General features: G+C 72.9%; 52 protein-coding genes, 1 pseudogene and 1 riboswitch (2 of these 54 cut by a window edge). Of the genes and pseudogenes, 22 read left to right on the forward strand and 31 right to left on the reverse strand.

The window, feature by feature from the left end:
- A protein-coding gene (locus tag ACQKQD_RS08905) for an RluA family pseudouridine synthase (protein WP_427508130.1) crosses the window boundary here: on the reverse strand, window positions 1-814 show its 5' portion. It extends 587 nt beyond the left edge of the window; only the first 814 of its 1,401 coding nucleotides appear in the window; it begins with the start codon at window positions 812-814; its stop codon lies beyond the left edge, outside the window.
- A 142-nt stretch (window positions 815-956) separates the two neighbouring features.
- Window positions 957-1,391, reverse strand: coding sequence for an NUDIX hydrolase (locus ACQKQD_RS08910; RefSeq protein ID WP_427508131.1), 435 nt, complete (start codon window positions 1,389-1,391; stop codon window positions 957-959).
- A gap of 137 nt (window positions 1,392-1,528) precedes the next feature.
- Window positions 1,529-1,721: riboswitch (cobalamin riboswitch) on the forward strand.
- A gap of 285 nt (window positions 1,722-2,006) precedes the next feature.
- Between ACQKQD_RS08910 and ACQKQD_RS08915 the strand changes: the two genes are divergently transcribed.
- Window positions 2,007-4,190 (forward strand): TonB-dependent receptor, encoded by a 2,184-nt coding sequence (locus ACQKQD_RS08915; protein WP_427508132.1) that lies wholly within the window; start codon window positions 2,007-2,009, stop codon window positions 4,188-4,190.
- Window positions 4,184-5,644, forward strand: a complete 1,461-nt coding sequence (locus ACQKQD_RS08920) for a PepSY domain-containing protein (protein ID WP_427508133.1) — start codon at window positions 4,184-4,186, stop codon at window positions 5,642-5,644. Before ACQKQD_RS08915 ends, ACQKQD_RS08920 begins: the two co-directional genes overlap by 7 nt.
- Before the next feature lie 74 nt (window positions 5,645-5,718).
- On the opposite strand, the gene ACQKQD_RS08925 is transcribed toward ACQKQD_RS08920, so the two are convergent.
- Both ACQKQD_RS08925 and ACQKQD_RS08930 read right to left on the reverse strand, forming a co-directional pair.
- The gene (locus ACQKQD_RS08925) at window positions 5,719-6,705 is read right to left on the reverse strand and encodes a helix-turn-helix domain-containing protein (RefSeq protein ID WP_427508134.1); all 987 of its coding nucleotides are present in this window, start codon (window positions 6,703-6,705) and stop codon (window positions 5,719-5,721) included.
- Between the two features lie 205 nt (window positions 6,706-6,910).
- Complete coding sequence (locus tag ACQKQD_RS08930) at window positions 6,911-9,055, reverse strand: TonB-dependent receptor (RefSeq protein WP_427508135.1); 2,145 nt, start codon at window positions 9,053-9,055, stop codon at window positions 6,911-6,913.
- Window positions 9,056-9,240: 185 nt separating this feature from the next.
- Between ACQKQD_RS08930 and zigA the strand changes: the two genes are divergently transcribed.
- Window positions 9,241-10,461, forward strand: a complete 1,221-nt coding sequence (gene zigA, locus ACQKQD_RS08935) for a zinc metallochaperone GTPase ZigA (protein ID WP_132366855.1) — start codon at window positions 9,241-9,243, stop codon at window positions 10,459-10,461.
- 9 nt (window positions 10,462-10,470) lie between these two features.
- Here zigA and ACQKQD_RS08940 read toward each other — a convergent pair whose 3' ends face one another.
- The 3 genes from ACQKQD_RS08940 to ACQKQD_RS08950 form a co-directional block, all read right to left on the reverse strand.
- Entirely contained in the window at window positions 10,471-11,043 is a 573-nt protein-coding gene (locus ACQKQD_RS08940) for a MarR family winged helix-turn-helix transcriptional regulator (RefSeq protein WP_244539976.1), read from the reverse strand.
- Window positions 11,044-11,178: 135 nt separating this feature from the next.
- Window positions 11,179-11,568 (reverse strand): response regulator, encoded by a 390-nt coding sequence (locus ACQKQD_RS08945; RefSeq protein WP_020093672.1) that lies wholly within the window; start codon window positions 11,566-11,568, stop codon window positions 11,179-11,181.
- A 134-nt stretch (window positions 11,569-11,702) separates the two neighbouring features.
- Window positions 11,703-12,968, reverse strand: coding sequence for an adenosylmethionine--8-amino-7-oxononanoate transaminase (locus ACQKQD_RS08950; RefSeq protein WP_354455858.1), 1,266 nt, complete (start codon window positions 12,966-12,968; stop codon window positions 11,703-11,705).
- Between the two features lie 90 nt (window positions 12,969-13,058).
- Between ACQKQD_RS08950 and ACQKQD_RS08955 the strand changes: the two genes are divergently transcribed.
- The 3 genes from ACQKQD_RS08955 to ACQKQD_RS08965 all read left to right on the forward strand — a co-directional run bounded on the left by ACQKQD_RS08955 (window position 13,059) and on the right by ACQKQD_RS08965 (window position 15,814).
- Window positions 13,059-14,177, forward strand: a complete 1,119-nt coding sequence (locus ACQKQD_RS08955) for an aminotransferase class I/II-fold pyridoxal phosphate-dependent enzyme (protein ID WP_427508136.1) — start codon at window positions 13,059-13,061, stop codon at window positions 14,175-14,177.
- 258 nt (window positions 14,178-14,435) lie between these two features.
- A complete protein-coding gene (locus ACQKQD_RS08960; protein WP_020093675.1) occupies window positions 14,436-14,945 on the forward strand; it encodes an OsmC family protein in 510 nt (169 codons plus the stop codon).
- An 11-nt stretch (window positions 14,946-14,956) separates the two neighbouring features.
- On the forward strand, window positions 14,957-15,814 hold the full coding sequence (locus ACQKQD_RS08965) for a class I SAM-dependent methyltransferase (RefSeq protein ID WP_427508137.1): 858 nt from the start codon (window positions 14,957-14,959) through the stop codon (window positions 15,812-15,814).
- A 156-nt stretch (window positions 15,815-15,970) separates the two neighbouring features.
- Here ACQKQD_RS08965 and ACQKQD_RS08970 read toward each other — a convergent pair whose 3' ends face one another.
- On the reverse strand, window positions 15,971-17,569 hold the full coding sequence (locus ACQKQD_RS08970; RefSeq protein ID WP_427508138.1) for a gamma-glutamyltransferase family protein: 1,599 nt from the start codon (window positions 17,567-17,569) through the stop codon (window positions 15,971-15,973).
- Window positions 17,570-17,691: 122 nt separating this feature from the next.
- Here ACQKQD_RS08970 and ACQKQD_RS08975 point away from each other — a divergent pair, with 122 nt between their 5' ends.
- Window positions 17,692-19,137 (forward strand): carbohydrate porin, encoded by a 1,446-nt coding sequence (locus ACQKQD_RS08975; protein WP_427508292.1) that lies wholly within the window; start codon window positions 17,692-17,694, stop codon window positions 19,135-19,137.
- A 57-nt stretch (window positions 19,138-19,194) separates the two neighbouring features.
- Complete coding sequence (locus tag ACQKQD_RS08980) at window positions 19,195-20,730, forward strand: cation:proton antiporter (protein ID WP_042674088.1); 1,536 nt, start codon at window positions 19,195-19,197, stop codon at window positions 20,728-20,730.
- Between the two features lie 10 nt (window positions 20,731-20,740).
- On the opposite strand, the gene gshB is transcribed toward ACQKQD_RS08980, so the two are convergent.
- Both gshB and ACQKQD_RS08990 read right to left on the reverse strand, forming a co-directional pair.
- Entirely contained in the window at window positions 20,741-21,697 is a 957-nt protein-coding gene (gene gshB / locus ACQKQD_RS08985; RefSeq protein ID WP_427508139.1) for a glutathione synthase, read from the reverse strand.
- Window positions 21,698-21,743: 46 nt separating this feature from the next.
- The gene (locus ACQKQD_RS08990; RefSeq protein WP_020093681.1) at window positions 21,744-22,037 is read right to left on the reverse strand and encodes a hypothetical protein; all 294 of its coding nucleotides are present in this window, start codon (window positions 22,035-22,037) and stop codon (window positions 21,744-21,746) included.
- A 437-nt stretch (window positions 22,038-22,474) separates the two neighbouring features.
- On the opposite strand from ACQKQD_RS08990, the gene ACQKQD_RS08995 reads away from it, so the two are divergent.
- Complete coding sequence (locus ACQKQD_RS08995; RefSeq protein ID WP_042674087.1) at window positions 22,475-22,687, forward strand: hypothetical protein; 213 nt, start codon at window positions 22,475-22,477, stop codon at window positions 22,685-22,687.
- Between the two features lie 53 nt (window positions 22,688-22,740).
- The gene (locus ACQKQD_RS09000; protein ID WP_427508140.1) at window positions 22,741-23,568 is read left to right on the forward strand and encodes a hypothetical protein; all 828 of its coding nucleotides are present in this window, start codon (window positions 22,741-22,743) and stop codon (window positions 23,566-23,568) included.
- A gap of 67 nt (window positions 23,569-23,635) precedes the next feature.
- Here ACQKQD_RS09000 and ACQKQD_RS09005 read toward each other — a convergent pair whose 3' ends face one another.
- The 4 genes from ACQKQD_RS09005 to ACQKQD_RS09020 all read right to left on the reverse strand — a co-directional run bounded on the left by ACQKQD_RS09005 (window position 23,636) and on the right by ACQKQD_RS09020 (window position 28,331).
- Window positions 23,636-24,601, reverse strand: a complete 966-nt coding sequence (locus ACQKQD_RS09005; RefSeq protein ID WP_427508141.1) for a PLP-dependent cysteine synthase family protein — start codon at window positions 24,599-24,601, stop codon at window positions 23,636-23,638.
- A 97-nt stretch (window positions 24,602-24,698) separates the two neighbouring features.
- Window positions 24,699-25,358: a DUF1254 domain-containing protein gene (locus ACQKQD_RS09010; protein WP_107351944.1), complete on the reverse strand. Its 660-nt coding sequence runs from the start codon at window positions 25,356-25,358 to the stop codon at window positions 24,699-24,701.
- Window positions 25,346-26,029, reverse strand: a complete 684-nt coding sequence (locus tag ACQKQD_RS09015) for a DUF1214 domain-containing protein (protein ID WP_020093686.1) — start codon at window positions 26,027-26,029, stop codon at window positions 25,346-25,348. Before ACQKQD_RS09015 ends, ACQKQD_RS09010 begins: the two co-directional genes overlap by 13 nt.
- A gap of 4 nt (window positions 26,030-26,033) precedes the next feature.
- Complete coding sequence (locus ACQKQD_RS09020; RefSeq protein WP_427508142.1) at window positions 26,034-28,331, reverse strand: transglycosylase domain-containing protein; 2,298 nt, start codon at window positions 28,329-28,331, stop codon at window positions 26,034-26,036.
- A 314-nt stretch (window positions 28,332-28,645) separates the two neighbouring features.
- On the opposite strand from ACQKQD_RS09020, the gene ACQKQD_RS09025 reads away from it, so the two are divergent.
- The gene (locus ACQKQD_RS09025) at window positions 28,646-29,137 is read left to right on the forward strand and encodes a YcgN family cysteine cluster protein (RefSeq protein WP_020093688.1); all 492 of its coding nucleotides are present in this window, start codon (window positions 28,646-28,648) and stop codon (window positions 29,135-29,137) included.
- 63 nt (window positions 29,138-29,200) lie between these two features.
- On the opposite strand, the gene ACQKQD_RS09030 is transcribed toward ACQKQD_RS09025, so the two are convergent.
- From ACQKQD_RS09030 to ACQKQD_RS09055, 6 genes are all read right to left on the reverse strand, one after another.
- Window positions 29,201-29,890, reverse strand: a complete 690-nt coding sequence (locus tag ACQKQD_RS09030) for an NrsF family protein (RefSeq protein WP_427508143.1) — start codon at window positions 29,888-29,890, stop codon at window positions 29,201-29,203.
- On the reverse strand, window positions 29,890-30,447 hold the full coding sequence (locus tag ACQKQD_RS09035) for a sigma-70 family RNA polymerase sigma factor (protein WP_020093690.1): 558 nt from the start codon (window positions 30,445-30,447) through the stop codon (window positions 29,890-29,892). Before ACQKQD_RS09035 ends, ACQKQD_RS09030 begins: the two co-directional genes overlap by 1 nt.
- Window positions 30,448-30,557: 110 nt before the next feature.
- Complete coding sequence (locus ACQKQD_RS09040; RefSeq protein WP_427508144.1) at window positions 30,558-31,307, reverse strand: DUF1223 domain-containing protein; 750 nt, start codon at window positions 31,305-31,307, stop codon at window positions 30,558-30,560.
- Window positions 31,308-31,377: 70 nt separating this feature from the next.
- Window positions 31,378-32,166, reverse strand: coding sequence for a creatininase family protein (locus ACQKQD_RS09045; RefSeq protein ID WP_091979486.1), 789 nt, complete (start codon window positions 32,164-32,166; stop codon window positions 31,378-31,380).
- A 133-nt stretch (window positions 32,167-32,299) separates the two neighbouring features.
- Complete coding sequence (locus ACQKQD_RS09050; protein WP_020093693.1) at window positions 32,300-32,833, reverse strand: protein phosphatase CheZ; 534 nt, start codon at window positions 32,831-32,833, stop codon at window positions 32,300-32,302.
- A gap of 110 nt (window positions 32,834-32,943) precedes the next feature.
- Window positions 32,944-33,327 (reverse strand): response regulator, encoded by a 384-nt coding sequence (locus ACQKQD_RS09055; protein WP_012317888.1) that lies wholly within the window; start codon window positions 33,325-33,327, stop codon window positions 32,944-32,946.
- Between the two features lie 276 nt (window positions 33,328-33,603).
- Here ACQKQD_RS09055 and ACQKQD_RS09060 point away from each other — a divergent pair, with 276 nt between their 5' ends.
- Together ACQKQD_RS09060 and ACQKQD_RS09065 are read left to right on the forward strand one after the other, a co-directional pair.
- Window positions 33,604-34,590, forward strand: coding sequence for a bifunctional riboflavin kinase/FAD synthetase (locus tag ACQKQD_RS09060; RefSeq protein ID WP_427508145.1), 987 nt, complete (start codon window positions 33,604-33,606; stop codon window positions 34,588-34,590).
- 62 nt (window positions 34,591-34,652) lie between these two features.
- Entirely contained in the window at window positions 34,653-34,871 is a 219-nt protein-coding gene (locus ACQKQD_RS09065; protein WP_427508146.1) for a DUF2093 domain-containing protein, read from the forward strand.
- A 3-nt stretch (window positions 34,872-34,874) separates the two neighbouring features.
- On the opposite strand, the gene lpxK is transcribed toward ACQKQD_RS09065, so the two are convergent.
- The 3 genes from lpxK to ACQKQD_RS09080 are packed head-to-tail and all read right to left on the reverse strand — an operon-like array spanning window position 34,875 to window position 37,968.
- A complete protein-coding gene (gene lpxK / locus ACQKQD_RS09070; RefSeq protein WP_427508147.1) occupies window positions 34,875-35,855 on the reverse strand; it encodes a tetraacyldisaccharide 4'-kinase in 981 nt (326 codons plus the stop codon).
- Window positions 35,855-37,186 (reverse strand): 3-deoxy-D-manno-octulosonic acid transferase, encoded by a 1,332-nt coding sequence (locus ACQKQD_RS09075; RefSeq protein ID WP_427508148.1) that lies wholly within the window; start codon window positions 37,184-37,186, stop codon window positions 35,855-35,857. Before ACQKQD_RS09075 ends, lpxK begins: the two co-directional genes overlap by 1 nt.
- Window positions 37,183-37,968, reverse strand: coding sequence for a lysophospholipid acyltransferase family protein (locus ACQKQD_RS09080; protein ID WP_427508149.1), 786 nt, complete (start codon window positions 37,966-37,968; stop codon window positions 37,183-37,185). The genes ACQKQD_RS09075 and ACQKQD_RS09080 overlap by 4 nt, the downstream gene beginning before the upstream one ends.
- Window positions 37,969-38,263: 295 nt before the next feature.
- Here ACQKQD_RS09080 and ACQKQD_RS09085 point away from each other — a divergent pair.
- Window positions 38,264-38,755: pseudogene (locus tag ACQKQD_RS09085) on the forward strand (VIT1/CCC1 transporter family protein); the annotation flags it as partial.
- A 61-nt stretch (window positions 38,756-38,816) separates the two neighbouring features.
- A complete protein-coding gene (locus ACQKQD_RS09090; RefSeq protein ID WP_427508150.1) occupies window positions 38,817-39,740 on the forward strand; it encodes a metallophosphoesterase family protein in 924 nt (307 codons plus the stop codon).
- Between the two features lie 63 nt (window positions 39,741-39,803).
- Here ACQKQD_RS09090 and ACQKQD_RS09095 read toward each other — a convergent pair whose 3' ends face one another.
- Window positions 39,804-39,965 carry a hypothetical protein gene (locus ACQKQD_RS09095; RefSeq protein WP_012317896.1) on the reverse strand — a complete coding sequence of 54 codons (162 nt, stop codon included), beginning with the start codon at window positions 39,963-39,965 and terminating at the stop codon, window positions 39,804-39,806.
- A 317-nt stretch (window positions 39,966-40,282) separates the two neighbouring features.
- On the opposite strand from ACQKQD_RS09095, the gene ACQKQD_RS09100 reads away from it, so the two are divergent.
- Window positions 40,283-41,677, forward strand: coding sequence for an amidase family protein (locus ACQKQD_RS09100; protein ID WP_427508151.1), 1,395 nt, complete (start codon window positions 40,283-40,285; stop codon window positions 41,675-41,677).
- Between the two features lie 73 nt (window positions 41,678-41,750).
- The gene (locus ACQKQD_RS09105; RefSeq protein ID WP_165923085.1) at window positions 41,751-41,915 is read left to right on the forward strand and encodes a hypothetical protein; all 165 of its coding nucleotides are present in this window, start codon (window positions 41,751-41,753) and stop codon (window positions 41,913-41,915) included.
- A 17-nt stretch (window positions 41,916-41,932) separates the two neighbouring features.
- On the opposite strand, the gene ACQKQD_RS09110 is transcribed toward ACQKQD_RS09105, so the two are convergent.
- Genes ACQKQD_RS09110 through ACQKQD_RS09125 form a run of 4 tightly spaced genes read right to left on the reverse strand, consistent with a single transcriptional unit; the run spans window position 41,933 to window position 48,474 of the window.
- Window positions 41,933-43,075: a M20/M25/M40 family metallo-hydrolase gene (locus tag ACQKQD_RS09110; RefSeq protein ID WP_354455875.1), complete on the reverse strand. Its 1,143-nt coding sequence runs from the start codon at window positions 43,073-43,075 to the stop codon at window positions 41,933-41,935.
- Window positions 43,072-44,544 (reverse strand): M81 family metallopeptidase, encoded by a 1,473-nt coding sequence (locus tag ACQKQD_RS09115; protein ID WP_427508152.1) that lies wholly within the window; start codon window positions 44,542-44,544, stop codon window positions 43,072-43,074. Before ACQKQD_RS09115 ends, ACQKQD_RS09110 begins: the two co-directional genes overlap by 4 nt.
- Before the next feature lie 31 nt (window positions 44,545-44,575).
- Window positions 44,576-46,933 (reverse strand): penicillin acylase family protein, encoded by a 2,358-nt coding sequence (locus ACQKQD_RS09120; protein WP_100252702.1) that lies wholly within the window; start codon window positions 46,931-46,933, stop codon window positions 44,576-44,578.
- Window positions 46,930-48,474 (reverse strand): acetolactate synthase large subunit, encoded by a 1,545-nt coding sequence (locus tag ACQKQD_RS09125; protein ID WP_427508293.1) that lies wholly within the window; start codon window positions 48,472-48,474, stop codon window positions 46,930-46,932. The genes ACQKQD_RS09120 and ACQKQD_RS09125 overlap by 4 nt, the downstream gene beginning before the upstream one ends.
- Window positions 48,475-48,682: 208 nt before the next feature.
- Here ACQKQD_RS09125 and ACQKQD_RS09130 point away from each other — a divergent pair, with 208 nt between their 5' ends.
- Window positions 48,683-50,284 carry an ABC transporter substrate-binding protein gene (locus ACQKQD_RS09130; protein ID WP_427508153.1) on the forward strand — a complete coding sequence of 534 codons (1,602 nt, stop codon included), beginning with the start codon at window positions 48,683-48,685 and terminating at the stop codon, window positions 50,282-50,284.
- A 4-nt stretch (window positions 50,285-50,288) separates the two neighbouring features.
- Window positions 50,289-51,680 (forward strand): amidase, encoded by a 1,392-nt coding sequence (locus tag ACQKQD_RS09135; RefSeq protein WP_427508154.1) that lies wholly within the window; start codon window positions 50,289-50,291, stop codon window positions 51,678-51,680.
- A gap of 111 nt (window positions 51,681-51,791) precedes the next feature.
- Here the strand turns inward: ACQKQD_RS09135 and ACQKQD_RS09140 are convergent, their stop codons facing one another.
- Window positions 51,792-52,079, reverse strand: coding sequence for a hypothetical protein (locus ACQKQD_RS09140; protein ID WP_427508155.1), 288 nt, complete (start codon window positions 52,077-52,079; stop codon window positions 51,792-51,794).
- Window positions 52,080-52,244: 165 nt separating this feature from the next.
- Entirely contained in the window at window positions 52,245-52,949 is a 705-nt protein-coding gene (locus ACQKQD_RS09145; protein ID WP_056525618.1) for a sigma-70 family RNA polymerase sigma factor, read from the reverse strand.
- 202 nt (window positions 52,950-53,151) lie between these two features.
- Here ACQKQD_RS09145 and nthA point away from each other — a divergent pair, with 202 nt between their 5' ends.
- From nthA to ACQKQD_RS09160, 3 genes are read left to right on the forward strand one after another with little or no spacing between them, the layout of a single operon-like run.
- On the forward strand, window positions 53,152-53,823 hold the full coding sequence (nthA, locus tag ACQKQD_RS09150; protein WP_091681267.1) for a nitrile hydratase subunit alpha: 672 nt from the start codon (window positions 53,152-53,154) through the stop codon (window positions 53,821-53,823).
- Complete coding sequence (nthB, locus tag ACQKQD_RS09155; protein WP_427508156.1) at window positions 53,820-54,479, forward strand: nitrile hydratase subunit beta; 660 nt, start codon at window positions 53,820-53,822, stop codon at window positions 54,477-54,479. Before nthA ends, nthB begins: the two co-directional genes overlap by 4 nt.
- Complete coding sequence (locus ACQKQD_RS09160) at window positions 54,476-54,799, forward strand: nitrile hydratase accessory protein (RefSeq protein WP_056525624.1); 324 nt, start codon at window positions 54,476-54,478, stop codon at window positions 54,797-54,799. The genes nthB and ACQKQD_RS09160 overlap by 4 nt, the downstream gene beginning before the upstream one ends.
- Here ACQKQD_RS09160 and ACQKQD_RS09165 read toward each other — a convergent pair.
- On the reverse strand, window positions 54,787-55,094 hold the 3' end of the coding sequence (locus ACQKQD_RS09165) for an MBL fold metallo-hydrolase (protein WP_427508157.1). Its footprint extends 568 nt past the window's final position; the window shows 308 of its 876 coding nt (coding positions 569-876); the start codon falls outside the window, past its right edge; its stop codon occupies window positions 54,787-54,789. The genes ACQKQD_RS09160 and ACQKQD_RS09165 overlap by 13 nt on opposite strands.

Here is a 55,094-nt window from a genome sequence, read left to right on the forward strand (position 1 = left end):
GGCGCGGCTTCTGGCCGTCCGGCCCCGTGAGGGCGTCGAGCAGGCCGTCCACGTGCCGGACCGTCCCCGAACCGCCCTGGACCGCGAGGCCGAACGGCTTGTTGAGGATCATCATGTCGGCATCCTCGTAGAGGATCAGCGACCGGATGAAGGCGGCGTCGTCCTGCTCGCGGGCGGCGCTGCGCGGCCGCTCGGTGGGCTGGTCGAGGCGCAGCGGCGGCACGCGCACGCTCATGCCCGGCTCCAGCCGGTCGTTCGGCTTGGCGCGCTTGCCGTCGACCCGCAACTCGCCCTTGCGGACGATTGTCTGCACGCGGGTGAAGGGCAGGAGCGGGAAGCGGGCGTTGAGGAAGCGGTCGATCCGCATCCCCGCCTCGTCCGGCTCGACGGTCAGGGTCTGCACGCCGGAGGCGAGGGTCGCGGAGGCGGCGGCGCGCTGCTCGCGCCGGGTCGGACCGGGCGCGGGGGCAGAGGCGAGGGCCGGGGAGGGGGCCGCCGAGCGCTTGGCCGGCGGCCGGCCGCCGGGCTTGCCCGCCGCGGCGTCGCGCGGTGCGGCGGCCTCGCGGCGCGGCTTCGGCGGCCGGGCCGGCGCCGGGGCCGCAGCGGCCTGCGCGCCCCAGGGATCGCGGGTGCCGGCATCCTCGCCGCGGTTGCGGGCCGCGCGCTCGGCGGCGTCGCGGGCGCTGGTGCGCGGGCCCGTGCGGGCGCGGCCGTCGGCCTGGGCCTTGCCGCCCCTGAACTTGCTGGCGCTGGACTTGCCGGCCTGAGGCTTGCGCCCCGTCGGCCCGCCACTTCTGGGAGGTCGTATCGTCATGCTTCCGCCGGCACCCGTCTCCGCGTCGGACGGAGCGTCCGGGCGCATGGGCCGCGGCGTCGCGGACGTCCGGACCGATGGGATTGCCCGGCTGTAGCATCGCCCGCGCCGAGCGGCAAAGGCGGTGGGCCGGGCCGGTCCGTCAGGGCTCCGCGCGCCACGCGTCGCGGAGGCGGTCCTTCAGGCCGGCGGGGAAGAGGTCGGGACCGCCCGGCACGTCGAGCCCGTCCAGATCGCACCATCGCGCCACGCAGGCGGTGCCGGAATCCTCGTGGAACACGAAGCGCTCCTGCCCGTCGAACCGCCCCGGCGGCAGGGCGACGGGGAACAGGAACAGCACCTCGTGCCCGACCTGCCCCTCGTGCGTGAAGATGTTCTCCATGACGCGGGGGCCGCCGAGCACCGAGACGGTGACGCCGAGCTCCTCCCGGAACTCCCGGATCAGGGCGTCCTCGACTCGCTCGCCGAACGCGACGCTGCCGCCGAGCGGCCGGACGCCTTTCAGCCGCCCGTCATCCGCGCGGACCTCGGCCACGAGCAGGCTGTTGCCGCGCCGGGGCAGACCCAGCGCCTTCACGCGAATCTCCGCAGGGGGCCGCCAGACCGTCATCCCGCAGGGGCTAGCCCGTCGTCGGCGAGGCCGCAACGGACCGGCGCACAGCGCGCCGATCCACGGCAACAACCGGACACACGGTTGACGCCCGCCCCCGCTACGGCCAAGCTGTGTTCGACGGTTCCCCTCGGGGATCAAAAGGGAACGCGGTGAGGGGTTCGCCCCGAAGCCGCGGCTGCCCCCGCAACTGTAAGCGGCGAGCCCTTCACCACCACGTCACTGGGTCACCCCGGGAAGACGGTGCGAGGGCGGCGACCCGCGAGCCAGGAGACCTGCCGTCAGCCGTGGTCACACGCGAAACGCGCCGGGCGGGGTGTCCTGGCGGGTGTCGAGGCGCCGCCAGTCCCGAGGGGAGGCGGCCGCCGAGGCCTCGTTCGCGGTGACGTGCCACAGCAAGCGCGCCCGCGACGCCGTTCCCCATGCCCGTCTCCGCCGTCCCGAACCCCTCGAGCCCTGTCGCAGGACGCCGTCGCGCGCCCGCACGGGCAGAGGCTACCGGACAGCGCGCGCATTGTAATGTTATTACAATGCTTGTAGGACGCGGGGGCCGGCGCGCGCCGTGCACGGACCGCTTTCCCCATGTCTTCATCGACCCATCGCTCCTGCCTCGGCGGGCGGGCCCCGCTCTGCGGCGTTCTCCTCGCGCTCCTCGCCAGTCCGGCCGCCGCACAGGAGGCGGTCACGCTGGATGAGCTGTCGGTCGCGGGCGCGGGCGGCGACCCGGGCCGCCTGCCGCCGAATGGCCTCAACCTGCGCACCCCCGACCGGACCGCGAGCCGCCTCGGCCTGACGCCGCTGGAGACGCCGGCCAGCCTCGACATCGTGTCGGGCGAGACCGCGCGGCTGCGCGGCCAGGACACGATCGCCGAGGCCGTGACCCAGGACGCGACCGGCATCACCACCATCGCGGCGCCCGGCAACGGCAACGGCGCGTTCACGTCCCGCGGCTTCGCCGGCCCGAACTCGATCCAGCAGCTCTACGACGGCACGCGCTTCTACGTCGGCGCCAACACCGTGACCTTCCCGTTCGACACGTGGAACGTCGAGCGGATCGAGGTGCTGCGCGGGCCGTCCTCGGTGCTCTACGGCGACGGCGCCATCGGCGGCGTCATCAACGTGGTGCCCAAGAAGCCGGTCTTCGTGCCGATCAACGCCGCCCGCGCGGTGATCGGCACCGACGGGGTCGCGCGGCTCGCCCTCGATTCCGGCGGCCCGCTGGGCCAGGCTGAGTACGGCGACACCTTCGCGTACCGCCTCAACGTCAGCGGCAACCGCGCCGACGGCTGGATGCGGCCGGAGGGCGATTTCCGTAACCTCGCGGTCTCCGCCGCCCTGCTGTTCCGGCCGAGCGCCGACCTCGCCTTCACCCTGAGCCACGATCTCGGCTACCAGGAGCCCGCCCGCTACTGGGGCACCCCGCTGGTCGAGGGACGGATCCCGGATCTCATCCGGTTCAACAACTACAACGTCCGCGACGCGAAGATCACCTGGGCCGACAACTGGACCCAGCTCAAGACCGAGTGGTCCCCCTCGGCCGACATCACGATCCGCAACACCGCCTACCGGCTGACCAGCCGGCGCCACTGGCTCGACGTCGAGCAGTACAGCTACAACCGCGGCACCGGGCTCGTGGACCGGGGCGACTACCTGGAGATCTACCACAGCCAGGAGCAGGTCGGAGACCGCCTCGACGCGACGTTCCGGGGCAGCCTGTTCGGGCTGCCGAACCAGTTCGTGGCCGGCTTCGACGTGAATCACATCGACTTCCGCCACACCAACAACTTCTACTTCGACCAGACCACCAGCGTGCCGCTCACCGGCTACGATCCGGGCCTGTTCCCGCAGAACGGCCGGGCGCGCCCGGCCTACGCGACGCAGACGAGCCAGGCCTCGGTCTTCGCCGAGGACCGGGTGATCCTGTCGGACAAGCTGTCATTCCTCACGGGCGTCCGCCTCGACGTGCCGACGCTGAACCGCGAGGATCTGCAGACGGGATCCCGGTTCGAGAAGACCTACCGGGCGCTCGGCTACCGGTTCGGCCTCGTCTACAACCCGACGCCGGACAGCGCGCTCTACGCCCAGTACAGCTTCGCCACCGACCCAGTGAACAGCCTGATCACGCTGTCGCAGTCGCTGGCGGGCTTCAAGCTCGCGACCGGCGATCAGGTCGAGATCGGCGCCAAGGGTCTGGCCTTCGACGGCGCCCTCGAATGGACCGTCGCGGGCTACCGGATCGTCAAGGACAACCTGATCTCGGCGATCCCCGGCCAGCCGACGCTGTCCACGCAGGTGGGGAGCCAGTCCTCGCAGGGCTTCGAGCTGGCGCTCGGCTGGCGCTTCGCGCCGGGCTGGCGGCTCGACGGCAACCTCGCGCTCCTCCACGCGCAGTACGACCGGTTCGACCAGACGGTGAACGGCGCCACCGTCTCGTACGCCGGCAACCAGCCGATCGACGTGCCCGAGCGCGTGGCCAACCTCTGGCTGACCTGGGACGTCACCCGCGACTGGACCGCGCGGGTCGGACTGCAGAACGTCGGGCAGGTCTACAGCGACTTCGGCAACACGGCGCGGCGCCCCGCCTACAACCTCGTCAACGCGGTCCTGGACCATCAAGTGACGGCGGATTCGCGCCTGTCCGTGCGGGTCTACAACCTGTTCGACAAGGTCTACGCGATCTCGGGCAACGCCGTGAACGGGGTCGGGACCAACTGGCTGCTCGGGCGCCCGCGCTCGGTCGAGGTCGCCTACACGGTGACGTGGTGAGCCTGCCGCGCCGGCTCGGCAAGGCGGGACGGCGCTGGCTGCTCCTGTTCCACCGCTGGGCCGGGATCGCCGCGGGGCTGTTCTTCGCGCTGTGGATCGGCTCCGGGCTGGTGATGCTCTACGTGCCGTTCCCGGCGCTCACCGAGGCCGAGCGGCTGTCGCGGCTCGCCCCGATCGCCTGGGATCAGGTCGCGGTCGCGCCGGACGCGGCGCTGCGGGCCGGCGGGCTCGCCGGCGTGCCGGCCGCCTTCGGCCTGGAGATGCGAGGCGACGAGCCGGTCTACCGGATCGCCGGCCACGACGGCACCCAGGTGACGGTCTCGGCACGGACCGGCGCGCGGCTCGGTCCGCTGACACCCGCAGACGCGCTGCGTGTCGCGGCCGGTGGTGCTCCGGCTGCGCAGGCCGAGCAGGTCGCGCGCGACCAGTGGACCGTCACGGCCCGCTACGACCCGCTCCGGCCCTTCCTGAAGGTGGCCCTCGGCGACGCCGCGGGGACCGAGCTCTACGTGTCTGCGGTGACCGGCGAGATCGCCCTCGACACGACACGCTTCGAGCGGGGCTGGAACTGGGTGGGTTCGGTGGCGCACTGGATCTACCTCACGCCGCTGCGGGCCCGGCCGGAGCTGTGGCGGACGATCCTGTTGTGGCTCTCCGGTTTCGCAGCCCTCGGCGCGCTGAGTGGAGGCGCGATCGGGATCTGGCGCCTGCGCCTTCGGCGGCGCTACGCGGCCGGGGCGGTCACGCCCTATCGCGGGCTGGCGCGCTGGCACCACCTGCTCGGCCTCGCGGGGGGCCTCGGCTTGAGCACGTTCATCGTCAGCGGCTGGATCTCCATGAACCCGAACCGCTGGTTCAGCGCGACCAGCCCGCCGGTAGCGTTGCGCGCCGCCTATCCCGGAACCCCGCCGGCGCTCGGCCTCGATCCGCACCGGCTCCGCGATGGCGCCGTGCCGGATACGCGCACCCTGCGCTTCGCCGCCATTGGCGGACGCTGGTGGATCGTCACCGAGACGGCGGACGGCATCCGGACGGTCGCAGCGGACGGCGCGACCGCCCTCGACGCGCGCAGCATCGCGACGGCCGCGGCAGACGGTTTCGCGGACGGTCCCCTCCGGTCGATCCGCCCGCTATACGCCTACGACGCCTACTGGTATCCCCACGGGGCCGACCCACGGCCGCTTCCGGTGCTGCGCCTGCGCTTCGGCGACGCGGCCGCCACGTGGCTCCACGTCGATCCCCGGGACGGCACGATCCTCCAGCGCCTGGACCGCTCGGGCCGGATCAACCGCTGGCTGTTCGACGCCGCGCACCGGCTCGACCTGCCGGGGCTCACCGGCAACCGCCCCCTGCACGATACGGCCCAGTGGGTCCTGAATCTCCTGGCGGCGGGCATCGCGGTCACCGGGATCGTGGCGGGCTGGCGCAGGCTGCGTCGGACGCTGTCCGCCTGAGGTCGGTTTCAGCGTGTGCTGTCGAGCGGTCGAGATCGGCCCGGCGGTGGCTTCCGATCCGGTCGTGCTGCGCATCAGGACGACAGACCGGAGGCGGACGCAAATACCTCCACGTCCGGCCTGTGCGCCTGTCGGTATTCACGGGGGCTCACGTCGTAGCGATCCTTGAAGCGGCGCGCGAAATGCGCCTGGCTGCTGAAGCCGCAGCCATAAGCCAACAGGCCGATCGACAGGGTGGCGCAGGCCGGGTCGGTCAGGCGCTTGGCGGCCACCTCCAGTCGGCGTCCCCAGATGTAGTCGGAGATGTGCCGGCCGCGCTCATGAAACAGCTCCTGCAGCCGCCGCAACGACACGCCCATCGCGGCGGCGAGCCGGGGCGGGTCCAGGTTCGGATCGCCCAGATGGGCCTCGATATAGGCCTTGGCGCGCTGGACCGTGACGTTGCCGTGGATGGAACGCGGCGCCTCCTGCGCCATCCGTTCGGCGAGGCTCGCCACGATCAGGTCGACGCCGATCGATGCCATGCGCTCGGCCGCGTCAGGAGTGAGGCGATCGCTGACCCGGACGAGTTCCTGAAGGTACGAGCCCGTCAGGGTCGTCGAGGCGAGGTCCGCTGCGGCCGTGAGCGCGGTGTAGAGCCGGGACGGGCCCAGAACGGTCTCGAAACGCTGGCGCGGCAGATCGATAACCAAGGAGTCGCCGGTCTCCGCCTCCATCACGGATGAACTCGAGTCGAGCAAGATGAGGTCGCCAGGCTTGGTCTTCGCCTCCCGGTCAAGCTGCTGGATTGTATCCCGTCCGGACAGCTTCAGGAGCACGAAAACCCGATCGGGGTTCCCGCGGCGTCGCGCTTCGGCGTCCGTGATTCTGGTCCGCACGGTTGTGTGCCAGAAATGCGAGATCGGCATCGCGCCGATACACGTCACGTCCAGCCGTCCCTGGAACGGGAGACCGTCCGGCGTCTCGATCTCGGCAGGCACGAGCCGCTCGCAGACCAGTTCCCGCCATTGGCGGACCGCGTTTCTGGGATGAATCCCATCTGTCGAGAAAAACGGTTGCATCCGCCGCCTGGGCACCCCTGTCGCCACCCGGTGGCGAAGATCGGGAACCCCGGCGTTTATTGTATATAATCTACCTTCACAACAGGTAGACGGGGGGCAAGGGGCGGAGCAGCGGCGCCCGGCCAAACAGCGCCGTCCGGAAGCGGACCGGCGATGATCCATCCCTCTCGAGCATCATCACGATCACGCGGCCTGATGTCCGACCCTAGAAGCGCGCCGTCAGGAACAGCCGCACGTTCCGCCCCGGCAGCAGGATCTCGTCCTTCTTGAACGAGGTCGAGTTGCGGATATCGTCGTTCAGGAGGTTGCGGCCCTGGAGGCCGAGGGTGATCGCGCTTGCCCCGTAGACCGCAGGATCGACGGCCTTGGTGTAGCTCAGTTCGGCGCGCAGGTCGTCGTAGCCGGGGGTCGGCGTCTCGTACACGGCCGTGGCGTCGTGGCTGAAGGCGTGGAGCAGGTTCACCCGCGCGAACCACCCGTCGGCCCGCAGGTAGACGCCGCCGCCGAGCCGGTAGGGCGGGATGCGCGGCACGTTCGCGCCGTTGTCGAACTGGGCGCGGACGAAGTCGAACTGCGCCTCGACGCCGGCGAAGCCGTTGCCCACCGGCACGAGGTCGTACTGGCCGATGATCTCGGCGCCGTAGAAGGTCGCGTTCTGCTGCTGGTAGACGATCTGCCGGTTGTCGGTGCCGACGCCGCAGGAGGCGAAGTCGTCGTCGCAGGTCAGACCCGTGTAGTTCCGGTAGATGAAGCCGGTGTAGCGGGTGAAGTAGCCGGTGGCGTCCAGGCGGAACGGCCCCTCGGCCCGCCGGATGCTGGCCTCGACGGTCCGGGCTCGCTCCTTCTTGAGGTTCGGGTTGCCGATCTCGAAGGTCGCGGTGGCGTCGTGCGGGCCCTGCGAGAACAGCTCATAGCCCGTGGGCCCGCGCTCGACGTAGGAGCCGGTGAGGCTCGCCACGAAGCCGTAGGGCAGGTCCTGCAGGGCGCCGATGCTGGCGCTCTTCGGGGCGAAGCGCCGGGTGCGCGCGTACTGGAACGGCTCCTGTCCGTCGACCGGCACGTAGTCGGCGGGGAACTGCGCCGCCGTGCTCGAGAGCCGGTCGACCTCGTAGCGCCCGGCCGCCTGCAGCCGCGTGCCCGGGCGCAGTTCCAGCTCCTCGAAGAGGTAGACCGCGTTCGCGCGCGACTCCGTCTTCGGCAGGAACGATTCGAGCTGCGTGTTGATCACGCGCCGGTCCGACTGGAAGCCCAGAGCGCCGGTGAGCCTGCCGAACTCGGTGATGACCGGGACGTGCTGGAGTTCCAGGCGTCCCTCGGCCTCGCGGCTCTTGAAGATCGCCTGGACGCCCTCGATCCCGTCGTCGCCGATCCCGACCTCGTTGTGGCGGTAGACCGAGTAGCCCGCCCAGTAGCGGATCACCTCGAAGGGCCCGTCGAGCGGACGGTACTCGCCCCGCGACAGGACCCGGTCCTGGTTCGGGGTCAGGCGGGTCCGGTCCTGCTCGGCAACGCCGCCGGGGATCGCGTAGACCGCGTCGTAGTGGCTGAAGGAGATGCCCACGAAGCCGCGGTCGCCGATCGCCGAGATGCCGACCGCGCCGCCCTGCGACTCGTTGTACGAGTTGCGCTGGATCCCGCCGGGGATCGCGTAGCTGTCGTTGGCGGTCTTGAAGCCGTCGGCGTGGACCGCGATGCCGTCGCCGCCGGCGTCCACCGTGGCGGCCCCGAGCCGGCCGTTATCCACGCTGGAGAAGCCGCTGGTGACCTGCCCCTGCACCCCGTTCGCCGGGATGAAGGTCGGGACCCGGTTGTTGTCGGCCGAGACGACGCCGCCGATGGCCCCCGAGCCGTAGCGCAGGGTCGCGGGACCGCGGATCACCTCGATCCGGTCGGAGACCAGCGGGTTCACCGGCACGGCGTGATCCTCGCCGAGGTCGGAGACGCCGCCGTTGACGATGCCGTTCTCCTGGATCCGCACCCGGGCATTGTCGAGGCCGCGGATGATCGGCCGCGAAGCCGCACCCGGCGCGTAGGTCGTGCCCGAGATGCCCGGACGGTCGAACAGGGCGTCGCCCAGGGTCCGGGGCTGGTCGCGCGCGATCTGGTCCTGAGTCACCACCGTCACCGGTGAGAACGTGTTGGTCGCCACCGGCAGGACGCCGATCGGCACCGCCGCATCCGCCGCGACCGCGCCGCGCGACGGCTGGATCGGGCTCGGGCTGGTGACGCTGATCTCGTCGAGGGCGACGGCCTGCTGCGCCCGCGCGGCGGAGGGCGTGAGGAGGCCGGCGCAGACGGTCGAGGACAGGACCGTGCTGGCGAGGAAGCCGAAGCGGCGCGAGGGAAGCATCGAGACTCACACAGTGTTATATCGTTTCATTGTTGCGGTGCCTCGGTCCGGTGCAAGCGTTAATCCCGCCGGTGTCGGACACGGCCGAGAAACGTTACATCGTTGCAACAGCGATCCGGGCGGCGCGTCCGCACAAGCTCAAGACGCCGATTGACTTTGAAACGTTATAACATTTTGATCGCGTCATGACTCAGCGCGACACCCGCCTTCCCGTCACCGTCCTGTCCGGCTTCCTCGGGGCCGGGAAGACGACACTTCTCAATCACGTGCTCACCAATCGCGACGGCCGCCGCGTCGCGGTGATCGTCAACGACATGAGCGAGGTGAACATCGACGCGGATCTGGTCCGCGCCGGGGGCGCCGACCTGTCCCGGACCGACGAGACGCTCGTCGAGATGACCAACGGCTGCATCTGCTGCACCCTGCGCGACGACCTGCTCGCCGAGGTCCGGCGGCTGTCGGAGACGGGGCGGTTCGACTACCTGCTGATCGAGGGGACCGGCATCGCCGAGCCGCTGCCGGTCGCCTCGACCTTCTCGTTCCGCGACGAGGCCGGCCGCTCCCTGTCGGATCTCGCCCGGCTCGACACGATGGTCACGGTGGTCGACGCCGTGAACCTGCTGAAGGATTACGGCTCGGCGGCCTTCCTGCGCGAGCGCGGCGAGACGGCGGGCGCCGAGGACACGCGCACGCTCGTGGACCTGCTCGTGGAGCAGATCGAGTTCGCCGACGTGGTGGTCATCAACAAGGCGCGCGACGTGCCGGCCGAGCACCTCGCGCTGGTGCGCTCCGTCGTGCGCGGCCTGAACGCCGATGCCCGCATCCTCGAGACCGATCACGGGCGCGCGCCGCTCGCCGAGATCCTCGACACCGGCCTCTTCGACGAGGAGAAGGCGCAGCAGCACCCGCTCTGGTTCAAGGAGCTCTACGGCGCCCACGCGCACGTGCCGGAGACCGAGGAGTACGGCATCGCCTCCTTCGTCTACCGAGCCCGGCGGCCCTTCGACCCGGAGCGCTTCAACGCCTTCGTCAACGCCACGTGGCCGGGTCTGATCCGCGCGAAGGGCCATTTCTGGCTCGCGACCCGGCCGGACTGGGTCGGCGAGTTCTCCCTGGCGGGCGCTGTGGCCCGGGTCTCGGCGATGGGGTTCTGGTGGTCGGCCGTGCCGCGGCGGCGCTGGCCGGAGGCGCCCGAGTTCCAGGCGCGGCTCCGGGACGTCTGGAGCGAGGTCTGGGGCGACCGGCGCCAGGAGCTGGTCTTCATCGGCACCGGCATGGACGCCGCGGCGCTCACGGCAGCGCTGGACGCCTGCCTGCTCGAGACCGGCGCGGACCGGGCGCCGTTCGATCCCGCGCCCTATCGCAGCCTGCCGGACCCGTTCCCGGCCTGGCGCCGCGCGGCCTGAGGGCGACGGTCAGGTCGCCAACGCTTCCGCCTCGTCCTCGGCCTCGATCTCGGCATCCGCCTCGGTCGTCTGACCGGATGCGCCGGCCGCCTCCGCGAGGCCGCGGGCCGCCTTCCGCAGGAGCTTCCGGAGGCGGCGGCGGTCGGTCTTGTCGAGGTGGTCGAGCAACTCGGCCTCGACCTCCTCCTGGATCCGCTCGATGGCCTCGGCCTTGGCCCTGCCGGTCTCCGTGAGCTGGACCCGCACCACGCGGCCATCGCCCGATTCGGCCCGGCGCTCGACGATGCCGAGGGCCGCGAGCCGCGTGACGGTCTTGGAGGCGGTGGGCGGCCGGACGCGCAGCAGGGCGGCGAGATCGCCCATCGTCATCGTGCCGGCCGCGGCGAGCGCCTGCACCACCTGCTCCTGGCCGGCGAACAGGCCGAGCTTGGCCAGACGGTCGCCGGTCCGTGCCCGGTGCAGGCGCGCCGCCTGCACCAGCGCCCAGCCGACGCTGCGCACGCCGGGTGGCCTCAGCTTCTTGGACGGGAGGCCGAGCAACGCGGCCTCGTCCTGATGATCGCGCTTCTGCTTGTCGCCCACCGGAGCGCCCGAATTAGAGCCGGCGGCCGCCGGACGATCCTGAATCTGCACCGTCCACCCCCATCAAGCGGCCGCCCAGGTCCCTGTGGCGCCGACCGGTGACGGTGCGATGACGGGGCTGGCGCGGAGGCCCGCTCAGCAGTGCATGAGACGCTGGAGACGGTCCAGGATGTCCTCGCCGGTGCAGGGACGGGCGATGAACTCGGCATGCTCGGGCATGCGGGCCGGGTCCGGGGCCGCGCGCCCGGACACGATCAGGATCGGCAGTTGCGGCCGCGCCTCGGCCACGGAGCTCGCGAGGTCGAAGCCGTCGGTCTTGCCCGAGAGCTGCACGTCCGTGACCAGCCCGCAGATGTCCGGGCGCGCCTGCAGGATGCTGAGCGCCCGCTCGGCCGAGGCGCACTGGACGGTGTCGTAGCCGCCTTCCTCCAACACGTCCCCGAGGTCCATGATCGTCAGCGCCTCGTCCTCGACGAGGAGGATTACCGGCCGATCGCCGCTCGAACCCGTCTGCTCGCTCGCCACTGTGTACTCCCTTCGGCAGCACCCGGCCGCGCGGGCCGCCGCACGCATCTCCAGCCGTAGGCCCAACGGCAGAAACGGTCCCGGGTTGCAGGCCGGCACGGGGGCTCGTCACGGGAAAGTGGAACGCGCGGGCCTCATGTCGATGCCGGCGCCAGCTCGGTCACCACCCCGGCGACGGCCTCGATGAGCCGGTCGAGATCCGCCGCGCCGATCGTGAGCGCGGGGGTGAGGTAGACGATGTCGCCGAAGGGCCGCACCCAGACGCCGCGGGCGAGCAGTTCCGCCTTCAGGACGGCCAGATCGGGCGCCCGCGCGAACTGGACCGCGCCGATGGCTCCGAGGACCCGGACATCCGCCACGCCGGGCACCCGCCGCAGAGGCTCCAGCCCCGCGGCGAGGCGCTCCGCGATGGCGCGGGCCTGGGACAGGCGCGGCTCGGTCTCGAACAGGTCGAGGCTGGCATTGGCCGCCGCGCAGGCGAGGGGGTTGGCCATGAAGGTCGGGCCGTGCATCAGCGCCGCCGCCGGATCCTCGGACCAGAACGCCGCGAACACCTCCGTGCGGGCGATCGTGGCGGCGAGCGCCATCGTGCCGCCCGTGAGCGCCTTCGACAGGCACAGGATGTCGGGCACGATCCCCGCCTGCTCGCTGGCGAACAGGCTGCCGGTGCGCCCGAAGCCGGTGAAGATCTCGTCGGCGATGAGCGGCAGCCCGTGGCGGCACGCCAGCCCGGCGACCGTCGCCAGCACCTCCGGCGGGTGGGTCCGCATCCCGCCGGCCCCCTGCACCAGCGGCTCGACGATCACCGCCGCCAGGGTGTCGCGATGGGCCGCCAGGGCCGCGTCGAGCGCCGCGGTCTCGGCCCCGCTGCGCGGCAGGTCGCAGAAAATCTGGCCCGGCAGGTAGGCCCCGAAGCGGCGGTGCATGCCCTCCTCGGGGTCGCAGACCGACATCGCCCCCATCGTGTCGCCGTGGTAGCCGCCGCGGAACGCGAGGACCTTCGTCCGCCCGCTCACGCCGCGGTTGATCCACATCTGCGCCGCCATCTTGAGCGCGACCTCCACGGCGACCGAGCCCGAATCGCTGAGGAAGACGTGGTCGAGATCGCCCGGCAGCAGGGCGGCGAGCCGCCGGGCCAGGGCTTCCGCCGGCGCGTGGGTGAGGCCGCCGAACATCACGTGGGGCATGCGCGCGAGCTGGTCGGCCACCGCGCCCGCTATGTGCGGGTGATTGTAGCCGTGCACCGCGGTCCACCAGGAGGCGATGCCGTCCACGAGCTCGCGCCCGTCGGCGAGGCGGATGCGGGTGCCCTGGGTCGCGACCGCCTCCAGGGGCGGCGCCGCGCGGCGCATCTGCGTGTAGGGCCGCCAGAGATGGCCTGCGGGCGTTGCGAGGGTCATGCGCCTGGCATGATGTGGCCTCGGACGGGGGTCAAGGACCGGCACCCGCCGCTTGACATTGTCCGCGCGGCACCGCCCATCCCCGTCTCCATGGACAGCCTCGACGCCTTCGCCACCGGGAAACTCGACGCCCTCGAGGCCGGCAGCCTGCGCCGCAAGCTGGTGCCGACGGAGCGCGGCGCCGGCGCCGCGGCGGCGCGGCGGGGACGGGCGCTCGTCTCCTTCTCGTGCAACGACTATCTCGGCCTCTCGCATCACCCGCGGGTGATCGCGGCGGCCCAGGCCGCGGTCGCGAGCCACGGCGCGGGGGCGGGCGGGTCGCGGCTCGTGACCGGCGACCACCCCTATCTCGGCGCCCTGGAAACCGGCCTCGCGCGCCACAAGGGCACGGAGGCCGCCCTGGTCTTCGGCAGCGGCTACCTCGCCAATCTCGGCATCACCCCGGCGCTCGCCGGGCGGGGCGACCTCGTCCTGCTCGACGAGCTGTCCCACGCCTGCATGTGGGCGGGCGCGCGGCTCTCGGGCGCGCGGGTCCTGACCTTCCGCCACAACGATCCCGGCGACCTCGCGGCGCGGCTCGCCGAGCACCGGCCGCACCACGGGCGCGCCCTCGTGCTGACCGAGCGCGTGTTCAGCATGGACGGCGACCGGGCGCCTCTCGGCGACATCCTGGGCATCGCCGAATCCTTCGACGCCTGGACGCTGGTGGACGACGCCCACGGCATCGGCGTGGTCGAGGACGGACCGCGGGCGCCCCTGGAGATGGGCACCCTTTCGAAGGCGCTCGGCTCGTACGGCGGCTATCTCTGCGCCTCGCGCCCGGTCATCGACCTGATGACGAGCCGTGCCCGCAGCTTCGTCTACACCACCGGCCTGCCACCGGCCTCGGCCGCCGCGGCCCTGGAGGCGCTGGCGATCCTGGAGGCGGAGCCCGAGCGCCGGGCCCGTCCGCTCGCCCTCGCCCGGCGCTTCACCGCCCGCCTGGGCCTGCCGGATGCCGAGAGCGCGGTCGTGCCGGTCCTGGTCGGCGAGGCGCAGGCGGCGCTCGACATCTCGGCGGCGTTGGAGGCGCAGGGCTACCTCGTGGTGGCGATCCGCCCGCCGACCGTGCCGGCCGGCACCGCGCGGCTGCGGGTCGCCTTCTCGGCCGCCCACGACGAGGCCCAGGTCGACGCCCTCGCGGAGGCCGTGGCCGCCCTGATCGGTTGAGCGCGGGCGCATCTCGGTGATCGCGCCGATTCTCATATCTGCGGGCCCAACACGCGGCTGCGGACACCCTTCGTCTCTGCGAGCGCAGCGAAGCTGGGCAGGGCGGCACGACCCCTGGGATCGTGGCGCCACGCTGGATTGCTTCGCTGCGCTCGCAAAGACGGTGAGGGCGTCGCGACAACCTGCTAAGGCGTTTCGCGCACCGAGAACCCGATCCGGCCGCCCGAGGTCGGGCGACATCATCGAGAGGACGACGCCATGGACGCCACCGCGCTGCGAGCCCTCCAGGCTCCGATCAAGGACAAGTACCGCACCGCGCCGGACGCGGCGGTCATCACCTTGAAGGCCAGGGGCACGCTGGACGACACCAAGATCGCCTGCAAGGTCGAGACGGGCCGCGCCATCGCGGAGGCCGGGCTGCACCCGGCCACGGGCGGCTCGGGCGCGGAGCTGTGCTCGGGCGACATGCTGCTGGAGGCGCTGGTCGCCTGCGCGGGCGTGACGCTCAAGGCGGTGGCGACCGCCCTGGAGATCCCGCTGCGCGCCGGCACGGTCAGCGCCGAGGGCGACCTCGATTTCCGCGGCACCCTCGGGGTCGACAAGGAGGCGCCGGTGGGCTTCCGCAACATCCGCCTGTTCTTCGAGCTCGACACCGACGCGCCGGAGGACAAGCTCGCGCAGCTCCTGAAGCTGACCGAGCGCTACTGCGTCGTGTTCCAGACCCTCAACCACAAGCCGGAACTGTCGGTCGCCGCGACGACCGCCTGACGGAGCGCACCATGGCGGGCGGCATCACCCAGGCCGAGTACTGGAACGGCGAGGTCGGGACGCGCTGGGCGCGCAATCAGGCCGTCCTCGACGCGATGTTCGTCCCGCTGACGGAGGCGCTCTTCGCCCGCGCGGGGCTCGCCCCGGGCGAGACGGTGCTCGACATCGGCTGCGGCGCGGGCGCCACGACCCTGAAGGCCGCGCGCCGGGTCGGGCCCGCCGGGAGCGTGACGGGCGCCGACATCTCGGCGCCGCTCCTCGCCGTGGGGCGGGAGCGCGCCGAGGCGGAGCCCCCCGGGAGCGCGTCGCTCCGGTTCGTCGAGGCCGATGTCGAGACGGCCGATCTCGGCCGGTTCGACCACGTCGTGTCGCGGTTCGGCGTGATGTTCTTCGCGGATTCTGCCCGCGCCTTCGCCAACGTGCGCCGGATGCTTCGGCCGGGCGGCCGGATGACCTTCCTGTGCTGGCGGCCCCTCGCCGAGAACCTGTGGGTCGGCGTGCCGCGCGACGCGGTGCTGCCGCTCCTGCCGGAGGTGCCGCCGCCGCCGCAGCCCGACACGCCGGGTCCGTTCCGCTTCGCCGACGCCGACCCGCTCGTCGCGCTCCTGCGCGGGGCCGGGTTCGACGCCGTCACCTGCGATGCCCTCGACCGGGACATCGTCCTCGGGCAGGGCGAGACCGACGCGGCGGCGGTCGCGGCGGCCACCCACATCGCCCTGAACCTCGGGCCGAGCTCCCATCTCGTCCGCGAGGCCGCGCCGGATCTCCGGGCGCGCGCCGAGGCGGCCGTGGCGGAGGCCCTCCGGCGGCACGCGGCGGGCGGCGCCGTGCGCCTGCGCGCCGCCTGCTGGCTCGTCCAGGCGGGATAGGTTCCGCGCCGCTGCTCGCTCTCACCGTCTTCGCGAGCGGAGCGAAGCGATCCAGCCCGCGCGACGATCCGGGGCGTCCCGCTGCCCTGGGTCACTGCGCTGTGCGCGTGATGACGAACGGCGCGACGGCCGCCGAAGGGTCGATCGGAAACGGTCTCAGAGCCCCAGCGCGCCGCCGTCCGAGCGCGGGTCGTGGGTCGCCTCGATCCGCCCGTTCCGGGGATGGCGGACCAGCATGCCGGCATGGCCGAGCGAGTCGATGTAGGAGCCGCCGAGTTCCTCGATCTCGTGGCCGAGTCGGCCGAGGGCCGCGATGCAGGCCGGATCGAACCGATCCTCCACCTTCACGCTGAGGGAGGGCGCGCCCCAGGTGCGCCCGTAGAGCAGGCGCGGCGCGTCGACCGCGTCCGCCACCGACATCCCGTAATCGGCGTAGCGGGTGAAGATCTGGGCCTGGAACTGCGGCTGCCCGTCGCCGCCCATGCTGCCGTAGCTCATCACCCGCCCGTCGTCGAAGGCGGCGAGCGCCGGGATCAGCGTGTGGAAGGGGCGCCGGCCCGGCTCCAGGGGATTCACGGCCTTCGGGTCGAGGGAGAACGACATGCCCCGGTTCTGCCAGCAGATGCCGGTGGCGGGCAGGACCGTGCCGGAGCCGTACTCCCAGTAGACCGACTGGATGTAGGAGACGGCGAGGCCGTCCTTGTCGATGGCGCCCATCCAGACCGTGTCGCCGTGACCGGGATCGGGCAGGGGCACCCGGGCGGCGCGGCCCATGTCGACGAGCGCGGCCTCGCGGGCGAGCCGGTCCGGGGACAGGAACGCGGCGGGATCGTGCCGCAGGCGGGCGAAATCGGTGACCACCCGGTCGCGGATCGCGAAGGCCCGCTTCGTCGCCTCGATCAGCCCGTGGTAATGGGCGGTGGTCTCGGGCTCGGCGACGTTGAGACGGTCGAAGATCCCGAGGATCAGGAGCGCCGCGAGCCCCTGGGTCGGCGGCGGGAAGTTGTAGAGTGTCGCGTCGCGGCGGCGGATTGACAGGGGCGCCCGCTCGACCGCCGCGAAGGATTCCAGATCCGCCCGGGTGACCGGCGCGCCGAGGCGCTCCAGGTCGGCGGCGATCTCCCGGCCGATATCGCCGCGGTAGAAGTCGCCGAGGCCCGCATGGGCGAGCTGCTCCAGGGTGGCGGCGAGCAGCGGGAGGCTCCGGGTCTCGCCGGCCGGGAACGGCTTGCCGTCCTTCAGGAACGTCCGCGCGAAGTTCGGGGCGTCGTGGAGGGTGTCGAGTTCCTGGGGCACGTAGCGCGCCTCCGACGGGGAGACCGGGACGCCGGCCCGCGCCTGCGCGATCGCGTCGGCCAGCAGGGTCTCCAGCGGGAGGCGGCCGCCCAGCGCCCGCGCCAGCTCCAGGGCGAGGCGCCAACCGCCCACCGCGCCCGCGACCGTCACCATCGCGTCGGGGCCGCGGGCGGGGATCGCGTCGTAGCCCTTCTCGCGGTAGCGCGGGATCGTGGCGAGGCGCCCGGCCGGACCGCAGGCCTCGATGCCGCGCACCCGCCCGCCGCGCTCGCGCACGAGCCAGAAGCCGTCGCCGCCGATGCCGTTCATGTGCGGGTAGACCACCGCGATGGAGGCGGCCATTGCCACCATCGCCTCGATGGCGTTGCCGCCCTGCGCCAGGACGGTCTGCCCCGCCTGGGCGGCGAGGCTGTGGGGCGCGGCGACGGCGGCGGACGAGAAGACGGGGGTCTCGGGCATCGACGGTCCTGTGGTGTACCGGCCGCACGGTTAGGCGAGCGCGCGGCTCCTGCAAAGGTCGAGCGTGCTCGACCAGCACGCCGTGCTATCCTGTGGCCCGCACTGTCGCCGACAAGCGGCCCATGGTCCGGAAGCTCATAGCCCTGTTTGCCCTGGCCCTGTCGGCCGTGCCCGCCGCGGCCCAGCAGCACGTGCCCTCGGTCTTCGAGGGCGCGGGCGCCGATCCGCGCGTCTCGGTCTCCCAGCCGGAGACCACCAGCCAAGCCTCCGGCGGCTACGTCCGCTCGGTCGAACCCTCGCTCGGCCCGCTCGGCGATCCGCTGGGAATCCGCCCGGTCCTGAAGGAGCGGGGCATCGAGTACAGCCTGACCTACATCGTCGACGTGCTCGGCAACCCGGTCGGCGGCCTGCGGCAGGGCGCGATCGTCGAGGACCGCCTCAACCTGCGCCTCAACCTCGACCTCGACCGGCTCGCGGGCTGGCAGGGCGCGACGGTCCACGCCAACGCCTACTTCATCCACGGCACCGGCCTGTCGCGCTACTACGTCGGCAACCTGCTCACGACGAGTGTCATCGAGGCGCTGCCGTCGACGCGGCTCTACGTTCTCTGGCTCGACCAGAGCCTGATGGACGGAAAGCTCGGGATCCGGATCGGCCAGCAGGCCGCCGATACCGAGTTCTTCGTCAGCCAGACCGCGACCCTGTTCGTGAACTCGACCTTCGGCTGGCCGGCCATCACCGGGCTCGACCTGCCGAGCGGCGGCCCGGCCTACCCGCTCGCGGCGCCGGCGATCCGGGCCAAGTACGTGCCGGGCAACGGCTTCTCCCTGCAGATCGGCCTCTACGACGGCGATCCGGCCGGCGCGAACCGCCCCGGTCGGGATCCGGAGGCGCAGCGCCTCGACCGGACGGGCACGAATTTCCGCCTGCGCGATCCGGCCCTGGTCATCGCCGAGGCCACCTACGCGTACAACATCGCGCCCGGCGCCTGGGGATTGCCCGGGGACATCACCCTCGGCGGCTGGCAGCATTTCGGCCGGTTCGACAGCCTGCGCTTCGACATCACCGGCGTGCCGCTGGCCGACCCGAACGCCACCGGGATCGGCCGGCCGGTGCGTGGCAATGCCGGCGTCTACGCGATCTACGACCAGACCCTCTACCGGGAATCCGGCAAGGACGACGAGGGCCTGGGCTTCTTCGTGCGCGCGGCGTGGTCGCCCATGCGTTCGAGCCTGATCGACGCCTACGTGGATACCGGCCTCGCCTACAAGGGCCTGTTCGAGGGGCGCGACGACGACACGATCGGACTCAGCTTCGCCTACGCCCGCATCGGCGACGACGCCCAGCGGGCCGACCGGGACACGATCCTCTACACCGGGATGCCGATGCCGCGCCGCCGCGCCGAGGCGGTGATCGAAGCGACCTATCAGGCGGTGGTCGTGCCGGGCTTCACGGTGCAGCCCGACGCGCAGTACGTCATCCGGCCCGGTGCCGGCATCGCCGGTCCGGACGGGCGCCGGCTGCGCAACGCGGCGGTGCTCGGCCTGCGCGCGACCGTGCAGTACTGAGCCGGCCTGCGACCGCGGCACCCGGAACGCTCCCGGGCCTCCGCCTCTTTCAGCAGCATGTTGATTTTCGAGTGGGTCGTCGGCGTCCTGTTCGGCGCCGTCCTCCTGGCCGGCGTCGCGCGCCGGCTCGGTGCGCCGTATCCCGCCTTCCTGGCGCTGGGCGGCGTCGGCCTCGCCTTCGTGCCCGGCGTCCCGAACCTGCGGCTCGATCCCGAACTGGCGCTCGCCCTGTTCCTGGCCCCGGTCCTGCTCGATGCCGGGTTCGATGCGTCGGTGCGGGACCTGAAGGAGAACTGGCGCGCGGTGCTCGGGCTCGCGGTCGGGGCCGTGGCGGTGACGACCGTCGCGGTCGCGGTCGTGGCGCGGCTCGTCGTGCCGGACATGCCGCTCTCCGCCTGCATCGTGCTCGGCGCCGTGGTCGCGCCGCCCGACGCCGTGGCGGCGCTGGCGGTGCTCAAGCACGCGCCGATGCCGCACCGGCTCGCCACGATCCTGCGCGGCGAGAGCCTGCTCAACGACGCGGCCTCACTGCTGATCTACCGACTCGGCGTGACGGCCGCGATGGCCGGCACCTTCCACCCGGCGGAGGTGGCGCCGGCCTTCCTCCTGGGCGTGGTCGCGAGCCTCGTCGTCGGCCCCTGCCTCGGCCTGCTGTTCGTGGCCGTGACCCGGCGCGTGACCGATCCGGCGAGCGCGATCGTGCTCCAGTTCGTCGCCGCCTTCGGGATCTGGCTCGCCGCGGAGCGGCTGGAGCTGTCGGGGGTCCTGACCATCGTGACCTTCGCGGTGACGGTCGCCCGCCGGGCACCCGGCGTCACCGCGCCCCGCGCCCGGGTGATCTCCTACGCGGTCTGGGACACGGCGGTGTTCGTCCTCAACGTCCTGGCCTTCGTGCTCATCGGCATCCAGATCGACCCGATCCGGGACCGGTTGAGCGGCGCGGACGCGTGGCAGGCGCTGATCCTCGCGGGCGCGACCTTCGCCACCGTGGTCCTGACCCGCCTCGCCTGGGTGATGCCGACCACAGGGATCCGCGGGTTCGGCCTCCGGCAGGCCGGCGCCCCGGCGCGGCTGGGCCCGGGGATCGCCCTGTCGTGGGCGGGCATGCGCGGGATCGTCACCGTGGCGGCCGCCCTGGCGCTGCCCGCCGAGTTCCCGCACCGGGATCTCGTGGTGGTCACCGCCTTCGTCACGGTGCTCGGCACCCTGATTATCCAGGGCCTGACCCTGCGGCCGCTGCTCGCCCGTCTGCGGCTGGAGGACGATGATCCGGTGGGCCGGGAGACCGGTTGGGCCCGCGCGGCGGCCTACGAGGCCGCCCTGGAGAGCCTCGCCGACGCCGAGAACGAGCCGGCGACCGACGCCCTGCGCGCCGAGTTCCGCGCGGCCCTCGCGGAGGCCGAGGCGCATGACGAGGGCTTGGCGCCGGAGAGCCTGCCGGCGGATGCCGCGCGGCGGCGCGCCGTCGAGGCCGCCCGCGACGCGGTGCTCGCCCTGCGCCGCCAGGGGCGGATCGGCGACGACGCCTACTACCTGCTGGAGGAGGAATTCGACTGGGCCGAACTCAGCGCGACCCCGCGCGCGGAGACCTGAGCGCGCCCCGTCAGACGCCCTTGCGGGCCGCGACCCGGGCCTCGATCGCGTCCCAGACCGCGACCGACAGGTCGGGGCCCCCGAGTCGCTGGATCGCCCGGATGCCGGTGGGGGAGGTGACGTTGATCTCGGTGAGGTGCCCGTCGATCACGTCGATGCCCACCAGGATCAGGCCCCGCCGCGCCAGTTCCGGGCCGATCGTGGCGCAGATCTCGTGCTCGCGGTCGGTGAGCTCGGAGGCGGAGGCGGCGCCGCCGCGCACCATGTTGGAGCGGATGTCGTTCGCGGCCGGGACGCGGTTGACCGCCCCCATCGGGACGCCGTCGACCAGGATGATGCGCTTGTCGCCCTCGGTGACCCGGTCGAGGTAGCGCTGCACGACCCAGGCCTCCCGGAAGGTCGTGGCGAACAGGTCGAACATCGAGCCGAAATTCGGATCTTTCTCGGTGACCTTGAACACGGCCGCGCCGCCGTGCCCGTGCAGCGGCTTCATCGCCACGGTCCCGTGCTCCAGCCGGAAGGCCTCGATCTCCGCCTTGTCGCGGCTGATCAGCGTCGGCGGCATCAGCTCGGGGAAGTCGAGGACGAACAGCTTCTCGGGCGCGTTGCGCACCTCGAAGGGATCGTTGACCACGAGGGTCTCCGGATGGATCCGCTCGAGCATGTGGGTGGCCGTGATGTAGGCCATGTCGAAGGGCGGGTCCTGGCGCATCAGCACCACGTCCGCCTCGGCGAGGTCGATCCGCTCCGGCGGCGCCAGGGTGAAGTGTGCGCCCTCGACGTCCTGCACGGTCAGCCGCTCGACGCGGGCCGTCACGCGCCGGCCCTGCATCGAGAGCCGGTCGGGCGTGTAGTAGACGAGCGCGTGCCCCCGCCGCTGGGCCTCCAGCAGCAGGGCGAAGGTGGTGTCACCCGCGATCCGGATATTCTGGATCGGGTCCATCTGGACCGCGACGGTCAGGCTCATACCAAACGCCCCTCGCCAACGGCGGGCAACTCGACCGGGTCCCGTCTCAATCGTCGGACAGGGACTTGCTGCCGGTGCGCTTGTCGTAGTCGCCGATCGCCGCCCGGCATTCCGGGGACAGGCGCTTGCGGTTGCGCATCATGCAGCGATCCGCGTCCTGGCTGTTCGGATCGACGCCCGCGCAGAGGCGGAAATAGTCGTTCGCGCAGCCGAGCTGCAGGCCCTGATCCTCCCGCTGGGCGTAGGCGGGGCCGGCGGTCAGCGCGAACAGCGCCAGCGCCGCAGTAGCCAAGCCGCGGCGGCGGAAGGCGCGCAGGGATCGTTCCGGAACCAGTCGCATTCAGCGGTGTCCTCAATCTCGATCGGGCGGAGAGCCGACACGGCGGTCCCGCCATCGCCCGTGCCCGGCATATCGGTCGGGCCGGGCGGTAGGCAAGCGCCGAGGGTCCCGACGGGTTCCGCGCGGCAACGTCGCGGCCACGCTTCGCCGCGGTGTGGCGCGCGGGTCGCACAGCGCCGCCGCCCGGCGAGGCCGTCCGCACATAAGAAGGCCCCGTCCGGATCGGACAGGGCCTCAAGTCGAAGGGAGGAAACGCCCGCCATGGGCGCGAACACCCACGCAATTCACGCGCCAACTTCCGCCGGCATCGCGATTCCCGGCCGGGGCCCGGAAAGACTCCGTTAACCACGTCGTGCTGGATTGTTTCGGTAGCCCTTGCCGACGCCCTCCGAAGGGCCCGGGCCAGATGCTCGGACCGCCGACAGGAGCCGGAGACCATGACCCTCATCAAGCCGCTGGAGACCGGCGAAGCCCGTTCGTCGAAGCCCGTCGCCGATCCGGCGCGCAGAGCCGCGCAGGCCCCGTCCGCCACCCTGATCCCGTTCCCGGGCGCGGAGGCGCGGCGGACCTGCCGGATCCCGCGCTCCGGCGAGCGGCGCGGCGAGATCCTCCTGTTCCTCGGCGTGCGCTACGAGCGCCTCGCGTCCTGAGGACGTCCCCGCGCATGTCAGCCCGGCCGCGCGACACCACCGACGGTTCTCCCATGTCAGCCCCGGATCGCCGGCAGCCCGACCGCGCGCGCACCGCGCTGCGCCTCGCCCCTGCCGGCGCCGCGCTCGCCCTGCTCGCGGCCTGCACCCAGAGCGGCGATTTCGGCAGGCCGCGCACGGGGGTCTGGAACGGGCTCATCGACACGACGGGCAGCTTCAGCACCCGGGATCGCGGGCGCCTCCTGCTCGATTCCGGCCTCACCGACGACGAACTGACCCTGCGCGACCGCGCGTGGCGGTTCGTCGCGCCGGCCAGCAACTTCGCGGCCTTCCAGGACACGGTGTTCGGCCTCGCCAGCGCCCACGCGCTCCCGCCGACGTGGCGCTACGAGGAAGTCGGCGCCTATTACGAGGCCCTGACGGCGGAGCCGTCCCGCTCCCCGGTCTCCCGCTACCGGAAGCTCAGCGACGACGCGACCGCCGACGCGCGGCTGATCCCGCTCTTCGTGGCGCTGGCCGCCCGCGTCATCGACGCGGATGCCGCTCGCCTGCGCAGCCTGCCCTTCGCCAAGACCCTCGACGACGCCGCCGTGCGGGATGCCGTCCAGCGGGTCGCCGAGAACCGCTGCCTGATCGCCTGGGTGCGCTTCGAGGCCGGCCTGCGGCTCGCCCGCTACCGGTTCGCGCTGGAGCACCTGTTCGCGGCCGCGCCGGCGCCGGAATCGGTCTCGGCCGAGCGGTCCATCCTGATGCTGGCCGCGCGCCGCAACCTGCTCGACCCGCTCCTGCCGCCGGACGCCGCGGCCCGGTGCGGCCTCGGGCCGCTTCCGCTGCCGCCCCCACCGGTCGCGCAGGCGGAACCGCTGGTGGTCAAGTACTGAGCGCTCGAGGCCGCCCGAGGATGAAGGTCGTGCCGCGCGGATGGCCGGAGGCCGGACTCCGCCGGCCCTAGTACTTCAGTCCGGTGTCGCAGAGGACGGTCACGGCGGTCGCGTCGCTGGGGAGGCGCCCGGACGACAGCAACGCGACCGTCGCCGCGACGTTGGCCGCCGCCGAGTAGCCGACATGCAGGCCCTCCCGCGTCGCCAGGGCCCGCCGCCACTCCTCGGTCGCAGCGTCGGTCACCGGGATGGACAGGTCCATCAGGCCGGCCGTCCAGTGCGGCGGGACGCTGCCGTAGCCGGTGCCCTGGATCAGGTGCCGGTGCTTCGTGACCGGCGATCCGCCGAGGGGCTGACAGCCCGCCGGCTCGACCGCGGCGCAGATCAGGGACGGGTTGCGCGCGCGCAGGGCCGCGGCCACGCCGAGGAAGGTCGCGCCCGTGCCCACGGCCGCCACCCAGGCATCGACCCGGCCGGACGATTGCGCCCAGATCTCCGGTCCGGTCGTGTCGCGATGCGCGCGCACGCCCTCCGGCGCATGGAACTGGTCGATGTAGAAGCCGCCCCGCTCGGTCGCGACGCGCTCCGCCGCGTCCGCGGCCGCCCGCACGTCGGCGCCGGTGACCTGCCCCGGGACGCCGTCCACCTGCGGCACCCGCACGACCTCGGCACCGAGCGCCTCGAGCATCCGCACGCGCTGGAGACTGTTCCCGGCCGACATCGTGACCACGAGCGGGTGCCCCAGGGCCGCGCAGGCCACCGCGAGGCCGGCCCCCATGTTGCCGCTGGTCATCTCCACCACGGGCGCCCCCGCGGCGAGGCGGCCGTCCGCGCGCGCGGCCAGCAGGATGGCGCGGGCGGCGCGGTCCTTGACGCTGCCGCCGGGCTGCATGAACTCGGTCTTCGCGAGGATGCGGCCCGGACCGGGATGGACGCGGTCGAGGGCGACGAGCGGCGTGTTGCCGATCAGATCGAGGGCGGATCGCGTGATCCCGGCGGCCGAGGACGGCATCGTCGCGGCGGCTGCGGTCATCGCGTCGGCGGGGCCGGCGCCGTCATCCGGGAGAACGCGGGGCCGCGGGGCCTCAGCACCGGCCGACCGGCGCCGCGGACCCGTGCGGCGTCCTCGCTCAGCGTCCCGCTCCCTTGCCCGACGCATCCTTGCCCGACGCGTCCTTGCCGGGCGTGTCCTTGCCCGCGGACGCATCGTCCGTCGGCGTGTCGGTGGTGCAGGAGACGGCCTGGACGGCGGCGTTGGCGGCGGGCCTCTGGCTCGGGAGACCGGCGATCACCCGCACCACCACGAAGCCGCGCGCGTCGGGCGCGACGATGCGCACGTCGCGGCTCGGATCGTTCTCGTCGTCGTCGGCCAGCGCCTCGTCGTACTGCGCCCGGGTCAGGATCACGAGATCCAGAGCCCCGCGGACCGCGGCCTGATCGGTCACCGCGTAGAACGCCCCGCGGCGGGCATGCGCGGCGAGCGAGAGCGACAGCGGACCGGTGCGGGCCGAGACGCGCATGGGCCCGTCCGCGAGGTTGTAGGCGCAGACGCCCACGGCGACCGCCGGATCCGGGATCGGCAGCCACGCCTCGGGCGGGGAGGGGTCGTCGCCGGTCGCGACCGCGTAGATCGATTGCGGATGGTCCAGGTTCTCGCTGGTGCGGGCGCGCGAGACCGCGTCGGCCTCCGACAGGGCGGGGATCGCCAGGACCGCCGCGATGTGGACGATCCCGGCGAGCACGAGGCCGATCAGCGTGGCGTAGACGAAGCGCAGGCTCACGGGGCGCACCCCACGCGGGTGATGGCCGGCACGGCACTTCGGTCGAGGGACCCGACGCTGGCGGCGACCGGCGTATCGTACAGGCGCAGGGCGAGGCGGACCGGCCCGCTCGCCCGCGGGCTCGGGAGCCAGTTGCCCGGCTGGACATCCGGCGCGAGCGTGATCGTGAAGCGCCCGTCGGCCGTGCGCAGCACTTCCGTGGAGGTGAAGCCCTCGCGCAGCGGCGCGCGGCCGGGTTCGCGCGCGCCGCGCCCGGCGACCGTGACGGTCCAGGCGCGGGCGGGCGGCGTCGCGCCGCCGATCCGGTACGTGCAGGTCGCGTCGAGCGCCTGACCGGAATCGTCGACCGCCGCGGTCAGAAGCAGGCCCTCACCGACCGCCAGAGGGATCTCGCCGCGGCGCGCGTTGACGGCGCGGGTGTAGGGATCGGCATTCGCCGCGCCGGCCCGCGGCCACGCGGTCCAGGCTCCGACCTGCACGCCGCCGAACGGGTAGCCGCCGCTCGTGGCCCAGTCGGCGCTGGCGAGTCCCAGGACGGCGCCCAGCGCCAGGGTGTAGGCGGCGAGGCCGGCGATCGAGCTCTTGCGCCAGAGGCGCAGGACGAAGCGCGCAGCGCCGTTGCGTGGGGCGCCGGCGAACACGGAGGTCCGGCCGAGCGCCTCGGGGATCGTGAGCTTCATGCGCTCACCGCACCTCGGTGAAGCCGCCGACCGGGCGGGCGCCCTCGGCGACCTCGCGCAGCTGACCCGACGGCGGCGCCGCCGCCCGGTCGCCGGGCTTCCGGCCGGTCCTCGGCGCGCTTCCGGCGCCGGCAGGCGCGTCCGCGGCCGAGCCGGGCGCGCGCTCGACGGTGCGGAACAGGCCGTTGAGGCCGCTGATCACCTCGAAGGAGCGGCGCGAGAGCTTGCCGTAGGCGCTGGCATTCGGATCGGTCGGCGCGGTCGGGCCGCCGGAGGCCTGCTGCTGGGCGGCGCGCGGGCTCTCCTTCAGGCCGGGCAGGCCCTTGATCTCGATGCCCTGGTGGGCCGGCTCCATAACGTCGTGCCAGAGCTGGGCCGGGAGGGAGCCGCCGGTGAGCTTGTTGGTCGAGGTGTGGTCGTCGTTGCCGAACCAGACGGCGCCGACGTAATTGCCGGTGTAGCCGACGAACCACGCGTCCCGGTAGGCGTTCGTCGTGCCGGACTTGCCCGCCACCTTCACGCCCTCGAGCTGGGCCCGCTTGCCGGTGCCCTCCTCGACCACCTTGTTGAGCATGAAGTTCATGTCCGCCACGACCTGGGGCGAGAGAACCCGCTCGGGCGCCTCGTCGGCGTGGCGGTAGATCACCTCGCCGGACGAGTTCTTCACCTCGATGGCCGCGTAGGGCTTGGCGCGGAAGCCGCCGTTGGCGAACACCGCGTAGCCCGCCGCCTGGTCGATGACCGTCACCTCGTCCGAGCCGATCGGCATCGAGACCGTATCGATCAGGTTCGAGGTGATGCCCATCTTGTGGGCGAGTTCCGTGATCTTCGCGCGGCCCGCCTTGGCGGCCTTGGCCTCGTGGGAGATGCCCATGGCCTTGCCCAGCGCGATCGAGATCTTGATCGGGATCGTGTTGATCGACTTCGCCACCGCGAGCCACATCGGCACCCGGCCGGCATAGGACCGGCCGTAATTCTGCGGGCACCAGTTGCCGATGCAGACGGGGCTGTCGACCACCGTCGTGTCGGGCTTGAACAGCCCGGAGGCGAGCGCGGCCGAGTAGACGTAGGGCTTGAACGAGGAGCCGGGCTGGCGCAGCGCATCGGTGGCGCGGTTGAACTGGCTCTCGCCGTAATCCGCGCCGCCCACCATGGCGCGCAGCGCCCCGTCGGGATCGAGGATCACCATGGCGGCCTCGTCCACGTCGTAGGCGTCGCCGGATTTGCGCAGGATGTCGGCCACTGCCTCGTCGGCCCGCTTCTGGATCGCGAGGTCCAGCGGCGTCTTCACGGTCAGCACGCGGTCGTTGCGCAGCTTGCCCGCGTCGGCCATCGCCTTGATCTCGCCGAAGGCCCAGTCGAGGTAGTAGTCGGCGGTGATGTCGCGGGTGCGGATCACCGGCGTCGCCGGGTTGCGGAGCGCCGTCTGGATCTGGCCCTCGGTGACGAAGCCCGCCTCCACCATGTTGTGCAGCACGTCCGCCGCCCGCGCGCGCGCCGCCGGCAGGTTGACGTGCGGGGCGTACTTGGTCGGCGCCTTGAACAGGCCCGCCAGCATGGCGGCCTCGGCGAGGCTGATGTCCTTGAGCGGCTTGCCGAAATAGTAGTCCGCCGCCGCCACCGCGCCGAAGGTGCCGCCGCCCATGTAGGCGCGGTCGAGGTAGAGCTTCAGGATCTCGTTCTTGGTGAGATGGCTCTCGAGCCACAGGGCCAGGAACGCCTCGTTGACCTTCCGCTCCAGGGAGCGCTCGTTCGTCAGGAACAGGTTCTTGGCGAGCTGCTGGGTGATCGAGGACCCGCCCTGCGTGCCGCTGCCGCCGCGGGAGTTGTTCACCAGCGCCCGCAGCGTGCCGATCGGGTCGATGCCCCAGTGCTCGTAGAAGCGCCGGTCCTCGGTGGAGACCAGCGCCTTGATCATGATGTCGGGAAAGTCGTCGAGCTTCAGCGAGTCGTCGTGCTTGATGCCGCGCCGCCCGACCTCGGTGCCGTAGCGGTCGAGGAAGGTGACGGCCAGATCCTGCTGCTTCAGCCAGTTCTCGCTGGTGAGCTGGAAGGCCGGCTGCGCCAGCGCGAGCATCAGGATGGCGCCGCCGGTCCCGATCGTCACTCCCTCGCTCGTCAGGTCGAGGGCGACGCGCTTCCAGCCGCGCACCGCGAAGCGGCTCATGACGCGCTGGAAGCGCTCGTAAGCCTGACCCGTCGACTGGCCGCCGTCGTACAGGCTCGCGTTGACCCAGGCGTCGAAGGCGAGGGCGGCGCGTTCGAGGCGGACCTTGATCTCGGTGAACGTCGGCAGGCGCACGATGTCGAACCCGGCTTGTCGAGCGCCTCTGCGGCGGAACCTGGCGGCGGATGGTCGGGCGCCCGCGCCGCGGACACGAACCCTGCGCCGGCGCCACCGCACGGCATCCGACGTCCATAGCAGGATCCGGAACCGGCGGCGAGGCTCTGCGCAGTCTCGTGATTTGCCGCGGACGAGCTTGGCCGTAACGCACGACGGGGCGATCCGGTCGCATGGCAATCGCAGGGCGGCCGTCGGCGACACTCGGCTGCCACGCTTGCAGCGGTGCCGCGCCTCGGGCAGAGAGGCGGCTTCCCATCCGAGAGACTTTCCCGATGCCCAAGCCCGAGGCGCCGCGCCGCGGGGCGGTCGAGCCGTTCTGGCGGACCAAGACGCTCGAAGCCATGACCCCGTCCGAGTGGGAGAGCCTGTGCGACGGCTGCGGCCGGTGCTGCCTGATGAAGCTCGAGGACGAGGATACTGGCGAGGTCCACCACACCGATATCGGGTGCACCCTGCTCGACGGCCTCACCTGCCGGTGCCGCGACTACGCGCGGCGGCAGAAGCGGGTGCCCGACTGCGTGCGCCTGACGCCGGAGGCGGTGCGGTCGATCGCCTGGCTGCCGCCGACCTGCGCGTACCGGCTCGTGCGCGACGGGCAGCCGCTATACCCGTGGCACCCCCTGGTCTCCGGCCGGGCCGCGAGCGTGCACGAGGCGGGCATCTCGGTCCGCGGCCGGCTCGCCGGCAACGAGGAGGAGTTCTCGGAGGACGAGTTGCCGGACCGGATCGTGGCTTGGCCGGGCCTCGATCCCGGCGCGGTGTGAAGCGACCGCACCAGACGTCCCCTCGAGCGATCGGCCGAGTTCGCGAGCCTCGGTCGGTACGCCTTAGCCGGCCCCGGCGTGTCGGCCGAGCAGCCGGCCTCCGGCCAATCCGTTCGCCGCGATCACGATGGCGACCGCCGCCGCGTGGAACAGCAGGTCCGTGGCGGTGGCGTCGTGCGGGTGGACCGGCATCAGCAGCGCCGCCGCCGCCGCCGCCACCGCCAGCCCCCCGAGGGCGGCCGTGAGGTTCGGCCGCAGCGGGCAGGCGCGCCGCAGCATCACGACGATCAGCAGGGACAGCGGCACCGAGACGCAGATCAGGAAGCTGAAGCAGCCCGTGATCGCGTGCTCGCCGGGCAGGTCGGCCCCCGGCGCGATCCAGTCGCGCAGGCAGCCCAGGCCGCTCGCCCCGACCCAGAGGGCGAGGGGCGGCAGCGGCAGCAGCGCCCAGCGGCCGGACCGTCCAGGCACGCTGGTGGCGAAGGCCGCGTAGGCGGCCGTGATCGCCGTCAGCACCGCGCCCAAAGCCGCGAAGGCCAGATCCGGCACGTGCATGCGCAGCATGAAGCCGCCGGTCCCGATCCAGGCGGCGAGGACCACGCCGATCACCAGCGTCGCGCCGAGCCAGAGGGCCGCGCGTGCCTCCGGGGTCGGCAGCGGCCGCACGGGTTCGAGCCCGCCGGCGAGCTCCTCGACGAGCCGCTCGTGGCGGGACAGGTCGCCGCCGGCCCAGTTGCTCCCCTCTCCGGGCATCACTCCCGCTCCTGCGTCAGGCTGGCCCGGAGCGCCTTCAGCGCCCGGTGCAGGTTCACCTTGAGGGCACCCTTGCTGCGGCCGGTGAGGGCCGCGGTCTCGTCGAGCGACAACTCGCGCAGGCCCAGGTGCTCGACCGCCTGCCGCTGGCCGTCGGGCAGGGCCGCCACCGCCCTGGCCAGGGCGGCGGCCCGGTCCCGCGCCTCCAGCCCGTGGCCGGGGGCCGGCCCCGGATCGACCTCCGCCTCGTAGGCCAGCGGGTCGTTGACCTCCCGCGGGCGCCGCCCGGCGCGGCGCAGCCGGTCGATCGCCCGCCGCTGGGTGATGGCGCGCAGCCAGGGCAGGAAGGGCCGGGCCGGATCGTAGCTCGCCCGAGCCCGGTGGACGGTCATCAGCGCGTCCTGCACGACGTCGTCCACCGCCTCGCCGCGCACGCCCTGCGCACGCGCGATCGCCGAGACCACGGGCAGACAGGCCTTCAGCAGCGCGCGATAGGCGGCCGCGTCGCCGCCCTGGGCCGCCGCCATCAGGGTCGCCAGTTCCTGTTCTAGCGCCATCCGGGCTCCGCCGTCGTTCCGTCCCCCGGCACGCGGCGTGTCTACCCCACGGTCCGATCCCGACGCCAGCACCCAGCCGCGCGCGGGCATCCCGCCCGGGACGGCGAGGATCATCGCACGGCCTCCCGGACCGTCGCGGCGTGCGACGTTGTGGGAGACGCGGCGAGGCGCGCGGCGCCCAGGATCCGCCCGTCCTCGGACTGGAGCAGCAGGGCCGCCGTCTCGCCCTCGGGACGCGCCGACGCGAAGGTCGCGGCGGAGCCGGACCAGCGCCCGAGGTCGCGCACCGACCGGACGATGTTGGCCTGCTCGATGGTGCGCCCGGCATTCTCGCCGCGCAGCACGCGGGTGGTGTGGCTCGGATCGTACCCGATCAGGAGGACGCGGCCCGCGGCGCCGCCGGCCCCGGCACCGATCTGCGCGACGACCTGCTCGCCGTCGCGGGCCAGCGTCACGGGAATGCCGGGCCCGGCCTGCCGGGCGCGCGCGATCGCGGCGCGCAGGCCGGCCTCGTCGGAGCCGACCAGCCCGACCTGCCCGTCGATCACCGCCTGCGGCGTGTAGGTGGGTCCGCCGAGACGGGCCGCGTAGGCCTCCTGGCGGGCGGTGGCGGCCGGCAGGGCGTAGCGATCGCGCCAGTCGAGATGGTTCCAGTAGGTGACGTGGAACGCGAGCGGCAGGACATCGCCCTGCGCCCCCGCCGGCTCGTGGGCGAGGCGGCCGATCAGCGCCTCCGCGGGCGGGCAGGAGGAGCAGCTCTGCGAGGTGAACAGCTCGACGACGACGGGGCGCTCCGCCGCGTCGGCCGGGTAGAGGCTGCCGCACAGCAGGGCGGCGGCGATCAAGAGGGCAGGGCGCATGGCCGGAACTCCCGCACGCCGGCGGTTCGGACCCGGCGTACCGGCTCCTTCGGCGGCGGCGCGGCGGCGGTTACACCGGCGGCGCGAGTTCGAAGGCGTCGACGTCGCGCAGCAGGGCGACGAAGGCCCGGGCGCCGTGGTCGAGCGCCGCGCGGCCCGCCTCGGCCGTGCCGAGCCGCGCGTCGCCCATGGCGCCCGAAGCCTGGAGATCGCCGGCCTTCCACGCGAAGGCGGCGGGGCGGCCGGCGCGCAGGTGGGTGAAGTCGCGGATCATCGACAGCGTGCGCGGCGGGAAATCCGCGACCCGGTCGGTCCGGACGAGGTCCGGCCGCAGGGCCAGCATCAGCGCCGTCTCGATGCCGCCGGCGTGGATGCCGTGGGCGATCTCGTCCGCCGGGAACAGACCCTCGGGATAGCCGAGCCGCGCCCAGGATGTCGTGACCGCGACCATGCCGAACCGGGCGCGCAGCTCGCCCGCCACGAGATCGATGAGCGCGCTGTTGCCGCCGTGGCTCGTGACGATCACCAGCTTGCGGCAGCCGGCGCGGTGGACGGCCGCGCCGATGCCCGTCCAGGCGGCCAGCGCCGTCCCGGTCTCCAGGGAGAGCGTGCCGGGAAACGCGTCGTGCTCGTCGGACTTGCCCACCGGCTGGACCGGCAGCAGCAGCACGTCGAGATCCGCCGGCACGCCGTCGCGCACCCGGGCGAGGTAGCCCTCGGCGATCACGGTGTCGGTCGCGAGGGGGAGGTGGGGACCGTGCTGCTCGACGGCGGCCACCGGCAGGACGGCGATCGCGCGACCCATGTCCCGTTGGGTGAAGTCTTCGGTGGTCAGCTCGGACCAGAACTGCGCCGTCATCTCTGCCGCGGCCTCCGCCCGCCCCGCACGCGGCGGGTCCGGAAGGCGATCTAGCCGGCAGGCCGGCGCCGAGTCGACCGTCGCGCCGGCGATCCTTCCTCAGACAACCGGTCCCGCGCCGGCCCGGATCGCGTCAGGCGAACAGCGCGTCGATGTCGTCCTGGGAGGGCGTGGCGTCCACGGCCTGCGGGCCGTTCAGCATGAGGTCCTCGGCCCGGGTCCGCCGGGCACGCTCGGCGGGATCCATGGAGGCCGCGTCGCGGGCCTTCACGGCGCCGACGAAGCGGGCGAGGCGCTGCTCGAACAGGCGCAGCGATTCGACCACCTTGGCGATCCGCTGGCCGGTGATGTCCTGGAACGCGCAGGCCTCGAAGATCGTGTTGATGCGCTCCTCGACCGCGTCGCGGTAGCCCGGCCCGTCGGGCAGGCCGAGCATCGCCTCGGCCGCCTCCATGATCGTGTTGGTGGCGCCGGCGGTCGCCTCCACGACGCTGCCGAGCTCCTCGTGCGCCATGGGGATCCGGTCGCGACTCATCTCGTTCGCGCGCAGCGCCCCGATCTCCTCGCGGAGATGGGCGATGTAATCCGCGATCTCGATCAGCTCGGAGATCACGGTCTGCGGCTCGCGAAGCCGCAGATCGGTCTGCCGTGCGGCGGCTGACGACATGCTCTCCTCCTCGGATCTGTGGCCGTCCTCGCCGGCCACGCCACGTCTCGGCGTCCGGCGGCGCGGGAGCGATCCGTCCGGACGCGCGGTGGTCGAAGACGGGAGGCCGGTCAGCTGCCGCAGACCGCCTCGATCTTCGACTTCAGCGTGGCCGCGTTGAAGGGCTTGACGATGTAGTTGTTCACGCCGGCCTTCTTGGCCGCGATCACGTTCTCGGTCTTCGATTCGGCCGTCACCATGATGAACGGCGTCGTCCGAAGATTTTCGTCGGCGCGCACGTGACGGAGCAGCTCGTAGCCGGTCATCGGCTCCATGTTCCAGTCGGAGATGACGAGCCCGTACTTGCGACCCTTCAGTCGTGCGAGCGCCTCGGTCCCGTCGGAAGCGTCGTCGACCTCCTCGAAGCCGAGCTGCTTCAGTAGATTGCGAATAATGCGGACCATCGTCTGGTAATCGTCGACAACGAGGATCGGCATGCTCAGGTCGAGAGCCATCGAACAACTGCTCCGTATTGCCCGGCGGGAAGCCGCGGCGGCTCCCGGATAGATTAACGCTTCGCTAACGCTGCAATTTAGCTGCGCTGCACAGCATTTCAAATAGGGCATGCGCATTGCGAAGCCGTTAATCGGCGCGGGCGGCGCATGGCCGCCCGCGCGGCGTCGCCTCGCTTGACCCTCCGGGCGCCTTTCGGCAGGGTCCGGCCGCGTCGGGCCCCTCGCGGACATGTCAGGCGACCCTATCCGACCCTTCCGAGCACTCGACCCGAACCGATGGCCACAGGCGACGACACGGCCGCGCGACCCTTCACGATCTGCCGCGCCGACGCCCCCGTCCCGCCGGCCCTGGCCGGGGCCGTGGCGGCGATCGGCAACTTCGACGGCGTCCATCTCGGGCACCGGATGCTCGTCGACAGCGTGCGCGCCGCCGCCCGCGCGGCCGGCCGGCCGGCCGCGATCCTGACCTTCGAGCCGCACCCGCGGGCCTACTTCACGCCCGACGCGCCGATGTTCCGGCTGACCGGCCTCGCCGCCAAGGAGATCGTGTTCGCGCATCTCGGCCTCGACGGGCTGATCGTGCGCCGCTTCGACGGGGCTCTGGCGGAGACCGGCGCCCGCGCCTTCGTGCTCGATTTCCTGAAGCGGTCGCTGGGCCTGTCCGGCGTGGTCGTCGGACACGATTTCCACTTCGGCCGCGGCCGCGAGGGCACGCCCGCGATCCTGGCCGACCTCTGCCGGGAGGCGGGGATGAGCTGCCGCATCGTGGCGCCGGTCGCCCTCGGCGGCGAGACCGAGCCGGTCTCCTCCAGCGCGATCCGCGCGGCCCTCGCAGCCGGCGACGTCGCCCGCGCCAACGCGCTGCTCGGCTACCGCTGGTTCGTCCTCGGCGCGGTCCGCCACGGCGACAAGCGGGGCCGCCAACTGGGTTTCCCCACCGCAAACGTGATGCTGCCCGATTGCGGGCTCGCGCACGGCATCTACGCGGTGCGGGTCCGCCTGGCCTCGGGCGCGTTCCGCGACGGCGTGGCGAGCTACGGCCGCCGCCCGACCTTCGACGACGGCGCACCGTTGCTGGAGACCTACCTGTTCGACTTCTCCGGCGATCTCTACGGGCAGGACATCGCTGTGGAGTTCGTCGGGTACATCCGCGGCGAGGAGCGGTTCGCCAGCGCCGAGGCGCTGGTCGAGCGGATGCATGTCGACGCGGCCGCGGCCCGGACCATGCTGGCGCGGGATGAGACCCCGTCGATGCTGACCTGAGCCCCGCGGGCATCGCGGCGCGCGCGGATCGTGTAGAAGGCACCATCGAGCAGGAGGCGGACGTGCTGGGTCGTTACGAGCGCGCGAACAGCGGCGAGGCGGTCGTCGAGTACGGCGACGGCACCATGCGGGTGGTCAAGCCCGGCAGCTTCGTGCGCTGCGCGGTGACCGGAGAGCCGATCCCGCTGGACGCCCTGCGCTACTGGAGCGCCGCCCGCCAGGAGGCCTACGCCTCCCCCGAGGCGCTCCTCAGGCGGCTCAAGGAAACCGGCCGCCCCTGACGGTCACGGCGCGCCGAGCGCGCCGCGGATCTGCCGGCGCAGGGCGGCCGCGTCGTCGAGCGCGAGGCGGACGCGCAGCACCCGCACGCCTGCCGCGAAAGCCGGCGGCAGGCGCACCGCGTCCTTCTCGGTGGTGACGAGCGCGGCGTCGAGGCGCCGAGCCGCCTCGGAAAGCGCCGCCAGCTCGCGCGCCCGGTAGGGATGATGGTCGGGGTAGGGGCGCGTCCCGACGATCACCGCCCCCGCCTCGGCCAGGGTCGCGAAGAACTTCTCCGGGCGGCCGATCCCCGCGAAGGCGAGGCAGCGGCGGCCGGCCAAGTCGTCCGTCTCCGGGACGAGGCGCGCCCTGTGGACCGGCAGGCCGCGCCGCTCGGCGGCCCGGGCGACCGCGGCGCCCCCGGCCCCGTCGCCGATCACGATCAGGCCGCCGACATGCGGCCATTGCCGGGCGAGCGGCGCGCGCAGCGGCCCCGCCGGGAACGGCAGGCCGTTGCCGAGGCCGGCGGGGCCGTCGACCACAGCGAGGCTGAGGTCTTTGGCGAGGCTCGGGTTCTGGAGGCCGTCATCCATCACGACGACGTCGGCGCCGAGGCTCCGGCACAGGGCGGCCCCGGCCGGGCGGTCGCGGGCGACGATCGCGGGCGCGAGGCGGGCGAGGAGCAGCGGCTCGTCGCCGACATCGGCGGCGGCGTGGTGCGCGGGATCGACCCGCACCGGACCCGCGAGCCGGCCGCCGTAGCCGCGCGACAGGAAGGCCGGCGCGGCGCCGAGTTCGGCGACGAGGCCCGCGACCGCCAGGGCGGCCGGCGTCTTGCCGGCTCCGCCGAGGGTGAAGTTGCCCAGGCACAGGACCGGGCAGCCGGCCCGCGCGCCGGGGCGGTCCATCCGCCGCGCCACGAGCGCCCCGTAGGCCGCGCCGACCGGCGCCAGCGCGCGCGCGGCCGGGTGATCCGGCCCCGCGGCCCAGAAGGCCGGCGGTCTCATCAGGCCCGCGCGAGCGGGCGCGCGGGGCTGCCGCGGTCGAGGCGCTGGAGCTTCATCTGCGCCACGAACGGGTCGAGGACCGCGAGCGTGCGCGCCACCGCCCCCTCGAACGGCTCCAGGGCGCGCTGCCCGGCGCGGGCCATGTCGGCGAGGCGCTCCCGGTCACCGAGGAGCTCGGCGGCGACCGCCGCCAACTCGACGCCGTCGCGCACCGGCATGGCGCCGCCGGCGCGGTCGAGGGCCTGGTAGATGACGCCGAAATTCTCGGTGTGCGGCCCGTGAAGCACCGCCGAGTCGAGCCGCAGTGGCTCGATCGGGTTCTGGCCACCCCGCGGAACCAGGGAGCCGCCGAGGAACACCAGGGGGCAGAGGCGGTAGAACAAGCCCAGCTCGCCGATCGTGTCGGCGACGTAGACCTCGATCGAGGGATGGGGCCGCCCGCCGGTGGACCGCAGCGCGCTGCGCAGGCCGACGGCGTTCGCGCAGGCGACGGCCTCGCCCCCCCGGGCCGGGTGGCGCGGGGCGATGATGGTCAGGAGCTGGGGGAACTGCGCCTTCAGCATCGCGTGCGCGTAGGCGACCATGGCCTCCTCGCCGGAATGCGTGCTCGCCGCGACCCAGACCGGCCGGCCGGCCACCATGGCTCCCAGATAGGAGAGCTGCTGCGCGTCGGCCGGCGGCACCGAGGCGTCGAATTTCAGGTTGCCGGCGATGCTCACCCGCGGCGCGCCGAGCTTGGCGAAGCGCTCGCCGTCCTCCTGGGTCTGCGTGAGGCAGATCGCGATCCGCGCCAGGAGCGCCTTCGCGGTGCGCGGGCAGCGCTCCCAGCCCCGGAACGAGCGCTCCGACATGCGCCCGTTGACCAAGATCAGCGGGATCTCGCGCTCGTCGAGCGCCAGGATCGTGTTCGGCCAGATCTCCGACTCGGCGATCACCGCGAGGTCCGGCTGCCAGTGGTCGAGGAACCGTCCGACCCAGCGCGGCGCGTCCAGGGGCATGTACTGATGCACCGCGCCCGGAGGCAGCCGGACGCCGACCAGCTCGGCGGCCGCGCGCGTGCCGGTGGTGACGAGGACCGAGAAGCCGCGGGCGATCATGCCCTCGACGAGCCCGATCAGCGACAGGGCTTCGCCGACGCTGGCGCCGTGCATCCAGGCGAGCGGCCCGACCGGCCGGGCCCGGCCCGGCAGGCCCCGCCGCTCCGGGAGCCGGCGCGGATCCTCCTTGCCGCGCTGCGCGCGCCACGCGAGCAGGCCCGTCAGCGCCGGCTCGCCGATGCGCAGGCCGGCCCGGTAGGCCTGTAGCGGCAGGGTCACGGAGGGGCGCCTCACGCGAGGTCTCCCACCGGCGCCTGCCCGATCTCGGGGATCTGGTCGCGGTAGAGCGCCGCCCGGTCGGCGCGCCCGACGAGGGCGTAGGCACGGGCGTGGACCCGGTTCATCTCGGCCTCGACGAAGCGGCGGAGCGTCTCGAACGCCTCGCCCTCGCAGTCCCGCGGGACGTAGATCGGGTCGCCCAGCACGATCGCGCCGCGGCCGAAGGGCAGCCCGAGGCAGGCCCGGTCCCACGAACTGAAGCGCAGGTGCCGGCTCGTCACCACGGCCGCCGGGACGATCGGCCGGCCGGAGAAGCGCGCGAGGGTGAGAATCCCGGCATCGCACCGGCGGGAAACCTTCGGCACGTCGGCGCTGAAGGCCACGGATTCGCCGGCCTTCAGCGCCCGCAGCATCGCCCGCAAGCCCTCCGCGCCGCCCTTGGCGCGCTGATCGGTGGCGCGGCCGCGGCCGCGGGCGCCGGAGGCGCGCATCACGCGGACGCCGAAGCGCTCCAGCGCGATGGTGTTGATGTTCCCGTCCGGGTTCCGCGAGATGATCGTCGCCACGCGGTCGCCCGGTCGGCGCAGGAGCGGCATCATGATGTGCTGGCCGTGCCACATGCCGAGGATCAGCGGCGTGCGCGCGTCGATCCACCCGTCCGCCGCGCCCGCGGACGCCTCGCCCGCGTGGATCTCGAAGCGGTTGGTGAGGCGCACGAGCCGCAGATAGGTCGCCGCGAGACGGCCGAGGAGGCGCTGCACGGGGGGCTGGCGGAGGAGACGCTTACCGAGGCTCATGTCACGCTTGGGGCGGGCCGGCGTGCCGCCGCCCGATCAGGTCCGGATCGAATTCGACCGCACATGGTCTAGCTCCCGCTCCGGAGACGAGACAATCGGCCTCGTCCACAACCACACGGTTAGGCCGCCGGGATCGGCGGGCGTTCCGACGCCGCGGATGCTCCCGCGGCGCGGCGAAAACACGGCAGCGAGCCTTGTTTAGATCAATTCCAGACTATAGATTGGAATGGATCCAAAGAAGGAGATTCGCATGGCCGCCGCCCTCGACAGCGCCGCCGACCTGCACGCCGAGGCGCGCCGCGCCTTCGTGCTGCGCTACGTGCAGCCCGGCCTTGCCGGCCTGATCGACGGCTCGGTCTCGACCCTCGCGCCGATCTTCGCGGCGGCCTTCGCCACGGGTCACAACGGCGCGACCTTCCTGGTGGGGCTCGCAGCCTCGGTCGGGGCCGGCATCAGCATGGGGTTCACCGAGGCCCTGTCGGACGACGGCGCCGTCACCGGCCGCGGCGATCCGTGGCTGCGCGGCCTAGTCTGCGGGGCGATGACCACGCTGGGCGGCCTCGGCCACACGCTGCCCTACGCGATCCCCGACACGCTCCCGGCCGGCTGGCCGAACCCGTTCGTCCTGGCCACGAGCCTCGCGGTTCTGGTGGTGATCGTGGAGCTCGCGGTCATCGCGGCGATCCGCACGCGCTTCATGGCGACGCCGTTCTGGCGCGCGGCCCTGCAGGTCATGCTCGGCGGCGCGCTGGTGCTGGTGGTCGGGATGCTGATCGGAAGCGCTTGACGGGACGCGCCGCGCCCGCGATGCGGGGCGCCTTTCCCCGTGTCGAGGGTGACCACCGGCGTTGACCTTCCGCCTCGCCCATCTCAGCGATCCGCATGTCGGGCCCCTCGGGCCGGTGCGCCTCCGCCAGCTCCTCGGCAAGCGCGCCACCGGCTACGCCAACTGGCGGCGGGGGCGCTCGCGCAGCCACGATATGACCGTGCTGGAGGCCCTGGTCACCGATCTGAAGGCGCAGGGGGCCGCGCACGTCGCCTGCACGGGCGACCTGTGCAACATCGGCCTGCCCAGCGAGTGGGAGACCGCCCGCACCTTCCTGGAAGCCCTCGGATCCCCCGAGGCGGTGAGCTTCGTGCCGGGCAACCACGACGCCTATGTCCGCGGCTCCCTGGAAGGCCTGCTCGCCGCCTGCGGCCGCTACACGGGGGACGATTCGGGCTCCTGGGGCCACTTCCCGTACCTGCGGCGCCGCGGCCCGCTGGCCCTGGTCGGCCTGTCCAGCGCGATCCCGACGAAGCCCTTCGTGGCGACCGGCCGCCTCGGCGCGTCGCAGCTCGCCGCGGCCGAGACCCTGCTCCGCGCCCTGGCCACCGAGCCCGGTCGGCCGTTCCGTGTGGTGATGATCCACCATCCGCCGCAGCCCGGCGGCGCCTCACCGGGGCGCGAGCTCAAGGACGCGGCGGCGTTCACCGCGATGATCGGGCGGGCCGGCGCGGACCTGATCCTGCACGGTCACAATCACGTCACCAGCACCGCCCGGATCGCGGGGCCGGACGGGCGGACCGTCCCGGTCATCGGAGCCCCCTCCGCCTCGGCGCGCGCGGACGGTCACGGCGCGATCGCGTCGCGCCGGGCCTCCTACCTGCTGTTCGAGATCGGCCGGGCGGACCAGGGGTTCTCGGTCACGGCCCGTCGGCGGGGCCTCGACGCGTCGGGCACCGTGGGCGATCTCGGCACGCTCGACCTCGGCGCGCCGGGCGGAGCCTGAGGGCGTGAGCCGGCACGGCCGTCGTGATGGCGGCGCCGGCCCAATGATCGGCAACGATGCGGTTCAGATGCCGGCGACCGCGAGGTCGGCGCGCTGCTGTCGGCTGAGACTTGCTTCGTAGCGCTCGGCCTGGAGGCGGGTGAGACCGCATATCAACGCGAGTGTCCCGCGATACACGGTATAGGTGCCGTCGTGAGTCGGCCTGACGCGAATCACCTCTGCCATGGGAGCCTGCCTTATGCTGGAGGTTGCCTGCTTTCGTCTGAGGAAATCGTCCCTTCTCGCTGGATTGGCCGGTCGAACGCGCGAACGAGGGCGAGGTTATCAGTCGTTCCAAAGGTGGCAAGGGTCGTATACGTCGAAATGCTTAGGTCCTTCTGCTGCAATGCGGCAAAGCCTTGGCCGGCCACGCGATCCGCGGGTGCGCAAAAAAGCGGCCGCCGTCTTGCATTTTGAATATGCTGCGCGGGTCGGCCGGGAGCCGCCCGGGCGGCGCGAATCGTAGGATGGATCCCGCCCGTCCGGGCGCGAAAGGACACCCCATGCAGCTCTGGCGTCTGACGGCGACCGACCTCGCGGCCCTGATCCGCTCCGGCCAGGTCTCGGCCCGGGAGGTGGCGCGGGACGCCCTCGACCGGCTCGACGCGGTCAACGGGCGGATCAACGCCGTGGTCGAGCACCGGCCCGAGGACGTGCTGGCGCAGGCGGACGCGGTGGACGCCGCCCGGGCGCGCGGCGAGGCCCCCGGTCCGCTGGCGGGCGTGCCGGTCACCGTCAAGGTCAACGCCGACCAGCGCGGCTTCGCGACGACGAACGGGCTGCGCCTCCAGCGCGATCTCGTGGCGACGGACGACAATCCCGTCGTCGCCAACCTGCGCCGGGCCGGCGCCGTGCTGCTCGGGCGGACCAACACGCCGGCCTTCTCGCTGCGCTGGTTCACCACGAACCAGCTCCACGGCGACACCAAGAATCCCCGCGACCCGGCGCTGACGCCCGGCGGCTCCTCCGGGGGTGCCGGCGCCGCGGTGGCGGCCGGGATCGGCGCCATCGCGCACGGCACCGACATCGCCGGCTCGGTGCGCTACCCGGCCTATGCCTGCGGGGTGCACGGGCTGCGCCCGAGCCTGGGCCGGATCCCGGCCTGGAACGCGTCCTCGCCCGAGCGCGGCATCGGCCCCCAGCTGATGGCGGTCTCGGGCCCGCTCGCCCGCAGCATCGCCGACGTGCGCCTCGGCCTCGAGGTCATGGCGGCGCCCGACCCGCGCGACCCGTGGTGGGTGCCGGCACCGCTCGAGGGACCGCCCGTCGCGCGCGAGGTCGCGCTCTGCGTGCGGCCCGGGGGGCTCGCCACCGCACCGGAGGTCGAGGCCGCCCTGCGCGAGGCCGCGCGGCGCCTGAGCGAGGCCGGGTGGGCGGTCACGGAGATCGCCGACACCCCGCCGATCCGGGAGGCGTGCGAGCTGCAGCTCCAGCTCTGGCTCGGCGACGGCTACGCGGCGGTCCGGGCCGCGGCCGAGCGGGAGGGGGATCCGGCGGCGATCGGCCTCCTGGAGAGCTTCCGGCCGCGGGCCGAGGCGATGGCGCCCGACGCCATCGCCCGGGCTCTGACCCGGCGCGCGACGCTGGCGCGGGACTGGGCGCTGTTCCTGGCCGAGAACCCCGTGCTGCTGGTCCCGGTCTCGGGGGAGTTGCCCTTCCCGGACGGGCTCGACCGCACCGGCGATGCCGGGATCGCCCGGGCCTTCGAGGCGAACCTGCTGCAGGTCGGACTGGCGCCGATCGGCGTCCCGGCGCTCACGGTGACGACGGGCCTCGTCGGGCGGACACCCGTCGGCGTGCAGCTGGTCGCCGCCCGCTACCGGGAAGACCTCTGCCTCGCGGCCGGCGCGGCGATCGAGGCCGGCGGCGTGCCGGAGATGCCGGTCGACCCGGCCTGAGGCGCAACTGCGGCCGCCGGAACCGAACCGTCGCCGCCCCGCTTCTACAACCATTGGTTGCATAAGGCGCGGCATGTCGATGATCGCCACCGGCGGGTGCCTCGGAAGCACCCTGCTCTGTCTCCTGACCGCGTCGTCGGGACCGCTCCTCGCCCTGGCGGGCTTCTTCGGCGGCGGCACGGCCGGGGGCCTGCTGGGCGCACTGGCGGTCGCGGCCCTCGGCCGGGGTCGCGCCTGATCGCGGCGCGGCCGACCTCAGGGCCGGCCGGCGGCGCCGAGGTTGGCGAGCAGGGCCGCGAAGAGCCGGGCCCGCTGCGGCAGGGTCTCGATCAGCACGTGCTCCTCCAGGGTGTGGTAGCCCTGGCCCAGCGGTCCGAGCCCGTCGAGGGTCGGAATGCCGTTGGCGCCGGTGAAGTTGCCGTCCGAGCCGCCGCCGGCGCTGCGATGGGGCAGGGGCTGGCCGAGCGCCTCGCTCAGCGCACGCGCCTGCTCGTAGAGCGCCATGCAGCCGGCATCCGGCTCCCAGACCGGCCGGGTCACGCCGCGGGTCACGGTGAAGCGGACGCCGTCCTCCTCGCCCGACAGGGCCAGCATCCGCGCGACGCCGCGGTCGAGGTCGGCCTGCCGCTTGGCCATGCTGAGCGCCTGCCCGCGGCAGACGGTGGGGACGCAGTTCACCCACTGCCCGCCCGAGACGATCCCGGTCGAGACGGTGCAGTCGGCATCCGACAGCGCGTCGATGGCGAGGATCTTGCGCGCCATCGCGCGGATCGCCGAGCGCCCCTCGTGGGGCGAGGCGCCGGCGTGGCTCGGGCGGCCCAGGGCCTCGAGGTCGAAGCGGGCGATGGCGTAGCGGCCGGTGACGACCCCGTTCTCGGGCTGGCCGGGTTCGGGCACCAGCACGACGGCGTGGCGGGCGGCCTCCGCCTCGATCAGGTCGCGGGTGGAGGGGCTGCCGATCTCCTCGTCGCCGGTGAACAGGACGGTCACCGGCAGCGGCGTCTCGATCCCGGCCGCCGCCAGGGCGCGGATCGCCGCGAGCGCGATGACGTTGCCGCCCTTCATGTCGAGGATGCCGGGACCGTAGGCGCGGTCGCCCTCGATCCGCCACGGCAGGCTCCCGAGGGTGCCGACCGGATGCACCGTGTCGAGGTGGCCGAGCACCAGGATGCCGGGCGCGTCGCGGTCCCGGTGCGGGAACCGGGCGCGGACGCAGTCGCTCAGGCCCATGCGGCCCGGGATCGTCTCGACGGTCGCCCCGAGAAGCGCGAGGTCGCGGGCGGCGACGCCCATCATGCGATTGACCGCCGCCGCGTCGTGGGTGGGGCTCTCGCACAGCACCCAGGGCTGCAGGGTCGCGAGGATCTCGCGCGCGTCGAAGGACAGGTCCGGGATCATCGGGCGTTCTCCTCGGCGAACGGATCGGCGACGCGCGGCCAGTAGAGGCCGGACCGCTTGGTGTAGGGGATCGCGCCGTAATCCGGCGGGACGGCGCCGGGCGCCGCGACGTAGCGGACCTCGCTCGCGATCGGCGCGAAGGCGGCGTAGAAGTGCTGCATCGACTTCACCACGACGATCCGCTTGTCGTCGAGGCTCAGGCCGAGGCCCGTGAACGCGTCGGGCGCGAAGGCCTGCTGGCGCTTGTGGGTCAGCACCACGTGGATCCCGTCCGCCTCCACCCAGGCCGCGGGGCCGAGTTGGGCCCGGCCGCCGCTGAGGCCGGTCTGGCTGTGGTCGTCCGACAGGCCGCGGACCGTGACGCGCAGGTCCACCGGGTTCCCGGAGGTCACGCCGCACTTGCCGCCGATCCGGAGGGTGAAGGTCGCCCCGAGGCCGGCCTCGTGGCAGATGCCGACCGCGCCGGGATCCCAGATCAGGCCGAGCGCCACGTCCGCGATGCCCCGCTCGGCGAGGCGGGCGAGGATCGCGGTGTTGTCGGAGGGTGCGCCCGCGCCGGCATTGTCGGCGAAGTCGGCGAGCACCATCGGGCGCGGGTCGCCGGAGGCGAGCGCCCGGTCGATGGCCGCGTCGATCGTGTCGCAGTGGCTCGCCGCCTCCTCCCGCATCGCCCAGACGGCCCCGGCCAGCTCGTCGGCCAGCGCCTGCGCCTTGCCGGCATCGCCGTCGGCCACGACCAGCATCTTGGCGCCGACATCGGCCACGTCGCCCCAGGGAAAGCCGTGCCCGAAGGAGACCGACAGGATGCCGTCGCGCCCCTCCAGCGCCTCCATGCGGCGAACGAAGCCCGCGACCGGCTCGCGGCTGGTGCGCCACATGTTGACGATCCGGCAGTCGGCGTAGGCCATCACCGGCCGGATGTCCTTCGCCACGGTCCGGACGACCAGGGGGTACAGGTCGCGGGCGCGGTCGACGATGTCGGTGTGGGGGTATTCCTTGTAGATCACGATGACGTCTGCGCTGGCCCGCATCGTCTCGGTAAGGTGGCAGTGGAGGTCGAGCTCGACGCCGATCGTGGCGTCCGGTCCCACGATGGCGCGGACCCGCTCCAGGGTGTCGCCCTCGCAGTCGTCGTACCCCTCGGCCACCATGGCCCCGTGCATGAACAGCAGCACCGCGTCGACCGGCATCGCGGCCTCCAGATCCGCCAGCAGCGCGTCGCGCAGCTCCTCGTAGACGGCCCGCAGGGTGATCCCGCCGGGCTGCGCGAAGGTCGAGAGGCTCTCGACGACGGTGTGCCCGTCCGCCTCGGCCAGCGCGCGCCAGGCCTTGAGGCCGATATTGCTGAGGCTCGGCGGGTTCCGGCTGCCGTCCCGGCGGGCGTAGTCGGCGTGGAACGCCGACCGTCCGGTGGGCAGCGGCGCGAAGGTGTTGGTCTCGGTGGCGAGGCCGGCGATGAAGATCTTCAAGGTCCTGTCCCAATCCCTCCCGGCCGCCGGGTCAGGCGGGGCTCGGGGTCAGCGTGATGACCGTCTCGGTCGCCGCGTCCACGGCCGCGCGGCCGTAGAGCATCGGCACGTAGTCCTGGCGCCCCCAGACCGGGGCCAGGTCGGCGTAGTGCGGACTGCCTGGGTCCCCCGACTGGCCCGGCACGTTGATGAAGACCGAGCGGTCCCAGTCGCCCACGTCCACGACCATGCGGAACGAGGCGCCGTGGGTGAGCCGGAACGTGTCGGTCCGGTACTCCGCGTGCATGACCGATGCCGCGGCGCCGCCCACGGGCAGCGGGCCGACGTCCCAGCCGGATCCGGGCGCCAGGGCCATCAGCGGGTGCGCGAACAGCGCGTGGTGCAGGCGGCCCCAGGACCAGCCCGCGGCATCGGTGCCCATCCGCTCCCGGCAGGTGCGAAGGCCGGCGCCGAGGGCGTCGGTGAGCAGGGACGCGCGGGTCGCCGGGTCGAGACCGGTCTCCAGCCGCTCGATCAGGCTCTGCGTGTCGCCGGGCGGGAGGAGGCGGCGCGTCCCGGCATCGGGCACGAGCGCCGCGACCAGGGCCGGGCGGAGGTGCCGCACCCAGACCACCTCGATGAGGGCGGCCGCCGCGGAGCCGTGGTGCAGCGCGCCGTCGAACGCGGCCAGCAGGGCCTGGGCCGCGGCGGCGTCGGGATCGTCCGCCGCCGGCAGGGCGCGCATCAGGTCGGCCAGCCGCCGGGCCGGCTCGGAGACCACGTCGCCCTGGAGCGCCCGCGAATCCGCGAGGCTGTGCCGGTCCTGCCCGCCGAGGACCGCCCGGATGCGGCGGGCGCGCCAGGGCTCGGCCCACTCGAACCCGACCCTCCGGTCCTCCGCGGGATAGTCCGGCGGCAGGTTCATCTCGTTGGCGGTGGCGAGCCAGCCCGCTTCCGGATCGACGCTTCGGGGCAGGGCGGCGGGATCGTGGAAGCCGGCCCAGTCGTAGCGGCCGTCGCCCGGCGCCGGCAGCAACCCGTCGTGGCCGGGCCGCACCGGCGCCTTGCCGGCCATGAACCACGCGATCCGCCCCGACGCGTCGGCGTAGAGCTGGTTCACCGAGGGCGCCGACCAGTGGCGCAGGGCCTCGCCGAAGCCCTCGGGCGTCGTGGCGCCGAGATAGGCGAGGCTGCCGAGATAGGCGGCAGCGCCGGGCTCCGACCAGACGGTCCGCAGCGCGAAGGCGCGGCCCCTCTCCTCGCGGAGGACCGGCCCGTGCCGGGTGAAGCCGAGGATCACGGTCTCGTCCGGGCCGCCGCGCACCGGGATCCGCTCGGCGACGCGCGCGATCCGCTCCCAGCCGTCGCCGGAGCGGTAGCGGTCGGGATCGGCCGGGTCGGTCGCGCAGACGAACAGGTCCTCCTGATCGATCGGCGCGATCGTGAGGCTGAAGGCGGCGTGGCCGTTATGACCGATGGAGATGCCGGGCAGGGCCGGCTCGCCGGCCCCGATCACGTCGAGCCCCGGCGCGGTCAGGTGGACGGCGTAGCGCAGCGAGGGCTGCAGGTAGACCCGGTGCGGGTCGCTCGCCAGGATCGGCCGCCCGGTGGCGGTGCGGGTTGGCCCGACCGCCCAGTTGTTCGAGCCCTCGGCCGGCTCCTTCGGCGCGGCGCGGGGACCGCGCGTGACGGCCCCGTGCGCGTCGACCTTGGACCAGTCCCAGGCCTCGGCGCGCGTCGCCGCCATCCGGTCCGGGACGAACCCCACCGTCGCCGTGGCCAGCCGGAAGGCGTCGAGGAGATCGTCCGGCCAGTCGGCGGCGTCGAGCCCGTCGGGGATGACCAGGTCGTGCGGCGGGCTGATCCGCTTGCGCAGGTCGTCGACGGCGAGCCCGTCCGCCGAGCTCCGGCCCCGGGCGAGCACCCGCGCGCGGGCGACCTCGGAGAGGACGTTGCGGATCAGCGCGTGGCTGCGGATGCGCACCACGTCCTCCGGCTGCCACGGGGCCGGGCGCGTGTCCGTCACGGCGAATTCCGGCGGGCGCAGGTCGGGCCGCGCCTCGGTGAGGGCGACGTAGGCGTTGATCCCCGCCACGAAGGCGGTGACGATCGCCCGCGTGTCCTGCGGCCCGTAGGCCGCCCACTCGGCCGCCATGTCGCCGCGGTAGAGGAACAGCCGGGCGGCCCGGTCCTGGGCGAGGTAGCCGGGTCCGAAATCCGCCGCCAGCAGGCCGAGGCCGCGCTTGCGCCAGAGGTCGAGCTGCCAGAGCCGGTCCCGGGCGGCGTTGAACCCCTGCGCGCGGAACGCGTCGAGCGGGGTGCCGGCGCGGATATGCGCCAGCCCCCAGCGGTCGACGCGGATCTCCGCCGGCCCGTCGAGGCCGGGGAGGGCGTAGGCCGTCCCGCTCACAGAGCCACTTCGATGAGGTGCGGCCCCTTGCTGGCCAGCGCGTTCTGGAACGCCTCGATGAAGTCCGGCAGGGTCTCGACCCGCCGCCCCGCGACGCCGAAGCCGCGGGCGAGGCTCACCCAGTCGATGGCCGGATCGTCGAGGCTGAGCATGCCCAGCGCCTTCGGACCGGGATTGAGCGCGCCGACGTTGGTGAGCTCCGCCCGCAGGATCGCGTAGGAGCGGTTCGACCAGACGAGCGTCACCACGTCGAGGTGCTCGCGGGCCTGGGTCCAGAGCGCCTGCACCGTGTAGAGCCCGCTGCCATCGGCCTGCAGGTTGATGACCTTGCGGTCGGGGCAGGCCACCGCGGCGCCGGTCGCCATCGGGATGCCGAGGCCGATCGAGCCGCCGCTGAGCTGGAGCCAGGTGTGGGGCGCGGCGTCCCGGGTCAGGGCGAAGAAGTTGCGGCCTGTGGTGATCGACTCGTCGCAGATCACCGCACCTTCCGGGATCAGCGCGCCGAGCACCTGCCCGATCGTGTCCTGGTCGAGGGGACCGGAGGTCGGAAGCTTCGGGCGCGGCCCGACGGCGACCGGCTCGGCCGGCGGGGCCGCGACGGCCTCGGCGAGCCGCTCGAGGGCGTCGATCTGGTCCTCCTCGGGCGTGGCCAGCGTGATCGTAGTGCTGCCCTCCGGCGCCAGCAGGCTCGGCTTGCCCGGATAGGCGAAGAAGCCCACCGGCGGCGTCGCGCCGATCAGGATGATGTGGCGGAAGCCCTTCAGGGCGTCGATGCCCTGGTCGATCGGGTAGGGGAGGCGCTCGATCGGCACGGTGCCGGCGCCGCGATCGATCCGGGCGTTGGAGGTCATCGCCATCAGCCGGGCGCCGGTCTTGCGGGCGATCCGATCGGCGATGACCCGGCCCTCGCCCCGCACGGCCCGGTCGCCGAGATGCAGGAGCACCGGCTCGCCGCTCTGGAGAGCCTTCACGGCCGCCGCGATTGCGTCGTCGCCGGCCCGCGCCCGCTCGGGGATCGGCGGCACCGGCGCGGGGCCGGCGCCGGGATCCCAGGCGGTGTTGGCCGGCAGGATCAGGGTCGCGACCTGTCCCGGGGCGGTCTGGGCGGCCGCGATGGCGGCGGCGCCGTCGGAGCCGATCTCGGTCGCGCTCATGCCGGTCCGCACCCAGGAGGACATCGGGTGGGCCAGCCCCTCGATGTCCGAGGTGAGCGGCGCGTTGTACTCGCGGTGGTAGGTGGCGTGCTCACCGACGATGTTGACGACGGGGGTGCGCGCCTTCTTGGCGTTGTGGAGGTTGGCCAGCCCGTTGGCGAGGCCGGGCCCGAGATGGAGCAGGGTCGAGGCCGGCTTGTCGGCCATGCGGGCGTACCCGTCGGCGGCTCCGGTCGCCCCGCCCTCGAACAGGAACAGGACGCAGCGCATGCCCTCGACCCGGTCGAGGGCGGCGACGAAGTGCATCTCGGAGGTGCCGGGATTGGTGAAGCAGACCTCGACCCCGCCCTCCACGAGGGTCCGGACCAAGCTCTCGGCCCCGTTCATGGCGCGCGGCGTCTCGTCGGTCACGGGCGTCTCCTTCGGGGGCCGGCCGTCCGGGCTGGCGACTCGCATTTTTATTATCGTGGCGCAGCGGGCGCCACGCGCAAGGGGCGACGTCCGGCATCTTCTGTTCGCCGGACGCAGGGCCTAAGCCTGAGCGTGGCGCGGGAATTGCGCCCGGCGCGCCGCAACTTCGACGATTGGGATCCGGATGACATCTCGCCGCCTGATTGCCGCCGCCCTGGCGGGTACCGTGGCCCTGACGGGATCGGCCAGCGCCGAGAGCGTCCTGCGCATCGCCATGACGGCGAGCGACATTCCCACCACGACGGGCATGCCCAACAACGGCTTCGAGGGGATGCGCTTCCTCGGCTACCCGATCTTCGAGGGGCTGGTGCAGTGGGACCTCAAGAGCACCACCAAGCTCGCCGGCATCGTCCCGGCGCTGGCCGAGCGCTGGGAGCAGGACCCGAACGATAAGACGGTCTGGACCTTCCACCTGCGCCAGGGCGTGAAGTTCCACGACGGGACGCCGTTCAACGCCGACGCGGTGATCTGGAACCTCGACCGCTACTTCAAGAACGACAGCCCGCAATTCGAGCCGCAGGGCGCGGGCATCTCCCGGGCGCGAGCGCCGCTGGTCGGGAGCTACAGGAAGATCGACGAGTCGACCGTGCAGATCACCACCACCCAGGTCGCCTCGTACTTCCCTTACATGGTGGTCTACCTGCTCTTCACCTCGCCCGCCTCCTTCGAGAAGGCCGGGCGCGACTGGAGCAAGGTCGCGGCCCTGCCGGCGGCCGGCACCGGCCCGTTCAGGATCACCCGCGTCGCCCCGCGGGAGGCGGTCGATCTCGCCAGGTTCGACGGCTACTGGGACCCGAACCGGATGGCCAAGGTCGACAAGGTCCGGCTGCTGCCGATCCCGGAGGCGAATGCCCGCGTCGCCGCCCTGCGGGCCGGCCAGGTCGACTGGATCGAGGTGCCGGCGCCCGACGCGATCCCGTCAATGAAGCAGGCGGGCTTCACCATCACCACGGGCTCGTACCCGCATGTCTGGCCCTATTTCTTCAACATGGGTGCCAAGGACAGCCCGCTGAAGGACGTCCGCGTCCGGCAGGGCCTGAACTACTGCATCGACCGGGCCGGGATCGTGGAGCTCCTCAACGGCACCGCCGAGCCCGCGAGCGGGTGGCTGAACGACCGGGACCCGAATTTCGGCAGCCCGAAGAACCGCTACACCTTCGACGCCGCGAAGGGGAAGGCGCTGCTGGCCGAGGCCGGCTACACCGACAAGAAGCCGCTGAGCCTCAAGGTGATGATCTCCTCCTCCGGCTCGGGGCAGATGCTGCCGATGCCGATGAACGAGTACCTGCAGGAGAACCTGAAGCAGGCCTGCAACGTCGACCTGACCTTCAACGTGGTCGAGTGGCAGGTGCTGCTGAATGCCGGCCGCGCGCTCCCCGACGCGCCGACCCTCCAGGGCGCGATGGCGCTCAACGTCTCGTCGCCCTCGTCGGACCCGGCCGTCATGGCGCGCTACTTCGCGGGCGACCGGTTCCCGCCGAACGGCTTCAACTTCCCCACCTGGAAGGACGACGCGTTCGACGCCGCCCTCAAGGCGCTGGCCGAGACCACCGACGCGAAGGTGATCGACGCCCAGACCAAGGTCGCCCACGAGCGCCTCGTGGACAATCCGCCCTGGCTGTTCGTCGTCCACGACCTCAATCCCCGCGGGATGTCCAAGAAGGTCCAGGGTTTCGTCTCGCCGCAATCCTGGTTCGTCGACCTCACCCTCGTCAGCGTGCAGTGACCCTATGCCCGACATCGATCCCGTACACGCCTCCGCGGCCGAGCTCGGCCGCGCGATCCAGGCGCGGACCCTCTCGCCGGTCGACGCCGTCGACGCCCTCCTCGGCCGGATCGACCGGCTGGAGCCGAAGCTCCAGGCCTTCACGGAGGTCTTCGCCGCCGATGCCCGCCTCGCCGCCGAGGGGGCCGACCGGGCGATCCGGTCCGGCCACGCCTTGGGGCCGCTCCACGGCGTCCCGGTCGTGCTCAAGGACCTGATCGACCTGGAGGGCCGGATCACCATGGGCGGCTCGGCCGCCCACCGGGCGCGCCGGGCCGCGCGCACCGCGACGATCGCCCGGCGCCTCATCGGCCAGGGCATGATCGTGCTCGGCAAGACCCACACGGTGGAGTTCGCCTACGGCGGCTGGGGCACGAACCAGCATCTCGGCACGCCGTGGAATCCCTGGGATCCGGAGACGCCGCGCACCCCCGGCGGGTCGAGCAGCGGCACCGGCGTGTCGGTGGCGGCCCGCATGGCGCCCTGGGGCATCGGCACCGATACCGGCGGCTCGGTGCGCCTGCCGGCCTCCTTCTGCGGGCTGACGGGCCTCAAGGTGACGGTCGGGCGCGTCTCGACCTGGGGGATCGTGCCCCTCTCGATGACCCTCGACACGCCCGGACCGCTGACCCGCACCGTGGAGGACACGGCGCTGCTCTACGAGGCGATCTCCGGCCCCGATCCCCGCGATCCGACGACCCGCGGGGTCGCGCCGGACGCGCCCTGGCCGGCGCTGAACCGCGGGGTCCGCGGCCTGCGCCTCGGCCGGATGCCGGCCTCGGAGCGGGACGGGGTCGCCCCCGACATGCTGGCCGCCTACGACGCGGCCCTCGATCTCCTGGCCACCCAGGGCGCCGAGATCGTCGACGTCGTCCTGCCGTTCCGGTTCAGCGACTGCGTGGCCATGAGCCAGATCACCAACGCGGAGGCCTACTTCGTCAACGGGGATTTGGCAGAGGATCCGTCGGCACAGCTCGGCGACGCCGTCCGGGCGCGGATCCTGGCCGGCGCGAACGTCTCGGCCCAGGAGTATCTCGGCACGCTCCACCGCCGGGCCACGATGAAGCAGCAGTACGACGCCGCCCTCGCGGGCATCGACGCCCTCCTGACGCCGACCACGGAGAGCGCGGCCGTCGCGCTCGACGCCGTCGACGAGGCGCACCTCCCGTCGCGCTTCACCCGTTTCGGCAACCTGCTCGATCTCTGCGCCCTGGCGCTGCCGAACGGCTTCACCGCGTCCGGGCTGCCGCTCTCGCTGCAGATCGTCTGCCGCGGCTACGAGGAGACGACGGCGCTGCGGATCGGACAGGCCTACCAGCGCGCGACCGACTGGCACCTGCGCCGGCCGCCGGTGTGAGACCCGCGGAGTCTCGGCGCCTCCGGCGTTCGGCAGCGGACCTGCCGACGCCCCCATCCTGCGGGAGACCGCGGGCGATCCGGTGACGCGGAGACGGGATCCACGGCCCCGTCACGCCCGCCAGAAGGTCAACAGCCACCAGACGCCCGTCAGAACGAACCAGAGGAATCTCACACCTCTGATGAATTCATTAATCCCGAGGTACTCCATGAGGAAGCCGCCCAGGCAGGCCACATAGATGAAGGCGATGACCGTGGCCGTGGCCGGCGTGAGGATCCCGAATCCCCAGACCGCGGCGACGACGGCGAGGCCGAACGCGCACAGGCCGAAGGCGAGAAGGACGGGATGCGCCGCGCACCACTGCGCCACCCTGTCGTTGTCTGCGGACACGTGCTGCATGTGCGCCCCCGAATCGATAACTGACATCGACCATAAGGGCCGCGGCGTCCGGTTCTCGTGACGACGCGCACAGGATCGGCGCGGGCCCGGCGGCGGATCCACGTCTTGCGTGCGGCGGCGCCGGAGCGCGGCCGCGTCAGGCTGCGCCGTTCGGGGACGGATCGATCACGCGGCCGGAGCCTGCCCGGCCACGACGACGCCGAGCGTGTCGAGGAGCGACGACCGCGCACGGCTCACCCGGCTCTTCACGGTGCCGACCTGGCAGCCGAGCATGACAGCGGCCTCCTCGTAGGTGTGGCCCTCGGCGCCCACCAGCAGCAGCGCCTGGCGCTGCGCGGAGGGCAGGTCGCCGAGACGCTCCCAGACGACCTTGAGGGTGCTGGCATCCTCCTGGTCGGACGGGCTGGTCATCTGCCCGGCATGCGTCCCGTCCACGTCCTCCACCTCCCGCCGCGTCTTGCGCAGGTCGGTGTAGAACTGGTTGCGCAGGATGGTGAACAGCCACGCGGTGAAGTTGGTGCCGGGCCGGAACCGCTGCTGGTTCGCCCAGGCCTTCACGAAGGTCTCCTGCACCAGGTCGTCGGCGCGGCTCACGTCGCCCACGAGCGACAGGGCGAAGGTGCGCAGGGCCGGCAGGGCCTTGATGATGTCGCCGCGGAAGTCGAAGGGGACCGTCTCGCCGTGCGCCGTGACCGCCGCCTCGAAGCGGGACACCAGGGCCGCGAGCTGCGCCGGCAGGGGCTCCAGCTCCACGACCTTGAAATACTCCCGGATCGGCAGGGCGAGGTGCTGGCCGATGGAAGCGGCGTAGCCGGCCCCGTCCCGGGTGCCCGCGCCTCCGTCTGGCCGGTCCGCAGCGTCCTCAGTCATGAACGTTTTCGCCTCCAACGCTGGTATACTGGAATAGCTCTAACGTCGGTAGCGGTGGAATCCTGAACCGATGCCAAACGCTCCCAATTGTGACAGGGAATTTAAGCATGGTGACCGGGGTGACAACGGCGGCCGGATCCGGGCCCCCGGGCTGGCAGCGGCGGGCCGGTCGATGCAGAGTGCGCAGCGTCAGGAGAGCGGGATGACCCACGATCACGCGCAGCACGCGCATGGCCACGACGATCACCACCACGATCATCACCACGGCAGCGACCTGTCGCCGGTCGAGGCCCGGGTGCGCGCCTTGGAATCGCTGCTGACCGAGAAGGGCTACGTCGACCCGGCGGCCCTCGATGCCCTGGTCGAGCTCTACGAGACCAAGGTCGGCCCCCACGCGGGGGCCCGGGTCGTGGCCCGGGCCTGGACAGATCCCGCCTTCCGGGCGCGGCTCCTGGCCGACGCCACGCCGGCCATCGCCGAGTTGGATATCGGCGGCCGCGGCGGCGAGCACATGGTGGTGGTCGAGAACACGCCGGAGATCCACAACCTCGTCGTCTGCACCCTGTGCTCCTGCTACCCGTGGCCGGTGCTCGGCCTGCCCCCGGTCTGGTACAAGGCGCCGCCCTACCGGGCGCGGGCGGTGATCGACCCGCGCGGCGTGCTCGCCGAGTTCGGCGTGACGCTGCCGGAAACCACCCGCATCACCGTCTGGGACTCGACGGCCGAGACCCGCTACATGGTCCTGCCGATGCGCCCGGCCGAGACCGAGGGCTTCTCCGAGGAGGCCCTGGCCGCCCTCGTCACCCGCGATTCCATGATCGGTACGGGCCTGCCCAGGGCGATCCCGGTCGCGCCCGCGGAGATGCCGGTATGAACGGAGCCCAGGATCTCGGCGGGGCGCACGGCTTCGGGCCGGTGGTGCCGGAGCCGGACGAGCCAGTCTTCCACGCCGCGTGGGAGCGCCGCGTCTTCGCGCTGGCCATGGCCATGGGCTACACGGGCGCCTGGAACCTCGACGGCAGCCGGGCCAACCGCGAATCCCTGCCGCCGGCGGAATATCTCGCGTCGAGCTACTACGAGATCTGGCTCAGGGCGCTGGAGAAGCAGGTCGTCGGCACCGGGCTGGTGACGCCGGCCGAACTGGCGAGCGGCCGATCCGCGGAGAAGGCCAAGCCCGTCGCGCGGGTCCTGGCCCGCGAGGGCCTGGAGCAGCGCTTCCGGGCCGGCTTCCCGAGCAGCCGCGCCGCCGATGCCCCGGCGCGCTTCGCGGTCGGCGACGCCGTCCTGGCGCGCAACAGCCACCCGACCGGCCACACGCGGCTGCCCCGTTACGTGCGCGGCAAGCGCGGCCGGATCGTGCGCGTCGACGGGGTCTACGTCTTCCCCGACACCAACGCCTACGGGTCGGGTGAGAACCCGACCTGGCTCTACACGGTCGCCTTCACCGCGCAGGAGCTGTGGGGCGAGAGCGGCGACCCGGGCGGAGTCGTCACGGTGGCGGCCTTCGAACCGTACCTGGACCTCGCGTGACCGCGCCGTCGCCCAGCCCCTTCGCGGCGCCCTGGGAGGCGCAGGTCTTCGCCCTGGTGGTCTCCCTGCGCGAATCCGGGCTGTTCACGTGGTCGGAATGGGCGGACCGCCTCGGCCGCCAGATCCGCCCCACCGAGGCCCCCGAGCAGGCGGCCGATTACGGCGCGTGGCTCGCGACGCTGGAAGCGCTCCTGGCGGAGCGGGGCGTGGCGGGGCCCGAGAGCGTCGCGGCGCGGACCGAGGCCTTCCTGCGGGCCGCGGAGGCGACGCCCCACGGCCAGCCGATCCGCCTGGAGAACGACCCGCTCTACCGGCCCTGAGACCGCAGGCTGTCGAGCGGCACCGGCGCGACGTGCGACCGGCCGCTCATCAGCTGGTCGAGCAGCGCCAGAACCTCGGCCCGCCCGCAATTGCGGGCGGGCTCGAACGGCGTCCAGGTCTGGGTGAAGTCGAGGCGCTCGAACACGTCGCGGTAGCGGCGCAGCTCGCTCGGCGTGAGCGGCACCCCGCGCACGAAGGCCTTGTGGGCCGAGATCGTGGTGGCGCGTCGGAAATCCGCCGGGTCGAGCTCGAACTTCAGGGCGTCGCCGCAGAAGCAGATCTTTCGCCCACGGT

Origin of the sequence: Methylobacterium sp. NPDC080182 (genome assembly GCF_050281105.1) — a bacterium.
Classification (GTDB): Bacteria; Pseudomonadota; Alphaproteobacteria; order Rhizobiales; family Beijerinckiaceae; genus Methylobacterium.

Bases quoted from the DNA above. Each gene is read 5' to 3' on its own strand.
- ACQKQD_RS08915 (WP_427508132.1), top strand. From the start codon at position 2,007: ATGTCTTCATCGACCCATCGCTCCTGCCTCGGCGGGCGGGCCCCGCTC.
- ACQKQD_RS08925 (WP_427508134.1), bottom strand. From the start codon at position 6,705: ATGCAACCGTTTTTCTCGACAGATGGGATTCATCCCAGAAACGCGGTC.
- ACQKQD_RS08930 (WP_427508135.1), bottom strand. From the start codon at position 9,055: ATGCTTCCCTCGCGCCGCTTCGGCTTCCTCGCCAGCACGGTCCTGTCC.
- zigA (WP_132366855.1), top strand. From the start codon at position 9,241: ATGACTCAGCGCGACACCCGCCTTCCCGTCACCGTCCTGTCCGGCTTC.
- ACQKQD_RS08950 (WP_354455858.1), bottom strand. From the start codon at position 12,968: ATGACCCTCGCAACGCCCGCAGGCCATCTCTGGCGGCCCTACACGCAG.
- ACQKQD_RS08955 (WP_427508136.1), top strand. From the start codon at position 13,059: ATGGACAGCCTCGACGCCTTCGCCACCGGGAAACTCGACGCCCTCGAG.
- ACQKQD_RS08960 (WP_020093675.1), top strand. From the start codon at position 14,436: ATGGACGCCACCGCGCTGCGAGCCCTCCAGGCTCCGATCAAGGACAAG.
- ACQKQD_RS08965 (WP_427508137.1), top strand. From the start codon at position 14,957: ATGGCGGGCGGCATCACCCAGGCCGAGTACTGGAACGGCGAGGTCGGG.
- ACQKQD_RS08970 (WP_427508138.1), bottom strand. From the start codon at position 17,569: ATGCCCGAGACCCCCGTCTTCTCGTCCGCCGCCGTCGCCGCGCCCCAC.
- ACQKQD_RS08975 (WP_427508292.1), top strand. From the start codon at position 17,692: ATGGTCCGGAAGCTCATAGCCCTGTTTGCCCTGGCCCTGTCGGCCGTG.
- ACQKQD_RS08980 (WP_042674088.1), top strand. From the start codon at position 19,195: ATGTTGATTTTCGAGTGGGTCGTCGGCGTCCTGTTCGGCGCCGTCCTC.
- gshB (WP_427508139.1), bottom strand. From the start codon at position 21,697: ATGAGCCTGACCGTCGCGGTCCAGATGGACCCGATCCAGAATATCCGG.
- ACQKQD_RS08990 (WP_020093681.1), bottom strand. From the start codon at position 22,037: ATGCGACTGGTTCCGGAACGATCCCTGCGCGCCTTCCGCCGCCGCGGC.
- ACQKQD_RS08995 (WP_042674087.1), top strand. From the start codon at position 22,475: ATGACCCTCATCAAGCCGCTGGAGACCGGCGAAGCCCGTTCGTCGAAG.
- ACQKQD_RS09000 (WP_427508140.1), top strand. From the start codon at position 22,741: ATGTCAGCCCCGGATCGCCGGCAGCCCGACCGCGCGCGCACCGCGCTG.
- ACQKQD_RS09005 (WP_427508141.1), bottom strand. From the start codon at position 24,601: ATGACCGCAGCCGCCGCGACGATGCCGTCCTCGGCCGCCGGGATCACG.
- ACQKQD_RS09015 (WP_020093686.1), bottom strand. From the start codon at position 26,029: ATGAAGCTCACGATCCCCGAGGCGCTCGGCCGGACCTCCGTGTTCGCC.
- ACQKQD_RS09025 (WP_020093688.1), top strand. From the start codon at position 28,646: ATGCCCAAGCCCGAGGCGCCGCGCCGCGGGGCGGTCGAGCCGTTCTGG.
- ACQKQD_RS09030 (WP_427508143.1), bottom strand. From the start codon at position 29,890: ATGCCCGGAGAGGGGAGCAACTGGGCCGGCGGCGACCTGTCCCGCCAC.
- ACQKQD_RS09035 (WP_020093690.1), bottom strand. From the start codon at position 30,447: ATGGCGCTAGAACAGGAACTGGCGACCCTGATGGCGGCGGCCCAGGGC.
- ACQKQD_RS09040 (WP_427508144.1), bottom strand. From the start codon at position 31,307: ATGCGCCCTGCCCTCTTGATCGCCGCCGCCCTGCTGTGCGGCAGCCTC.
- ACQKQD_RS09045 (WP_091979486.1), bottom strand. From the start codon at position 32,166: ATGACGGCGCAGTTCTGGTCCGAGCTGACCACCGAAGACTTCACCCAA.
- ACQKQD_RS09050 (WP_020093693.1), bottom strand. From the start codon at position 32,833: ATGTCGTCAGCCGCCGCACGGCAGACCGATCTGCGGCTTCGCGAGCCG.
- ACQKQD_RS09055 (WP_012317888.1), bottom strand. From the start codon at position 33,327: ATGGCTCTCGACCTGAGCATGCCGATCCTCGTTGTCGACGATTACCAG.
- ACQKQD_RS09060 (WP_427508145.1), top strand. From the start codon at position 33,604: ATGGCCACAGGCGACGACACGGCCGCGCGACCCTTCACGATCTGCCGC.
- lpxK (WP_427508147.1), bottom strand. From the start codon at position 35,855: ATGAGACCGCCGGCCTTCTGGGCCGCGGGGCCGGATCACCCGGCCGCG.
- ACQKQD_RS09080 (WP_427508149.1), bottom strand. From the start codon at position 37,968: ATGAGCCTCGGTAAGCGTCTCCTCCGCCAGCCCCCCGTGCAGCGCCTC.
- ACQKQD_RS09095 (WP_012317896.1), bottom strand. From the start codon at position 39,965: ATGGCAGAGGTGATTCGCGTCAGGCCGACTCACGACGGCACCTATACC.
- ACQKQD_RS09100 (WP_427508151.1), top strand. From the start codon at position 40,283: ATGCAGCTCTGGCGTCTGACGGCGACCGACCTCGCGGCCCTGATCCGC.
- ACQKQD_RS09105 (WP_165923085.1), top strand. From the start codon at position 41,751: ATGTCGATGATCGCCACCGGCGGGTGCCTCGGAAGCACCCTGCTCTGT.
- ACQKQD_RS09110 (WP_354455875.1), bottom strand. From the start codon at position 43,075: ATGATCCCGGACCTGTCCTTCGACGCGCGCGAGATCCTCGCGACCCTG.
- ACQKQD_RS09125 (WP_427508293.1), bottom strand. From the start codon at position 48,474: ATGAACGGGGCCGAGAGCTTGGTCCGGACCCTCGTGGAGGGCGGGGTC.
- ACQKQD_RS09130 (WP_427508153.1), top strand. From the start codon at position 48,683: ATGACATCTCGCCGCCTGATTGCCGCCGCCCTGGCGGGTACCGTGGCC.
- ACQKQD_RS09135 (WP_427508154.1), top strand. From the start codon at position 50,289: ATGCCCGACATCGATCCCGTACACGCCTCCGCGGCCGAGCTCGGCCGC.
- ACQKQD_RS09140 (WP_427508155.1), bottom strand. From the start codon at position 52,079: ATGCAGCACGTGTCCGCAGACAACGACAGGGTGGCGCAGTGGTGCGCG.
- ACQKQD_RS09145 (WP_056525618.1), bottom strand. From the start codon at position 52,949: ATGACTGAGGACGCTGCGGACCGGCCAGACGGAGGCGCGGGCACCCGG.
- nthA (WP_091681267.1), top strand. From the start codon at position 53,152: ATGACCCACGATCACGCGCAGCACGCGCATGGCCACGACGATCACCAC.
- nthB (WP_427508156.1), top strand. From the start codon at position 53,820: ATGAACGGAGCCCAGGATCTCGGCGGGGCGCACGGCTTCGGGCCGGTG.